The 56699-nt window shown below is 49.3% G+C and carries 60 protein-coding genes and 1 tRNA gene (2 of these 61 cut by a window edge); 29 read left to right on the top strand and 32 right to left on the bottom strand.

Going from position 1 to position 56699, the window contains the following annotated elements; all coding sequences use genetic code 11:
* The 8 genes in view from AAC621_RS09860 to phnG are tightly spaced (at most 9 nt apart) and all read right to left on the bottom strand, a layout consistent with a single transcriptional unit that may run on beyond the window.
* A protein-coding gene (locus tag AAC621_RS09860; RefSeq protein WP_340255016.1) for an alpha-D-ribose 1-methylphosphonate 5-triphosphate diphosphatase crosses the window boundary here: on the bottom strand, positions 1–769 show its 5' portion. Its footprint begins 374 nt before the window's first position; only the first 769 of its 1143 coding nucleotides appear in the window; the start codon lies at positions 767–769; the stop codon falls past the left edge of the window.
* Between the two features lie 7 nt (positions 770–776).
* On the bottom strand, positions 777–1313 hold the full coding sequence (gene phnN / locus AAC621_RS09855) for a phosphonate metabolism protein/1,5-bisphosphokinase (PRPP-forming) PhnN (RefSeq protein WP_340255013.1): 537 nt from the start codon (positions 1311–1313) through the stop codon (positions 777–779).
* Complete coding sequence (gene phnL / locus AAC621_RS09850; RefSeq protein WP_340256449.1) at positions 1310–1993, bottom strand: phosphonate C-P lyase system protein PhnL; 684 nt, start codon at positions 1991–1993, stop codon at positions 1310–1312. The genes phnN and phnL overlap by 4 nt, the downstream gene beginning before the upstream one ends.
* 9 nt (positions 1994–2002) lie before the next feature.
* The gene (gene phnK, locus AAC621_RS09845; RefSeq protein ID WP_340255010.1) at positions 2003–2773 is read right to left on the bottom strand and encodes a phosphonate C-P lyase system protein PhnK; all 771 of its coding nucleotides are present in this window, start codon (positions 2771–2773) and stop codon (positions 2003–2005) included.
* Positions 2770–3603 (bottom strand): alpha-D-ribose 1-methylphosphonate 5-phosphate C-P-lyase PhnJ, encoded by an 834-nt coding sequence (locus AAC621_RS09840; RefSeq protein ID WP_340255007.1) that lies wholly within the window; start codon positions 3601–3603, stop codon positions 2770–2772. Before AAC621_RS09840 ends, phnK begins: the two co-directional genes overlap by 4 nt.
* Entirely contained in the window at positions 3600–4700 is a 1101-nt protein-coding gene (locus tag AAC621_RS09835; protein WP_340255004.1) for a carbon-phosphorus lyase complex subunit PhnI, read from the bottom strand. The genes AAC621_RS09840 and AAC621_RS09835 overlap by 4 nt, the downstream gene beginning before the upstream one ends.
* Positions 4700–5287, bottom strand: a complete 588-nt coding sequence (gene phnH / locus AAC621_RS09830; protein WP_340255001.1) for a phosphonate C-P lyase system protein PhnH — start codon at positions 5285–5287, stop codon at positions 4700–4702. Before phnH ends, AAC621_RS09835 begins: the two co-directional genes overlap by 1 nt.
* Positions 5288–5295: 8 nt before the next feature.
* Positions 5296–5748, bottom strand: coding sequence for a phosphonate C-P lyase system protein PhnG (phnG, locus tag AAC621_RS09825; RefSeq protein WP_340254998.1), 453 nt, complete (start codon positions 5746–5748; stop codon positions 5296–5298).
* Between the two features lie 94 nt (positions 5749–5842).
* Here phnG and phnF point away from each other — a divergent pair, with 94 nt between their 5' ends.
* On the top strand, positions 5843–6592 hold the full coding sequence (gene phnF, locus AAC621_RS09820) for a phosphonate metabolism transcriptional regulator PhnF (protein ID WP_340254995.1): 750 nt from the start codon (positions 5843–5845) through the stop codon (positions 6590–6592).
* On the opposite strand, the gene AAC621_RS09815 is transcribed toward phnF, so the two are convergent.
* The 10 genes from AAC621_RS09815 to AAC621_RS09770 all read right to left on the bottom strand — a co-directional run bounded on the left by AAC621_RS09815 (position 6531) and on the right by AAC621_RS09770 (position 15668).
* Positions 6531–7205, bottom strand: coding sequence for a class I SAM-dependent methyltransferase (locus AAC621_RS09815; protein WP_340254992.1), 675 nt, complete (start codon positions 7203–7205; stop codon positions 6531–6533). The two genes, phnF and AAC621_RS09815, sit on opposite strands and share 62 nt — an antisense overlap.
* Positions 7202–7699: a 2,4'-dihydroxyacetophenone dioxygenase family protein gene (locus AAC621_RS09810; protein WP_340256446.1), complete on the bottom strand. Its 498-nt coding sequence runs from the start codon at positions 7697–7699 to the stop codon at positions 7202–7204. Before AAC621_RS09810 ends, AAC621_RS09815 begins: the two co-directional genes overlap by 4 nt.
* Positions 7700–7735: 36 nt before the next feature.
* The gene (locus AAC621_RS09805; protein WP_340254989.1) at positions 7736–8440 is read right to left on the bottom strand and encodes an SDR family NAD(P)-dependent oxidoreductase; all 705 of its coding nucleotides are present in this window, start codon (positions 8438–8440) and stop codon (positions 7736–7738) included.
* 94 nt (positions 8441–8534) lie between these two features.
* The gene (locus tag AAC621_RS09800; protein WP_340254986.1) at positions 8535–9251 is read right to left on the bottom strand and encodes a haloacid dehalogenase type II; all 717 of its coding nucleotides are present in this window, start codon (positions 9249–9251) and stop codon (positions 8535–8537) included.
* 147 nt (positions 9252–9398) lie between these two features.
* A complete protein-coding gene (locus AAC621_RS09795; RefSeq protein ID WP_340254983.1) occupies positions 9399–10124 on the bottom strand; it encodes a ribonuclease activity regulator RraA in 726 nt (241 codons plus the stop codon).
* 150 nt (positions 10125–10274) lie between these two features.
* Entirely contained in the window at positions 10275–12008 is a 1734-nt protein-coding gene (gene araD / locus AAC621_RS09790) for an L-arabinonate dehydratase (RefSeq protein WP_340254980.1), read from the bottom strand.
* A 267-nt stretch (positions 12009–12275) separates the two neighbouring features.
* A tRNA-Gly gene (locus tag AAC621_RS09785) sits at positions 12276–12349 on the bottom strand.
* Positions 12350–12468: 119 nt separating this feature from the next.
* A complete protein-coding gene (gene leuD, locus AAC621_RS09780) occupies positions 12469–13092 on the bottom strand; it encodes a 3-isopropylmalate dehydratase small subunit (RefSeq protein WP_340254977.1) in 624 nt (207 codons plus the stop codon).
* Entirely contained in the window at positions 13089–14471 is a 1383-nt protein-coding gene (locus tag AAC621_RS09775) for a 3-isopropylmalate dehydratase large subunit (protein WP_340254974.1), read from the bottom strand. The genes leuD and AAC621_RS09775 overlap by 4 nt, the downstream gene beginning before the upstream one ends.
* Positions 14472–14480: 9 nt before the next feature.
* Positions 14481–15668: a CaiB/BaiF CoA transferase family protein gene (locus AAC621_RS09770; RefSeq protein ID WP_340254971.1), complete on the bottom strand. Its 1188-nt coding sequence runs from the start codon at positions 15666–15668 to the stop codon at positions 14481–14483.
* Between the two features lie 26 nt (positions 15669–15694).
* Between AAC621_RS09770 and AAC621_RS09765 the strand changes: the two genes are divergently transcribed.
* From AAC621_RS09765 to AAC621_RS09730, 8 genes are read left to right on the top strand one after another with little or no spacing between them, the layout of a single operon-like run.
* Positions 15695–16645, top strand: a complete 951-nt coding sequence (locus AAC621_RS09765; RefSeq protein ID WP_340254968.1) for a hydroxymethylglutaryl-CoA lyase — start codon at positions 15695–15697, stop codon at positions 16643–16645.
* The gene (locus AAC621_RS09760; protein WP_340254965.1) at positions 16642–17430 is read left to right on the top strand and encodes a GntR family transcriptional regulator; all 789 of its coding nucleotides are present in this window, start codon (positions 16642–16644) and stop codon (positions 17428–17430) included. The genes AAC621_RS09765 and AAC621_RS09760 overlap by 4 nt, the downstream gene beginning before the upstream one ends.
* 47 nt (positions 17431–17477) lie before the next feature.
* Complete coding sequence (locus AAC621_RS09755; RefSeq protein WP_340254962.1) at positions 17478–18044, top strand: DUF4440 domain-containing protein; 567 nt, start codon at positions 17478–17480, stop codon at positions 18042–18044.
* Entirely contained in the window at positions 18041–19738 is a 1698-nt protein-coding gene (locus AAC621_RS09750; RefSeq protein WP_340254959.1) for a hydantoinase B/oxoprolinase family protein, read from the top strand. The genes AAC621_RS09755 and AAC621_RS09750 overlap by 4 nt, the downstream gene beginning before the upstream one ends.
* Positions 19735–21795, top strand: coding sequence for a hydantoinase/oxoprolinase family protein (locus AAC621_RS09745; protein ID WP_340254956.1), 2061 nt, complete (start codon positions 19735–19737; stop codon positions 21793–21795). Before AAC621_RS09750 ends, AAC621_RS09745 begins: the two co-directional genes overlap by 4 nt.
* On the top strand, positions 21792–22394 hold the full coding sequence (locus AAC621_RS09740) for a cysteine hydrolase family protein (protein WP_340254953.1): 603 nt from the start codon (positions 21792–21794) through the stop codon (positions 22392–22394). Before AAC621_RS09745 ends, AAC621_RS09740 begins: the two co-directional genes overlap by 4 nt.
* Positions 22391–23257, top strand: a complete 867-nt coding sequence (locus tag AAC621_RS09735) for an isocitrate lyase/PEP mutase family protein (protein ID WP_340254950.1) — start codon at positions 22391–22393, stop codon at positions 23255–23257. The genes AAC621_RS09740 and AAC621_RS09735 overlap by 4 nt, the downstream gene beginning before the upstream one ends.
* Entirely contained in the window at positions 23190–24620 is a 1431-nt protein-coding gene (locus AAC621_RS09730) for an FAD-dependent oxidoreductase (protein WP_340254947.1), read from the top strand. The genes AAC621_RS09735 and AAC621_RS09730 overlap by 68 nt, the downstream gene beginning before the upstream one ends.
* 54 nt (positions 24621–24674) lie before the next feature.
* Here the strand turns inward: AAC621_RS09730 and AAC621_RS09725 are convergent, their stop codons facing one another.
* The 4 genes from AAC621_RS09725 to AAC621_RS09710 all read right to left on the bottom strand — a co-directional run bounded on the left by AAC621_RS09725 (position 24675) and on the right by AAC621_RS09710 (position 29078).
* Complete coding sequence (locus AAC621_RS09725) at positions 24675–25985, bottom strand: TRAP transporter large permease (protein WP_340254944.1); 1311 nt, start codon at positions 25983–25985, stop codon at positions 24675–24677.
* 38 nt (positions 25986–26023) lie between these two features.
* Positions 26024–26539, bottom strand: coding sequence for a TRAP transporter small permease subunit (locus AAC621_RS09720; RefSeq protein WP_340254941.1), 516 nt, complete (start codon positions 26537–26539; stop codon positions 26024–26026).
* Positions 26540–26611: 72 nt separating this feature from the next.
* On the bottom strand, positions 26612–27619 hold the full coding sequence (gene dctP / locus AAC621_RS09715; protein WP_340254938.1) for a TRAP transporter substrate-binding protein DctP: 1008 nt from the start codon (positions 27617–27619) through the stop codon (positions 26612–26614).
* A gap of 295 nt (positions 27620–27914) precedes the next feature.
* Entirely contained in the window at positions 27915–29078 is a 1164-nt protein-coding gene (locus tag AAC621_RS09710) for an MFS transporter (RefSeq protein ID WP_340254935.1), read from the bottom strand.
* A gap of 202 nt (positions 29079–29280) precedes the next feature.
* Here AAC621_RS09710 and AAC621_RS09705 point away from each other — a divergent pair, with 202 nt between their 5' ends.
* The 5 genes from AAC621_RS09705 to AAC621_RS09685 are packed head-to-tail and all read left to right on the top strand — an operon-like array spanning position 29281 to position 33467.
* Positions 29281–30195, top strand: a complete 915-nt coding sequence (locus AAC621_RS09705) for a polysaccharide deacetylase family protein (protein ID WP_340254932.1) — start codon at positions 29281–29283, stop codon at positions 30193–30195.
* Positions 30192–31091 carry a polysaccharide deacetylase family protein gene (locus tag AAC621_RS09700; protein ID WP_340254929.1) on the top strand — a complete coding sequence of 300 codons (900 nt, stop codon included), beginning with the start codon at positions 30192–30194 and terminating at the stop codon, positions 31089–31091. Before AAC621_RS09705 ends, AAC621_RS09700 begins: the two co-directional genes overlap by 4 nt.
* Before the next feature lie 8 nt (positions 31092–31099).
* Entirely contained in the window at positions 31100–31390 is a 291-nt protein-coding gene (locus AAC621_RS09695) for a DUF4387 domain-containing protein (protein ID WP_340254926.1), read from the top strand.
* Complete coding sequence (locus AAC621_RS09690; RefSeq protein ID WP_340254923.1) at positions 31387–32790, top strand: acyclic terpene utilization AtuA family protein; 1404 nt, start codon at positions 31387–31389, stop codon at positions 32788–32790. The genes AAC621_RS09695 and AAC621_RS09690 overlap by 4 nt, the downstream gene beginning before the upstream one ends.
* Positions 32787–33467, top strand: coding sequence for a cysteine hydrolase family protein (locus tag AAC621_RS09685; RefSeq protein ID WP_340254920.1), 681 nt, complete (start codon positions 32787–32789; stop codon positions 33465–33467). Before AAC621_RS09690 ends, AAC621_RS09685 begins: the two co-directional genes overlap by 4 nt.
* Before the next feature lie 2 nt (positions 33468–33469).
* On the opposite strand, the gene AAC621_RS09680 is transcribed toward AAC621_RS09685, so the two are convergent.
* Both AAC621_RS09680 and AAC621_RS09675 read right to left on the bottom strand, forming a co-directional pair.
* Positions 33470–33850, bottom strand: a complete 381-nt coding sequence (locus AAC621_RS09680) for a hypothetical protein (RefSeq protein ID WP_340254916.1) — start codon at positions 33848–33850, stop codon at positions 33470–33472.
* Positions 33847–34233: a nuclear transport factor 2 family protein gene (locus tag AAC621_RS09675; RefSeq protein WP_340254913.1), complete on the bottom strand. Its 387-nt coding sequence runs from the start codon at positions 34231–34233 to the stop codon at positions 33847–33849. The genes AAC621_RS09680 and AAC621_RS09675 overlap by 4 nt, the downstream gene beginning before the upstream one ends.
* 160 nt (positions 34234–34393) lie before the next feature.
* On the opposite strand from AAC621_RS09675, the gene AAC621_RS09670 reads away from it, so the two are divergent.
* From AAC621_RS09670 to AAC621_RS09650, 5 genes are all read left to right on the top strand, one after another.
* Complete coding sequence (locus AAC621_RS09670; RefSeq protein ID WP_340254910.1) at positions 34394–35074, top strand: isochorismatase family protein; 681 nt, start codon at positions 34394–34396, stop codon at positions 35072–35074.
* Position 35075: 1 nt separating this feature from the next.
* Positions 35076–36440: an MmgE/PrpD family protein gene (locus tag AAC621_RS09665; RefSeq protein WP_340254907.1), complete on the top strand. Its 1365-nt coding sequence runs from the start codon at positions 35076–35078 to the stop codon at positions 36438–36440.
* Positions 36433–37788: an FAD-dependent oxidoreductase gene (locus AAC621_RS09660; RefSeq protein ID WP_340254904.1), complete on the top strand. Its 1356-nt coding sequence runs from the start codon at positions 36433–36435 to the stop codon at positions 37786–37788. Before AAC621_RS09665 ends, AAC621_RS09660 begins: the two co-directional genes overlap by 8 nt.
* The gene (locus AAC621_RS09655) at positions 37785–39134 is read left to right on the top strand and encodes an MmgE/PrpD family protein (RefSeq protein ID WP_340254901.1); all 1350 of its coding nucleotides are present in this window, start codon (positions 37785–37787) and stop codon (positions 39132–39134) included. Before AAC621_RS09660 ends, AAC621_RS09655 begins: the two co-directional genes overlap by 4 nt.
* A gap of 84 nt (positions 39135–39218) precedes the next feature.
* A complete protein-coding gene (locus AAC621_RS09650; RefSeq protein ID WP_340254898.1) occupies positions 39219–40583 on the top strand; it encodes a nitroreductase family protein in 1365 nt (454 codons plus the stop codon).
* Here AAC621_RS09650 and AAC621_RS09645 read toward each other — a convergent pair.
* A complete protein-coding gene (locus tag AAC621_RS09645; protein ID WP_340254895.1) occupies positions 40576–41967 on the bottom strand; it encodes a dihydroorotase in 1392 nt (463 codons plus the stop codon). The two genes, AAC621_RS09650 and AAC621_RS09645, sit on opposite strands and share 8 nt — an antisense overlap.
* 140 nt (positions 41968–42107) lie before the next feature.
* On the opposite strand from AAC621_RS09645, the gene AAC621_RS09640 reads away from it, so the two are divergent.
* Positions 42108–43004, top strand: coding sequence for an isocitrate lyase/PEP mutase family protein (locus AAC621_RS09640; protein ID WP_340254892.1), 897 nt, complete (start codon positions 42108–42110; stop codon positions 43002–43004).
* Positions 43005–43031: 27 nt separating this feature from the next.
* Here the strand turns inward: AAC621_RS09640 and AAC621_RS09635 are convergent, their stop codons facing one another.
* Positions 43032–44357, bottom strand: coding sequence for an MmgE/PrpD family protein (locus AAC621_RS09635; protein ID WP_340254889.1), 1326 nt, complete (start codon positions 44355–44357; stop codon positions 43032–43034).
* An 84-nt stretch (positions 44358–44441) separates the two neighbouring features.
* Here AAC621_RS09635 and AAC621_RS09630 point away from each other — a divergent pair, with 84 nt between their 5' ends.
* The 3 genes from AAC621_RS09630 to tcuB all read left to right on the top strand — a co-directional run bounded on the left by AAC621_RS09630 (position 44442) and on the right by tcuB (position 47812).
* Positions 44442–45206, top strand: coding sequence for an aspartate/glutamate racemase family protein (locus tag AAC621_RS09630; RefSeq protein ID WP_340254885.1), 765 nt, complete (start codon positions 44442–44444; stop codon positions 45204–45206).
* A gap of 139 nt (positions 45207–45345) precedes the next feature.
* Positions 45346–46746, top strand: a complete 1401-nt coding sequence (tcuA, locus tag AAC621_RS09625; protein WP_445322502.1) for an FAD-dependent tricarballylate dehydrogenase TcuA — start codon at positions 45346–45348, stop codon at positions 46744–46746.
* On the top strand, positions 46736–47812 hold the full coding sequence (gene tcuB / locus AAC621_RS09620; RefSeq protein ID WP_340254882.1) for a tricarballylate utilization 4Fe-4S protein TcuB: 1077 nt from the start codon (positions 46736–46738) through the stop codon (positions 47810–47812). Before tcuA ends, tcuB begins: the two co-directional genes overlap by 11 nt.
* A gap of 70 nt (positions 47813–47882) precedes the next feature.
* Here the strand turns inward: tcuB and AAC621_RS09615 are convergent, their stop codons facing one another.
* Positions 47883–48776, bottom strand: a complete 894-nt coding sequence (locus AAC621_RS09615; protein ID WP_340254879.1) for a polysaccharide deacetylase family protein — start codon at positions 48774–48776, stop codon at positions 47883–47885.
* Between the two features lies 1 nt (position 48777).
* Entirely contained in the window at positions 48778–49770 is a 993-nt protein-coding gene (locus AAC621_RS09610; protein WP_340254876.1) for an asparaginase, read from the bottom strand.
* Between the two features lie 184 nt (positions 49771–49954).
* Here AAC621_RS09610 and AAC621_RS09605 point away from each other — a divergent pair, with 184 nt between their 5' ends.
* From AAC621_RS09605 to arsC, 3 genes are read left to right on the top strand one after another with little or no spacing between them, the layout of a single operon-like run.
* A complete protein-coding gene (locus AAC621_RS09605) occupies positions 49955–50293 on the top strand; it encodes a DUF952 domain-containing protein (protein ID WP_340254873.1) in 339 nt (112 codons plus the stop codon).
* A gap of 19 nt (positions 50294–50312) precedes the next feature.
* On the top strand, positions 50313–51365 hold the full coding sequence (locus tag AAC621_RS09600) for a quinone-dependent dihydroorotate dehydrogenase (protein ID WP_340254870.1): 1053 nt from the start codon (positions 50313–50315) through the stop codon (positions 51363–51365).
* The gene (arsC, locus tag AAC621_RS09595; protein ID WP_340254867.1) at positions 51356–51691 is read left to right on the top strand and encodes an arsenate reductase (glutaredoxin); all 336 of its coding nucleotides are present in this window, start codon (positions 51356–51358) and stop codon (positions 51689–51691) included. Before AAC621_RS09600 ends, arsC begins: the two co-directional genes overlap by 10 nt.
* Here the strand turns inward: arsC and AAC621_RS09590 are convergent.
* From AAC621_RS09590 to AAC621_RS09580, 3 genes are read right to left on the bottom strand one after another with little or no spacing between them, the layout of a single operon-like run.
* On the bottom strand, positions 51688–53004 hold the full coding sequence (locus tag AAC621_RS09590; protein ID WP_340254864.1) for an MATE family efflux transporter: 1317 nt from the start codon (positions 53002–53004) through the stop codon (positions 51688–51690). The genes arsC and AAC621_RS09590 overlap by 4 nt on opposite strands.
* The gene (locus AAC621_RS09585) at positions 53001–53393 is read right to left on the bottom strand and encodes a PaaI family thioesterase (RefSeq protein ID WP_340254861.1); all 393 of its coding nucleotides are present in this window, start codon (positions 53391–53393) and stop codon (positions 53001–53003) included. Before AAC621_RS09585 ends, AAC621_RS09590 begins: the two co-directional genes overlap by 4 nt.
* Entirely contained in the window at positions 53393–53866 is a 474-nt protein-coding gene (locus AAC621_RS09580) for a PaaI family thioesterase (RefSeq protein ID WP_340254858.1), read from the bottom strand. Before AAC621_RS09580 ends, AAC621_RS09585 begins: the two co-directional genes overlap by 1 nt.
* Before the next feature lie 139 nt (positions 53867–54005).
* On the opposite strand from AAC621_RS09580, the gene AAC621_RS09575 reads away from it, so the two are divergent.
* From AAC621_RS09575 to AAC621_RS09565, 3 genes are read left to right on the top strand one after another with little or no spacing between them, the layout of a single operon-like run.
* Positions 54006–54428: a MerR family transcriptional regulator gene (locus AAC621_RS09575; RefSeq protein WP_317655448.1), complete on the top strand. Its 423-nt coding sequence runs from the start codon at positions 54006–54008 to the stop codon at positions 54426–54428.
* Positions 54429–54450: 22 nt separating this feature from the next.
* Positions 54451–55104 (top strand): glutathione S-transferase family protein, encoded by a 654-nt coding sequence (locus AAC621_RS09570; protein WP_340254854.1) that lies wholly within the window; start codon positions 54451–54453, stop codon positions 55102–55104.
* Positions 55105–55119: 15 nt separating this feature from the next.
* A complete protein-coding gene (locus AAC621_RS09565) occupies positions 55120–56142 on the top strand; it encodes a hypothetical protein (protein ID WP_340254851.1) in 1023 nt (340 codons plus the stop codon).
* 123 nt (positions 56143–56265) lie between these two features.
* Here the strand turns inward: AAC621_RS09565 and upp are convergent, their stop codons facing one another.
* A protein-coding gene (gene upp, locus AAC621_RS09560; RefSeq protein WP_340254848.1) for a uracil phosphoribosyltransferase crosses the window boundary here: on the bottom strand, positions 56266–56699 show its 3' portion. 205 nt of this gene lie beyond the right edge of the window; the window shows 434 of its 639 coding nt (coding positions 206–639); the start codon falls outside the window, past its right edge — the gene reads right to left on this strand; it ends in the stop codon at positions 56266–56268.

Below are 56699 nucleotides of genomic sequence, written 5' to 3'. Positions count from 1 at the left end.
TCGGGAATTCGGCCAATTTGATCCCGTAGCCTGCCGATTTCGCGACATGATCTGCGGTGGTATCATCATGGCTTGCCAAAAGCGCGCCATAGCGGCGGGCGTGATCCACTGCGGCCTGTTCGTGCATATCCCCAAATCGCGCACGCATATCTGTCAGCTGTGCGATATGGTCTAACCATTCATCCTCGCTGAGATTGTTCTTGCCCATCACATAGGCTTTGAGCTTGGACAGATCACGGAATTGCCGTTGCCCTGGTGTGTGATCCATCAGGCTCACCAAACCTACGCGGTCTGCTGGGCCAAATTCGGCCAATTCTTCCGCCAAGGTTTCGGAACAGATTTCGGCGCGCAAGTGTAGAAAATGGCTGATCTTCAGCATCCCTTGACCGCGCAGGGCCAACATCTCGCTGGCCAAAGGACGGGCATAGCGTTCGTAACGGGTTTTGCCCGAATTAATCGACCCAATGCGCATGGCATCGAAAACTGTCGTGATCCCTGCCCCTGCCAGTTCGGCATCATGGGCGATAATGGCCGCATCATGGGGCCAATCAACTGACGGGCGCGGCTGCATGTGCCGCTCAAGATTGTCAGTGTGCAATTCAACCAGACCGGGCGTCAGATAATCGCCCTCGCAATCAATCGCGCCACGCGGCAAGGTGCCGCCTTCGCGGATATCCGCAATGACCCCATCTTGCACAATCACACTGCCTGCAAAGACCCGATCCACAGTAACGATCTGCGCATTGCCGAAAATCACTTCGCTGCTCATGATTGGTCTATCCTTTGAATAAGCCTGCCTCAGCGGCGGCGATGGCGACCTCTATCGTGCCGCTATTGTCAATTTCCACGATATTCAGGCCTTCGGGCAAAGGAACCTGTCGCGCCAGACGCGCGGCGATATCCTGTGGATCCTCGCGCCCGCGCGCGGCAAGACGCGTGGCCAAAACCGCAGGACTTGCGGTGATGGACAGAACCACTACATGCGCAAATCGCAACGCAGCCTCGCTCAACACATTGCGAGACAGGTTTGCAAGGACATCATGACCTGCGGCAATCCAATCGGCCACCTCAGCGGGAATACCATAAGAGAGGCCATGCGCCTGCCATGACAAGGCAAAGGCCCCCTGCCCGTTGAGACGCGCAAATTCATCTGCGCTGACCCCATCAAAGGCCTCACCCCCCGCATCACTGGGGCGGGTGATCACGCGTTTGGCCGCGCGCAAATCTGGATGGCGGGCCATCAGCCCTGCCATTACGCTGTCTTTGCCCACCCCCGAGGGGCCAACAACCGCAATGATGCGGCCTGTCTTCATGCGATCTTCCTTGGGGTAAAGACGCTGACATCAATGGCGCGATCCGCCACCCGCTCGCGCGCTTCAAGGTCATGGAAAATTCCAACTATCGCAGCCCCTTCTGCCTTCGCCTCTTCGATCAGCGATAGCACCGTCTCGCGGTTCTGGGCATCAAGGCTGGCGGTTGGCTCATCCAACAGCAAAACAGGATAGCGATGTGCAAATCCGCGCGCGATGTTGACGCGTTGCTGTTCACCGCCCGAGAATGTCGTGGGCGATAACGGCCAAAGCCGTTCGGGGATGCGCAACCGCGTCAGCAAATCTGCGGCCCGCGTCTGCGCTTCGTCCTCAGCCACACCAAGAGACAAGAGCGGTTCTGCCACAACCTCTAGGGTGGGCACGCGCGGCACCACGCGCAAGAACTGGCTGACATACCCTAAAACCTCGCGCCGTAGGGTCAAAATCTCGCGCGGGGTGGCGGTGGTGATGTCCAACCCGTTCACCACCACACGCCCCGCTTGCGCCAGATAATTTCCGTAAAGGATGCGCATGACAGTGGATTTCCCTGCCCCGCTTTCCCCTGTCAGGGCGACACATTCGCCCGCCGCCACGGAAAAATTCGCGCCCTCTAGCACAGGGATCACCGCGCTGTTTTGATTGTGCAGGGTAAAAGATTTCCCCAAATCTGTGACTGTGATCATCGTCATCCCTCACACCTGCAAAACCGAAGATACCAAAAGCTGCGTATAGGCATGTTGCGGATCATCCAAGACCTGATCGGTCAAACCTGTTTCCACAACATGGCCCGATTTCATCACCATCAGCCGATCTGCCAAAAGACGCACGACCGCCAAATCATGGGTGACGATAATGGCCGACAATCCCATACGGCGGACAAGACCGCGCAGCAAATCCAACAGCCGTGCCTGCACGCTAACGTCCAAGCCGCCCGTAGGTTCGTCCATGAAAACAAGGCGCGGGCCCGTCACCAAATTGCGCGCGATTTGCAGGCGCTGCTGCATCCCACCCGAAAAGGCCGAAGGGCGATCATCCATACGGGCGGTGTCGATTTCAACCTTGCTCAGCCAGTCACCTGCGGTCTGGCGAATATCGCCATAATGACGCGCGCCGACCGCCATCAACCGCTCGCCGACATTACCGCCTGCGGATACCCGCATCCGCAATCCATCACGCGGATTTTGATGCACAAAGGCCCAATCGGTGCGCGACAGCATCCGCCGCTCGGCCTCAGGCATCTGACGGACATCACGGGGGCCATCGGCACGGGTGTCAAAAATCACTTCCCCCCGATCAGGGCTCAGATGCCCCGCTAGGCAATTGAGCAGCGTAGACTTACCTGACCCAGACTCGCCCACAATCCCCAAGACTTCGCCTGGATAAAGATCAAACGAGACATCTGCACAGCCAATCCGCGTGCCGTATCGTTTCTCAATATTGCGCACTTGCAAAAGCGGGGTCATGCGGCCTCTCCTGTCTCGCGGCGGCTGGCGCAGTAATCTGTGTCGGAACAGACAAACATCCGCCCGCCCGCATCATCCACGATCACCTCATCTAAATAACTGTCTTCAGCCCCACATAGCGCACAAGGATGTGCCGCTTTTGACGGATCAAAGGGGTAATCTTCAAAATCGAGACTCACGACCTTGGTATAGGGTGGCAGGGCATAAATCCTTTGCTCACGTCCCGCCCCAAACAATTGCAAGGCAGGGCTTTCCAATTTGGGATTGTCGAATTTCGGGATTGGAGACGGATCCATCACATAGCGCTCTTCCACCTTCACGGGATAGGCATAGGCGGTCGCAATCTCGCCATGGCGCGCAATGTCCTCATAGAGCTTGACATGCATCAGGCCATATTCCTCAAGCCCATGCATCTTGCGCGTTTCGGTTTCACGCGGCTCTAGGAAACGCAGCGGCTCGGGGATTGGCACTTGATAGACCAAAATCTGATCCGCACTGAGCGGCGTTTCAGGGATGCGGTGGCGCGTTTGGATGACAGTGGCCTCCGTGGTTTTCTCGGTCACGGCCACGCCTGCGGTTTTCTCGAAAAAGCGGCGGATTGAAACGGCATTGGTCGTGTCATCCGCACCTTGGTCGATGACTTTGAACACATCATCGGGGGTCAAGCAGGCGGCAGAAACCTGCACGCCGCCCGTGCCCCACCCATAGGGCATTGGCATTTCGCGACTTGCGAAGGGCACCTGATAGCCTGGAATGGCCACCCCCTTCAGAATAGCGCGGCGGATCATCCGCTTGGTCTGTTCATCGAGATAGGCAAAATTATAGCTCATTCTGCAGCCTCCCGTGGGCCTGTAGATGCCATCATCGCCTCGGCGCGCAGGCGGCGGATCAGCTCCAATTCAGATTGGAAATCCACATAATGGGGCAATTTGATATGTTCGAGAAACCCAGTTGCTTGCACATTATCGGAATGGGACAGGACAAACTCTGCGTCTTGCGCGGGCGCGCCCACATTATCCTCACCCAATTCCTCCCATCGCAAGGAGCGATCCACGAGGGCCATGGAAATCGCTTTGCGTTCGGATTGCCCAAAGACCAAACCGTAACCGCGGGTGAATTGCGGCGGCTCGGTCTTGCTGCCTGTGAATTGGTTCACGGTTTCACATTCGCTGACCGTGATCTCGCCCAGATCAATGGCAAAGCCCAATTCGGGAATATCCATCGACACAGCCACGCGCCCGATCCGCAATTCGCCCACGAACGGGTGGTTGCGCGCATAGCCCCGTTGCGTGGAATAAGCCATGGAGAGAACAAACCCCTCATCGCCACGCGCCAAGGCCTGAAGTTTCAGCGGACGATCCGCAGGGAAATCCAAGGGCTCGCGCGTCAGATCACGCGGGGGCGTGTTATCCTCAGGCTCGGGCTGCAATAGACCCTCGCGATCCAGAAATTCGGTGACATGCGGCAAAGGTGCGGCATCCACTGGGGGGCCCCCCTCATCCTCGGACGGGACCGCCCCATCTGCCATCAACGCGAAATCCAACAGACGGTGGGTATAGTCAAAGGTTGGCCCCAAGATCTGCCCGCCTGGCAGATCCTTAAAGGTGGCCGAAATGCGCCGATCACAGCGCATCGCGCCAGTATCAATCGGGGCGCTAACCCCAAAACGGGGCAAGGTGGTGCGATAGGCGCGGATCAGAAAAATCGCCTCAATCATATCGCCGCGCGCCTGCTTGATCGCCACAGCTGCCAAATCAGGATCGTATAGCGAACCTTCGGCCATGACCCGATTGACAGCCAAGCTAAGCTGTTCGCGAATTTGCGAGATGCTCAGTTCCGCCACATCGGTTGCGCCGCGCCGCTCATGGGCCAGCCATTCATGGGCGGCGTCAATCGCCCGCTCGCCCCCCTTTACCGCAACATACATTAGGAAGCCCCCTCAATACGGGTGGATCGCGGCAGGGCCGCTATTTGGCTGCCTGACGTGAAGAACGTATCAAAACCAAGCGGGAAGCGGCGCGCATTGGCGACAAAAGCCGCAGTCTCGGGCAGATTGAGATAGGCCTCCGCCTGAATGCCTGGCCCAGTCAAGCGCACCCCCTCCGCCGCGAGATGATCCATCTCAACGATCAATGTGACAGAGCGGTCAGGGTAATCTTGCACACCTTGACGCATTTTCCCGAGATCAACGCAAAGCTCATCCCATGGGCCAAGGGCGAAATCTGCCTCATCCGCAGCAACCAAAGGCGCGCCCGTATGAAAGCGCAGCCATGCGCGAATGGCGTCTGTGTCGCAAGACGGGGAAAGGTAAACCCGTGTTTCAGGATCACAAAGAACCAGCAGCAAACTGCCCGCCGCAGGGGATAAGGGCAGCGGCGGATGCCCACCTGAAATCTCGCGGATCACCCCAGGACGGGCCATCACATCCAAGGCCGCGCGAAAGGCAATTGCCGCATCGCGCGGGGGATTGGCGAATCCGCCCCCCATTGCATCGGCCACATTTGGCTCAGACATTGCCATACTCATTCCCCCCGAACCATGGTGAAAAATTCAACCTTTGTGCCCGCCGCGCGCACCGCCCGCGCGCCCTCACGCGCTGCTTTTTCCGCGCGCAAAGGGGTGATCACGGAGGCGATCAAAGCCGACCCTTGATCTGTCTGACACAGCGCATCGACAAGCGCGGCATAGGTTGCGGCCTCATGACTGCGGCCCTGCACATATCCATGCCCGACCGCACCGCTCTCGGTGAGGCGCACCGAGGCGCGGGTGACAGTCATTTCACCGAGATTAAACGCAGCGCCCACCGCGCCTGCGCGCCCACGCACCATGACCGTGCCAATTTCAGGCGCACGCAAAACGGTATGCGGCACCTCAACGCCTGCGGATTGACACAGCGCGATCAAGCGATCTGCGGAGGCCTGTGCCATGGTGGACAGCCATGCTTGCCGTTCGATGTGTTCGCCTAAATTCGACATCTTGCGAAGTTATCCGATAAAATATACAACTAGACAAACTTTACGCTCAACCCTGCCCCCTCACAAGCGGCTTTTGATGAAATTTTGATGACAGATGCCCAAAGCCACGATCTGGACAGAAATTCGAGACGACCTTGAAACCGATATCCGTTTGGGACGCTTTGCAGCGGGCACGAAATTGCCCACAGAGGCGGAATTGGCCGCCCGCTTTGGCGTGAACCGCCATACGGTGCGCCGCGCCATCGCAAGTCTGGTTGAGGCGGGGCTGGCCCTTAGCCGCCAAGGCGCAGGCGTTTTTGTAACCGAAGCCCAGACCCCTTATCAGATTGGGCCAAGGGTACGGTTTTCCCAAGCCATCCGCGCAACAGGCCGTGTGCCCGACAGACGTTACACCGCATTGTTCAGCCGCCCTGCTGGTGCCAAAGAGGCCGAGATGCTCGATATCCGCGAGGGGGAATTGGTGCATCACGCAGAGGGTCTATCCTATGCCGATGGGGTGGCTCTGTCGCTGTTTTCATCTTGCTTTCCTGCCGCAAGGCTGCCGAATTTATTGGACAATCTTACACGCGACCCTTCGATTACAGCGGCCTTTGCGGCGGATGGGTTTGACGATTACCTGCGCCGCGACACGCAAATTGACGCGCGCGCGGCCACAAAATTGCAGGCACATCAATTGGGCATTCGCCATGGCGCGGCCCTGTTAGAAATCACCGCGATTAACATCTGCGCAAAATCTGGCGCAGTCTTGGAATTCGGGCAAAGCGTGATGGTAGGCGGGCGCGTTAAATTGCGGGTTGAGGGCTCTGCCCCGACACCCCTGCCGCCCGCACAAAATGCGCCCTAAGGAAAAGCTGCGCAACACCGCTTGGCGTGTGATGCGTGGCTGTCTCCGCCGCGCGCAGGGTGAAATCTGACCCCAGCCGCGCAGCAAGCGTGGCGGCATCATAACGCTGCACAGGCAGGCCGCTGCATCGCTCAGGGCCATCTTGGTGAAACACCGACAAGATCACATGACCCTTGGGGATCACAGCGCGGGCCATCATCTGCACATAGGCCGCCTGCGCGTCAGGGTCGGTTAAGAAATGAAACACCGCGCGATCATGCCAAAGGTGATAGTGGCGGGGCGGTTGCCAGTTGCGCAAATCCGCACAAATGAAGCGCGGCGGATGGTCAAGATCACGACAGGCCGCCGTGCTTTGGGTCATGGCATGGGCCGAAATATCGATGGCTGTTACATCGCGATAGCCTGCAAGCGTCAAGCCACGCACCAAACCTGACCGCCCTGCCCCTGCATCTAGAATGGGCGCGTCAGGCCCAAGCTTGAGCGCCGCGATTTGGGCAAGGACGTGGGTGTAATCTGCTTGATACCAGCCAAGCTGATCAACCGCCCGATCGTGATAGACCGCATCCCAAAAGCCAGCTTCCGCAGCATTCGGGGATGGCGCATGATCTGTCATCTGATGAATTGGTCAACGTAATCTGCGCCAAGCCCGACGCGTTCGTAATGCGCGCGGCACAGATCAATCTTGGTAAAGACATCCTCATAGCCCAAAACCTCGCCATAAGGATCGACATAGCACATGACGCCATTAACTTGGAAAAAGGTGATCATTTCTTCGACCCCTTCGGGAACCACCAAAGTGTGAGTTTCACCAGGAGGTTCATACACATACGAGCCTTCGGTCGCCTCCCAATCGTGCTCAAGGTAATACCACCGTCCTTTAAGAACCCAACCATGTACTGCTTGAGGGTGTCGATGGCGCGATAGAACACCTGATTTTTTCACCTTCAGAAGGTTCATCCAATAACCCTGAGAACGATTCAAACACAGCGGACGAAACCATACATTGGGAGCCTGCGGAACCCAGATCCTTTCATCATCTGGAATAGCATTAGGCACTACTATCTCTTCCAAGGCATCTTTTGGAAAAGGAAGCTGATATGGGGTCATTGGATCTTGGTCAGTTTTTTGTAGGGGCATATTATCTCACATTGCACTGTATCCGCCATCTACAGGGTAGATAGCACCGGTTATAAAGCCCGCGCGATGCGATAGTAGCCACGCTACAAGCTCTCCAATTTCATCAGGTTTGCCCCAACGTCCCATTGGCGTGCGAGCCAAGATTGGTCCATTGCGCTCTGGATCTTCGCGCAAGGCAGCTGTCATTTCTGTTTCAATCCATCCAGGTGCAATCGCGTTTACGCGAATTCCATCGGCGGCCCATTTTCCAGCCAAAGCCTTGGTTAACTGGGAAACGCCGCCTTTTGAGGCTGAATAGGCTGGCACAAGTGGTCCGCCAAATGTACTGAGCATCGAGGCAGTATTAACAATCGCACCTTTAGATCTGGCGAGCAATTCATGAGCTGCTAGACATGTACGCATTGTACCAGTGAGGTTGATCTCGATGACCTTGGTGAAAACATCCATTTCGTATTCCGCACCACGAAACAAAACGCCGGCACAATTAACAAGGGCATCCAGAGTTTCAAACCGGTTAAAAAATTCAGTAACCTGACCTTGGTCGGTGACATCTAGTACAGCGGTTTCCACGCTGGGCACAGCAAATGAGAAAGCATCGATCTCGCGCTCATCAAGACCTGTGGCCAATACATGCCAACCCTCTCGCAATAGCACGCGCGCAATACCGGCGCCTATCCCGCCCGTACCACCGATAACTACTGCATTCTTCATATTTGTACCTTTGCGAGCGGAATACTTGAGCCACCTTCATACAAGATGGCAGCGCATACAAGTTTCAATTAAAGTTTAATTGAGCCTTATATTTCTAGGCGCCCATCTCAGTTGCAAACTCAATTAAGTCAGACGCAATGACATCCCACTCTTGCTCGGCAGTGAGATCAGTCTTCTGCCCAGGACCATACTCGGTAGACCTTGGGATGAATGCCGTCCGCAGTCCACATTCACGTGCGGCAACAAGATCATAATTATGCGCAGCACATAACATCACCTCTTCAGGATCCAGATACATCATCCGACACACTCCCAAGTATGTCTCAGGATCAGGTTTATAATGCTGGTATAACTCGCAAGAAAAGGCATGATCCCAAGGCAAATTCGCAAATTTGGCCATGTTAACCAGAAGAGAAACATTAGCATTAGATAATGGGCCAATCACAAACTTACGCTTCAAGCGTTCCAGCCCCTCAACTGCGTCTGGCCAAGGATTTAAACGGTACCAAACACGGTTAATATGCATTAAATCTAGCTGACCAAGCTCAGGTGCGTGTAGTTCGGATAGCACAGCCTGAAGACTTTCAAAATGTAAGTCATCCAAATTAGTCCAAGGAATTTCCCCTGATCTTACGCGCCCCATTTGCGGCTCGTAGCTGCCGCGCCAAAGATCTGCTAAAAGCGCCCAGTCAATTGATAGGCCTTTTTGTTCGCCCCACTTAGACAAGTCCTCAATAATGCTTCCACGCCAATCAACAACTGTTCCAAAACAATCAAATATAATCAGTTTTACATTCTCAGGCCCAGTCATTTTGGGTCTCCGTCATTAAATTCGTAAATAGCAATCTCACCAAACCACAAGGCAAATGGTCTGCCAATAAATTTAAAGTGCGTGACTTGAAGCTCCTTTTGTAAGCTATTCGAGTTGCTATCTCTAACTAACGCTATTTTTACTCATTTAACGATTATTTGCCTTACGCCATTTGGCAAATTTATCGATATTTTCTCCCTTGGTTGCGGGATACAGACCAATAATCGTGGCACCATTTTGTACTTGCTCAATTACAAAATCTTCGTACGCCGTCATCTCAACGGCTTCGTCTGCGACTTCCTCAGCCAGATGGGCTGGAATAACTATGACACTGTCATCGTCGCCGACCACAATATCACCGGGAAAGACCGGTGCATCGCCACAACCAATAGGTTCGTTTATCGCTATTGCCTCGTTCGTCACCAGGCTCGTAGGTGAAGAGGGGCGGTTATGATAGGCCGGTATATCGAGTTCGGAGATATTCATAGCATCACGCAAACCGCCGTCAGTCACCACACCAGCACCGCCGCGCATCATCAAACGAGTAATCAAAATGTCTCCAGCACTAGCGGCAAGCGCCGATTTCCTGCTGTCTATCACCAAAACATGTCCAAGCGGACAAGTCTCGATGGCGACTCGCTGCGGGTGATCCGGATTACTAAGCTCAGCCAGCTGATTGCGGTCTTCTCGCGCAGGTATAAAGCGCAAAGTGAAGGCAGGGCCTACCATATTCTTACCTTTTGGCGATAGAGGCCGCACATCCTGGATGGTTTGGTTGCGCAAACCACGCTTGAAAAGTGCGGTTGCCAATGTAGCAACGGAAACCTGTTCGAGTTTTTCTTTCATTTTCTGTGTCAGTGGATGATTGCTCATGGGGCAATTCCTTTGTTTCAAACTTTAGGAGCCATAAATATTTGCAATTGAGCGCTGGCCAAACTTCCCAAATATAATCTCTTGCCTCATTTCAGAAGGACATCCTTTGGACAGAGATAACACAATGCGCAAGGTCGCGATTTTATTCCATTAGAATATATCAGGCTCACCCGCAGTTTGACCGTGATCGCGTGTCAGATAATCAAAATCGCAGCCGGTATCGGCTTGCCCCACATGTTTGGAGAACATCCATCCCCAGCCGCGTTGGAAGCGAGGTTCAGGGGGAATCCAGGCGGCTTTGCGGCGCTCTAGTTCCGCGTCATTGACTATCATATTGAGCGACCGGCTCGGCAGGTCCATTCGGACTATGTCGCCGGTTTTTAATAAAGCCAACGGTCCACCAACAAAGCTTTCTGGAGCAACATGAAGAACACAGGCGCCGTAAGATGTCCCAGACATACGCGCATCTGAAATGCGCAGCATATCGCGATGCCCCTGCTTTATAAGCGCTTTTGGGATCGGCAACATCCCCCATTCTGGAAAACCTGGTCCACCCTGTGGCCCGGCATTACGCAAGACCAGAACATGATCAGGCGTAACTTCAAGATCTTCGTCGTCAATCGCCGTTTTCATCTCGGAATAGCTGTCAAAGACCAGTGCCGGCCCTTCATGGATATGATATTTCGGATCGCAAGCGGCTGGTTTAATTACCGCACCCGACGGACAGAGGTTGCCACGTAAAACCGCTAGAGACCCCTCATGGTAGACCGGGTTGGACAACGGGCGTATGACGTCATCGTTATAGACCTGAGCATCTGCAATATTATCAGCTAGCCTTCGACCGTTGACCGAAACAGCCGATGTGTCGAGCCGGTCTGCGATCTGCTTGATCATGGCAAGCAACCCTCCGGCGTAATAGAAATCCTCCATCAGGTAGTCCTTCCCTGACGGTCGAACGTTGGCGAGCAAGGGAACAGTACGCCCCAACGCGTCGAGGTCGTCGAGCGTCAGTTCCACCCCCGCGCGGCGGGCAATAGCGATGAGGTGCACCACTGCATTAGTGGAACAGCCAGTGGCCATGGCGACGATGGCGGCGTTCTTCACACTGGCCGAGGTAACAATGTCTTGCATAGAGACATCTTCCCAAACCATTTCTACGATCCTTCGGCCACAAGCGCTTGCCATGCGCGAATGATTGGCATCAACGGCCGGAATTGAGGAGGCTCCTGGAAGCGTCAGCCCCATAGCATCCGCTATGGTCGTCATCGTGGATGCCGTGCCCATCGTCATACAGACGCCATGAGAACGAGCAATTCCGCCTTGCACACCCCGCCACTGCTCATCGTTGATATTGCCAGCGCGCCGTTCATCCCAATATTTCCAAGCGTCAGAACCAGAACCTAGGATCTCTCCGGCGTAGTTGCCGCGTAGCATCGGTCCAGCAGGTAGATAGATGAATGGCACTCCAGCGCTAAGCGCTCCCATAATCAGAGCAGGCGTCGTCTTATCGCAGCCACCCATCAATATAACTCCATCAAAGGGGTGAGAGCGGATAACCTCTTCAGTCTCCATGGCCAGCATGTTGCGATAGAGCATAGAACTCGGTTTTGTAAATTGTTCATCCAAACTGAGAACTGGCATCTCTATCGGGAAGCCGCCCGCTTGGTTCACACCGCGCTTAACTTCCTTAGCGCGCTCAGGAAAATGCCCGTGGCACGAGTTGATCTCTGACCAAGTGTTTAAAACACCAATTATCGGTTTCCCTCGGAACTCCTCTTCCGCATAACCAAGCTGCATCATTCGAGATCGATGACCAAAGCTTCGCAAATCATCTGGGGCAAACCAACGAGATGACCTCAATGTATCTGGTGTTTTAGGCATCATTCATTGTCCCTGTGCAATCAACCGCATGAAATTTATTAATAATGATGACCATAATATTCTGCCACATGTATAAAAGTCCAAGCACCATTTAGCGACCAAGCGCCCAGAACGAATATATGCTGTCATGACGCAAACTTGGTTAGACATGGCTCTTGCGCTACGCCTAACATCCAAGGTGCGGCTGAGGATAGTGATAGACCCACTGCAAATAGAATTCATCAGATCAGCTGAGAACTATCGCAAATCATAAGATCAGGGAGGTTTTGATGGAGCGGGTAGCGGGAATCGAACCCGCACGACTAGCTTGGAAGGCTAGGGCGCTACCATTACACCATACCCGCTCAATAGTCTGACAGATATTTGACCGGACATTCGAGGTCAAGTAAGTCATATTCGGTCGCCGAATAAAGACACACAGCGGGACCCGGTTTGAGTTGATTTCACGAAACAGCCTAATGGCTCAGTCGCTGATCCTGTAAAGCCACTGACGCCTCCGCATATCATCTGCGATGAAACGATCGATCAAACCCTTATCTTCAAGTGTGAGATCTATTGGAGCCAAACCATTTAAAAGCATTCGGCGCGCCAATGGAGATATCACAAAATCAAAACTGTTATCAGTTGTATCGAGGGTACATTTCTCAAGGTTCGCTGACAAATGATGTGAGGTAGGATTCATTCTTACCCACTCATTGATAGCTTCTATTGATGGGCGATCGAGGGTAATTGGTAGAACACCATTAGCGACGCAATTGTTATAAAAGATTGATGCAAAGCTTTCCGCCACTACTACCTTGAACCCGTAATCTGCAAGAGCCCAGACAGCATGCTCCCTCGACGAACCACATCCTGCATTTCTACCCAGAATTAGTATAGAAGCGGCACGATAATTTGGATGATTTAAAAGAAATTCAGGGTCAGGTTTTCTGTTGCCATCTGAATAGCGGATATTGGCAAAGAGGCCATTTGCCAGCCCAACCTTTGAAACCCGTTTCATCTCGCGCGATGGAATGATCACATCAGTGTTAAGATTATCCGTCAACAACGGGAGCGCGATGCCACTATGGTTCGTAAATGGCTTCATTCGTATGCCTCGCGCACATCACTGATATGTCCGTTTATCGCACTCCAAGCAACAGTCTCAGGGCTGGCGATGTGTGTGCAAACACCTGGCCCTTGACGTCCTTCAAAATTCCGATTGGTCGAGGAGATGACACGACTTCCTGGTGGGAAGGTCTCACCACCAGCATAAAAACAAAACGCACATCCAGCTTCATGCCATTCGAACCCTGCGTCTAGAAAGATTTTATCCAAACCTTCTGCTTCAGCAGATATCTTAACTTCTTTAGAGCCAGGGGCACAAATTGCTCTAATTTCAGACTTAACTTTTCGACCCTTTAATATGTTCGCAGCGCGTCGAAGATCACTTAACCTGCTATTGGTACAGGATCCAATAAATGCACCATCTATTGCTTGTCCACGAATTGGTTCATGGGGCTTTAAACCAATATATTTAAATACATCGGCAAAATCTGAACGTTGATCGGGCAAAACCTCATCAATAGCGATAGCATGTTCGGGGCTGGTACCCCAAGTTATCATCGGTGCGATTTCTGCAACATCCACTTCAAGATCAACATCGAATGATGCATCTACATCACTAATCAATGACGCCCAATGCGCCTCCGCAATCAATGCATCCTCATCTTTAGGAGCAAAAGGCCGCCCCCGTGTATACTCAATAGTCTTGTGATCTGGCGCTACAATTGCTGTGAATGCTGCAAACTCTACACCCATATTGCAAAGAGTTAAGCGCTCCTCAATTTCCATCTCCTCAATTGCTGATCCTGCAAATTCGATCACAAAGCCTGTCCCAAAATCAGCACCGAACCGACTTATTAAATTTATCACGATATCTTTAGCGGTAAGCCATTGTGGCTTTTTTCCAGTCAACCGGATGCGCATTTGTTTGAACTGAGGAACCCTAAGTGTTCTTGTGGCTAAAGCATGCTCGCAGTCAGTTGAACCTATTCCCCACGCCAAGGCTCCCATTGCACCGAGTGTACATGTGTGACTGTCCGGACAAACGATGGTTATGCCCGGCAAAACAATCCCCTGCTCTGGAGCTATTACGTGTACAATACCTTGTCGATCATCATCAGCACCATACAAACGGATACCAAAGGCTTGAGAAGCGCGATGCATCTCCTCAATAAAAATCATCCCACCGGGCATTCTAGAGATATCTGGGCGACCAGGCTTGGTATCTACGATGTGATCAATAGTCGAAAAAACGGTCTGTGGCGCTGCAATGTTTCGATTTTCAGACAACATATTGGACAATGCAACCGAACCAGTGCGTTCGTGCAGCATAATCCGATCAATTAGTATCAACGATGAGCCATCATCAAACTGACGCACTTCGTGAAGTTTTCTGAGCTTCTGGTAAAGAGTTTGCCCCATTTTTAAAATCTACTCTTCTGACGGTGGGATAAAACCCAATTTCGAATAGATCTTGCGATTGTCCGCCCCTACTCTGGGCGGGTTCAGTCGAACCTGAGGTCGAACACCATCTATTTCTAAAGGTAGCGCAGGTAACTTGATCTGTTTACCATCAGGAAGCTCCATCGGCAGCAGACCATGAGCATTTAAATGAGGATCGGTCAAAAGATCATCTGGTTTTCGAATTGGTGCGTACGGAAGACCAATCGTCTCTAAGCGAGCGCCCAAAGTTTCACTATCCAGGGCTCCAAATATTTCACGAAGTCGTGGTATTATAACCTCCCTTTTCGCCACCCGGCCTGCATTGGTAGCCAACGCGTTATCGCTTTCCCAATCCATCAATGAGAATGCCCTGCAAAGAGACTTCCATTGTCCGTCACTCACAACAGCAACGAACATTTGACTGTCGAGCGTTTCGAAAACATCATACACAGCCCAAGCTGAAATCCGTTCAGGCATTGGAGGAGCCTCTGTGCCTGTTACTGCTCCTTGAGCGATATGCTGCCCAACTAAAAAAGCCGTAGTTTCATACAAAGATGCACGAATGTTTGCGCCCTTCCCACTGTCCTTCCTAGCGACTAGCGCGGACAGAATGCCAATAACACCAAATAAAGCGCCTGTGACATCTATGACCGAAGCTCCAGCTCTTAGCGGCCTTCCTTTCGGGCCGGTCATGTAAGCCAGCCCCCCCATCATCTGGGCCACTTCATCCAGTGCAGTTCGGCTTTCGTACGGCCCAGACAAGAAACCCTTGCAGGATTGATAAATGATGCCTGGGTTGATTTCACGTACCTCTTCATAACCCAGGCCAAGCTTATCGAGAGCACCATCGCGAAAATTTTCAACCAAAATATCGGCGTCGGCAATAAGCGAGCGCACCACGCTTAAGCCTTTTTCCGATTTCAAATCGACCGTGATACTCTGCTTGTTGCGATTATACATCGCGAAATAACCTGCGCCAGAACCTGGCAACCGCCGGGTCTTATCGCCTCCTACAGGCTCGACCTTGACAACATCAGCACCCAAATCGGCTAAAATCATGCCGACAGTTGGCCCCATTACCATGTGCGAAAATTCAACTACACGAATGCCATCCAACTGAGCCATTTTCTCACCGATCTGTTTACTTTTATTACATTTGGTATAAGGATATACCATTATGTCAATTTTAAAGTGAACCCACAATGATAACTGTCAGCGAAGTTGGCCCACGTGATGGCGTTCAAAGCCTCGATTTTTTGGTAGATTTAGAAATCAAAAAGCAATGGATTGCTTCTGAAGCGGCTGCGGGAGTACCAGAAATTGAAGTTGGTTCATTCGTAAGCTTCAAACGATTACCGCAAATGCAAGATACGCCCGCGCTAGTGGAATTTGCATTAACTATTCCTGGATTGAAGGTCGCTGCTTTGGTGCCCAACCTGCAAGGAGCGAAAGCAGCTGTGGCGGCCGGCGTTCACAAACTATCAATACCAGTATCAGCAAGCGAAACCCATTCGTTGCGCAACGTTAATCGCACCCATGAACAAATGATCGAAGAGGTCAAACAGATAAGGGCGCTCGTAGACGATCAACCGAGTGAAACTCGTGCAAATATAGAAATTGGCATTGCCACCGCATTCGGCTGCACAATTGATGGAAACGTACCTCAAAAAACCGTCGTTGAACTGGCTGAACGTTTGATGATCGCAGGGGCCGATGAAATTGGCCTATCAGACACTACTGGGTACGCTGACCCTAAAATGGTCAAAGATCATTTAAAAGCAGTACAAAAAGCTATTGGACCGGCGAATGTAACTGGCGTGCATCTACACAACACACGCGGACTTGGCTTGGCTAACGCTTTAGCAGCGTTAGATTGCGGGATCACGACGATCGATGCTTCTCTTGGAGGCTTAGGCGGATGCCCTTTTGCGCCTGGAGCAAGTGGCAATATTGTGACGGAAGATTTGGTCTTCATGTTGCACTCAATGGGCTATGAAACTGGAATTAACTTGCCGGAGCTTATTGAGGTTCGAAAGAAATTAGCCGAACAAATTTCAGGCTCATCTATTTATGGGTTCATCGCTGATGCAGGGCTTCCTTTGGGCTTTAGTCAAAGCAGCCACACTATAAAGGGTGACGAGGCCCATTCATGACAGGATTGTTCTCGGGGCACGTTGATACGAAAAGCCCGACACCGTTATACCATCAAATTTTTTTAGATTTTAAGCATAGAATTATCTCAGGAAGTCTGGCTGACGGATTTAAATTCCCAAGCGAGGGGAAGCTTGCGAAAGAGTTCAATGTATCAAGGATCACCATTAAGCGCGCCCTGAATGAACTTGCCCAGCAGGGGCTTGTTGAAAGACATCGGGGAAGCGGAACTGTCGTTACATATGTTGCGTCAAATCTGCCAAATAATGATGGTTTCACTGCGTTAATGGACAGCCTACGTAAGATTGCGGCCACAACCACTGTGGAAGTTTTATCCGTCGATTTGGTAAAGCCACCGCCCAGCATTGCACAACATTTGGCTTTACCAAATTCTCAGTACGCACAACAAATTCATCGGAAGCGTTACTATCAGAATGATCCATTCTCATACGTTCTCAGCTATAGCCCTGAAAAAGTTGGGAAATCCTGGACTAAGGAAGAATTGTCCAAAAAACCGGTTTATCAGCTGATAGAAGAAGGCGGGTTCACCACCGAATGGGCGCGCCAAACTATCTCATGCGAGGCAGCAAACCCTTTTATAGCACAGAACCTAATGTTGCCAGAAGACGCGCCAGTTCTGAAATTACGACGTCTTCTAGGAAATGAAACTGACGGGCCGCTACATTACATCGAGGTTTGGTACCGTTCTGATATGTATCAATTCACGATGGAGATGGGCCTGAGTGATTTCAAAAATCAGCGCCATTTATGGTCTTCAGTTGAGTAATCTGCCGTAAGAAACTTCTTCTTCACCAAACTACAAAGGTCTTTATCATGCCGATTGTCGAGGTTCATTTAATTGAGGGGTATTCCGAGAGCGAAAAAACGAGGATCTGTGAGGCGTTAACGGATGCAGTTAGAATTGTTGTGCCGGCTAGCCCGGATGCAGTTACGGTGATGGTACATGAGATGCTTCAGTCTGAGTACATGCGCGGCCGCTCTCACAGATCACCAGCACCAGCGCTCCCCGACCCACGCGAAATTGTAAGTCAATTTCTAAAGCTTATGGAACAACGCGACATAGCAGCTGCCGAAGAGTACCTCGATGAGAAGTTCTCAATGACGTTTCCCGGTACTCAGCCAATGCACCGTTTAGAGGACCTAGTTAACTGGGCATCCAAACGATATCGTTATGTTGTAAAAAAATATGACGGTTTCGAAGCATTTCAATCACCCGGCGATGAAGCTGTAGTTTATTGCCGGGGCACGCTATCTGGAGAATGGCTTGACGGCGAGCCCTTCGAGGGAATTCGTTTTATAGACAGATTTGAAGTAATTCGGGGCGTGATTTCTAAGCAGGATGTTTGGAACGATATTGGTGAGGAAAAAATAAAAAAATGACCCAAGATATAGATCCCATAACACTTGCTGTTCTCGCTGGACGGATGGAGCAAATAGCCGATGAAATGGACGCCACTCTCTTTCGAGCGGCCTTTAACCCAATTATTGCGGAGGCACATGATGCCTCACACGGCCTCTATCATCCTCAATCGGGTGACACTTTGGTACAGGGGAAATCGGGTCTCCCCATCTTCGTAGGCGTGATGTCGTTTGCCGTGAAGAGCGTTATCGAAAAAGCCTCTAAAGATGGAAATTTGAAGGACGGCGATATCTATATTTTCAATGATGCTCACCTCGGTGGGACCCACCTAAATGACATGCGATTAGTACGGCCTTATTTCAATAATGGAGAACTATTTTGCTATCTTGCATCAGTTGGGCATTGGCATGACCTTGGGGGTGCAATCCCAGGGAATTATAATCCTGAAGCAACAGATGCGTTTCAAGAAGCATTCATACTACCACCAGTCAAATTGGTGAAAGAAGGAGAGCTCCAGACTGATATTATTGATATCTTGATGCGCAACACACGGCTCCCGCAGTCAGCGCAGGGCGATCTGAATGGCCAACTAGGCGCCTTAGATCTTGGCGTAAAAAGATTAGATGAACTACTTTCCGAGTACGGGCCCGACACGGTTAAATCCGCTTTGAATGCACTTCAAGATCGCGCCGAAATTTTAATGCGCGAGGAGCTCAAAGAACTTCCAGATGGGCGCTGGGAAGCGATTGATTATCTAGATAACGACGGTGTCTCTGACACTTCCTTACCGATAAAAGTGTGCCTCGAAATTAAAAATGACACTATGTCTTTAAATTTCGAAGGAACTGCTGCGCGCTGTGCGGGGCCTGTGAACATCGCTCTCCCGACTGCGATAGCAACAGCTTATGTTGCGATAAAACATATGTTTCCTAATCTGCCTGCAAACTCAGGGGTTATGCGACCAATTAATATCGTAATTCCAGAAGGCTCACTGCTTTCAGCTCCATTTCCAGCACCTGTAGGCGGCTACACAGAGACAATTTTGCGAATGATTGACGTAATTTTCCAAGCGGCCGCTCAGGCCGCGCCAGAGCGCGTCGTCGCAAACGCCTATGGCACAATCAATGCTTTATCGATATCCGGCAAGCGCAAAAATGGTCAACCATGGGTGATGTTTAGTTTCTACGGCGGAGGGCATGGGGGATCAAATGAAAGCGATGGCCTCAACCATGGTAATGCTCCTATTTCCACAGCTACGATCCCACCGTTGGAAATTCTTGAAGCGGCGTACCCAGTTATGTTCCGAAAATGGGCCCTTAGAACGGACAGCGCGGGTTCAGGAATGTATCGCGGGGGACTTGGCGCGACCTACGAAATTGAGGTTCTAGAAGAGAGTGGAGCTAAAGCCTTTCTTTTTGGCGAACGCGGAAAATACGCCCCTTCCGGTGTAGTTGGCGGCGGGAATGCAGCTTTAAATGTATTTACTTATGAACAAGACGGTGGCTGGCAAAACCCACCAATGACCTCCAAAATGGTAGGAATAAATCTCAAGCAGGGTCAGTCCGTGCGTTTGGATACTCCGGGTGGTGGTGGCTATGGAACACCCTCGAAAAGGCCACCAGAAAGCGTGGCGCGGGATGTTGCAGCAGGATACATAACTGCAGAGAAAGCCACCGAAGATTATGGTTCCGCCTGGCAGGAGGTCACTATATGACTGAGATCATAATTGGCGTCGACGTTGGGGGTACATTCACTGACATATTTGCGCTCAACGAGAAATCTGGCACTGCTGAAGTCACCAAAGTCCCAACCTCACGTCCGGATCAATCGGACGGTTTCCTCAGTGGAATACGTTCCCTAGTCAATAATTTCAGCGACCTATCTGTGGTAGTACATGGGACCACTGCTGGTACAAATGCGTTATTGGAACGTAAAGGCGCAAAAATTGGCGTCATTACCACACAAGGCATGCGAGATGTTTTGGAAATGAGGCGGCGCGATCGTCCTAAAACCTGGGGGTTGCGAGGCAATTTTATTCCAATCGCTGAACGTAATTGTCGGTTAGAAGTTCCTGAGAGAACCTTGGCTGATGGAGCTATCAGGACACCCGTAGATTTGCCTGCGGTACGGAAAGCAGCTCAAGAGTTGCTGGACTTGGGGTGTAGCGCGATATCAATATTATTCGCTAATTCCTACGCGAATAGTGAGAACGAAGACAGAGCGGTAGCTGCTGTGCGGGAAATGTGGCCCAACGCACATGTGGCTTCGTCCTCCGAGATACTGCCTGAAATTAGAGAATTTGAACGGTTTTCGACCACAGCCCTGAACGCTTATTTGCAACCAGAGGTGTCTGGATATCTAAATCGGCTTGAAAAGGCTTTAAGCACAGGTGGTTTTTCAGGCGAGTTTCTAATCGTTCAGTCAAATGGTGGCGTTATGGGGGTGGATACCGCCGCGAAACTTCCAATCAGGACCGCATTGTCTGGGCCCGCAGCTGGCGTAATTGCAGCTGGCTACATTGCTGAAGCAGCAGGCTTACCAGACATAATAACGGGCGACATGGGCGGGACATCATTTGATGTCTCACTAATTGCAAACAACCAAAGCATGTTATCTTCGCAAACCTCAATCGACTTTGGAATGGTCGTGCGTTCACCAATGATAGAGATCACAACCATTGGCGCTGGTGGTGGATCAATCGCATGGGTAGACAAAGGCGGACTTTTAAATATTGGGCCTGAAAGCGCAGGCTCAACCCCTGGACCAGTCGCTTATGGACAAGGCAATACGCGACCAACGGTAACAGACGCAAATGTTGTACTAGGCAGAATTGATCCAGAAAACCCAATCGGTGGTAAAATTGAAAAGCTTGATGTGCTTGCCGCATCAAAGGCAATCGAAACGCATGTTGGAGACCCATTAGGCCTTACTGCCATCGAAGCAGCAGAGGCTATTTTGCGTGTCGCCAATAGCCGAATGGCAGGTGCCTTAAGATTGGTTTCTATCGAACGTGGGTTTGATCCCAAACGGTTCGCATTTATGCCGTTTGGAGGGGGTGGAGCATTACACGCGTGTGCAATGTTGGAAGAGGTAGGTTTAGCAAAAGCTATTGTACCGCGGTATCCAGGAGTGACGTCTGCAATGGGCTGCGTGATCGCCGATATGCGTCAGGATTTTGTGCAAACCCTTAATTCCGGAGTGAATGACACAGATCCAGCAGTAATTTTTGAATACTTACAAAATCATGTCCGGGAAGGACACCGGGCTCTTGATGCAGCAGGAACTAACTTTGAAAGCAGGGTTACATCTTTCACCTTCGATATGGCGTATCAAGGTCAAACACATACGGTAAATGTTCCAATCGACATTAATGTAAGTAATGAAGTCGTAGCGGTACCATCACTGGATCAGATTAGTAATGCATTTGATCTGGAGTATAAAAAAACCTTCGGCCGCTTGCTTGAAAACGGTGTGAGACGAATAATCAATATTAGAACTTCTGTAACCGGGAAACGACCTCGCTTTGACTTGGCGACATTAGCACCAAAGGGAGGGTCAATTAAACAAGCATTTAAAGGGACGCGCTCGGTGCACTTTGGCGATCAATGGTATGATACTAACATATATGACAGGCTGGAATTGCCAGTTGGAGCCGTAATTCCTGGACCAGCCATACTCGAACAGCCAGACACCACAGTTCTTATCGAACCAGAGCTTGTCGGCCGCATTGACGATTATGGTAATACCCTAATTGAAAGGTCAAAATCATGAATCCGAGCAAAACAGCGCTCCTTACTATCGATTTACAAAATGATTTTTTACACGCTGATGGTGCTTACGGGCGCGCCAATCAATCAGCAGAGGCAATTTTAAAATTACCGGAGATGATTAAACCTATAAGAGACGCACTGATAAATGCAGGCGGAACATACATCTCTGCACAATTCACATTAGTGCCGGGTAGAGGTGGCGAACCTCTTATTGCCCCTCATTTAAAAAAATTACGGCCATTCTTGGGTAAAGGTGATTTTGCACCGGGAGGCTTCGGCCATAATTTAGTGAATGAACTAGCGCCAGCGGATTTTACAATTGAGAAGGTGAACTACTCGGCATTCTACCAAACCAGGTTAGAATATATTTTAAACCACCAAGATATTAACACACTCATCATAGGGGGCATTGTCACAAACGGTGGTGTGGCCAGCACTGTAAGAGACGCGCATCTTCGCGACATCCACACAATCTTGCTATCTGACGGATGCGCAGCGTTTAACTCTCAAGTTCACGATGCCACCGTGACATCTCTTAGCACCGTTTCAGAGGTTTTGAGCTGTGCAGACGCCCTTAGCCTTATTAAAAAAATCGAATGACTTTACGGCGACGGCTAACCAAAAAAGAGATCCTGATTGCGCCAGGAGTTTTCGATGCGCTTAGTGCAACCATTGCCGCTCAATGTGGGTTCGAAGCGCTATACCTGTCTGGAGCGGCTGTCGCTTACACACGCTTAGGACAACCGGATTTTGGCCTAACAACAGCAACCGAAATGGCCGAGACTTTGGCGCTAATTTCAGACAAAACAAGCTTGCCGATAATAGTGGACGCAGATACCGGGTTCGGAAATCCTTTGAATGCTCGGCGGACCATGTTGAACTATGAACGCGCCGGAGCCGCGGCTTTACAAGTAGAAGACCAAATCTTTCCCAAAAAGTGCGGCCATCTTTCTAACAAGTCCCTCATATCACCAGGAGAAATGGTGGCAAAAATCTCGTCGATGGTTGACGCACGATCAAAAGATACGCTTGTAATTGCGCGGACAGATGCAATCGCTGTTGAGGGGCTAACGGCAGCTTTAGACCGAGCCACTTTGTATCTAGAGGCCGGTGCTGACGTAATTTTTGTGGAAGCGCCGAACACCAAGGAACAACTTAATACAATCACAAAGCGTCTAGGTGGACGTGCGCCGTTGGTCGCAAACGTAGTAGAAGGCGGCAGAACACCTGAATTTTCCTCAGACGAGCTCGAAGAAATGGGTTTCGATATAGTAATCTTTCCCGGCGGGATAGTCCGAGCTTTGGCAAAAACAGCAAGAGAATACTATGAAACTCTTTCCAGGACAGGCTCTACCCAGGCATATAAAGATCGTATGTACAATTTTACAGAACTGAATGACATTATTGGGCTACAAGAAATGTCAGCGCTGGACGAAAAATTCAAGGACATACCCGGTGATTGAAGCGCCTCTGGATAACTACGATATACATATAGAAACGTTGATAATCGGAGCGGGAGCTTGTGGCATGATTGCTGCACTTTCTGCATATGAAGCTGGCCAGGACGTACTGATAATCGAGGCCGATCCAGTCCCATCAGGATCTACTGCCCTAAGCGCAGGCTTGATACCCGCCGCAGGAACAAAACTCCAAAAAAACGCGGGAATTAATGACAATCCTGAAATTTTTGCAAATGACATTCGAAAAAAAGCGAAACAGGAAAACGATTTCGAACTCGAACGTGTGCTTTCAGAAGGATCAGCCAAGGTCATTGAGTGGCTGATTGAACAACATGACTTGCCATTTTCATTGGTGGAAGACTTTGACTACCCTGGGCACTCTGAAAGGCGAATGCACGGCTTACCCAGCCGGTCAGGTGTAGAACTAATCAACAGCTTACGCTCGCGCATAGAACAACTTGAGATCCCATTGATATGCCAAAGGCGCGCAGACGCTCTATATGCTCTTGATAAAACGGTTTTTGGTGCCCGTTTACGTTTGCCAGATGGAACTTTCGAAACCGTGTCAGCCGACCGGGTCATATTAGCTTGCAACGGCTTCGGAGGAAATCGCACGATGGTGTCTAAACACATGCCAGAAATAGATCGCGGTTTGTGGTTTGGTCACAGCGGAAATCAGGGCGATGCAGTGATTTGGGGGCAAGGATTAGGGGCCTCAACAAAACATTTATCAGCATATCAAGGTCACGGTAACGTTGCTTTTCCGCATGGCATTTTAATTACCTGGGCAGTAATTATGCAGGGTGGGTTTCAGGTAAATATTTCTGGACAGCGTTTTTGGAATGAAGCGCAAGGGTATTCTGAAGCAGCACGCGCAGTCCTATCCCAACCCGAAGGTATAGCTTGGACTATTTTTGACAGTAAAATCGCAAAAATTGCTCGGCAATTTTCCGATTTTAAAGACGCAGAAGCGCAAGGTGCGATTGTTTCCGCAAGCACAACTGAAGAACTGGAAACCAAATGCAACCTACCAAGCGGCAGTCTAGAAAGTAACATTTTAGACATCCCATATGGCGGCACTGATCGCTTCGGAAGAGAATGGGCTAATGCGAAACTTATGCCATCTTTTCACGCTGTTAAGGTTACCGGTGCTCTATTCCATACACAGGGCGGATTAGACGTTGACCCTGCAACAGCATTGGTGCGTCACACCTCAGGTGGATGCTTTCAAAACCTACATGCCGCGGGCGGAGCAGCATGCGGCGTATCTGGAGCAGGTGATAGTGGATATTTGTCCGGCAATGGCTTACTTTCAGCCTCCGTGTTGGGGTTCATCGCAGGAAAGTCCAAAACTACCGCAAGTTAATTGCTAAATCGCAATAGCTTCAGGCGCACATTGACCAACGCTATGATGCGCTGATCAATTCATCAAATTTGGTAAAAACGTTACTATCGATGGAAATGCTATTAACAGTGCAAGAGTTAACACGTCCATTACCAGGAAGGGCGTGATACCTGCAAAAACTTGCTCGAGTGTCAAAGGTACCGGCGACGAACTTCGTACGACATACGCATTTAAACCAACTGGTGGGGTAATCAGGCTTATTTCAGCCAATTTAATAGAAATTACACCCAGCCAAATTGGATCATAACCCACGCTCGTCATGACCGGAAACATAATTGGAAGGGTCATAACCATGATTGCAATGGGATCAATAAGCATTCCCAAAATGAGATATAATCCAGCAAAAGCCAGCATATATGTGAGAGGAGCCAGTTCCATTGCAAGCATCCAGTCGGACACATCACGGACTAACCCTGTGTAGGTTAAAAACCTAGCAAATATAATTCCACCAATTACCACTATAAAAATAGTTGATGTGGTAATTCCAGCGTCTTTAAATGTTTCAATCAATGCTCGGCTATTCATTCGGCCTTTTAGTAAAACAATCATAAAGGCACCAAATGCTCCTACAGCACCCGCGTAGGTCGGTACAAAAAACCCAAGGTAAATTCCACCAATTACCAATGTGAATAAGGCCATTATGCCCCACACACCCTTCAATGAGCTTATTTTCTCTCTTAATGTGAAACGCTCATCCGGGATTGGACATAACTTTGGGTAAAGCCGGGCAATGAAATAAATCCCAAGCATGTAAATGGCTGCTGATAAGATCCCCGGTATTAAGCCGGCAATCAACAGTCGAGCAACTGACTGCTCTGTAATAACAGCATAAACAATCATCAAAACTGATGGAGGGATCAGTGAGGCTAGGGTTCCTGATGCTGCAATACAACCGGCAGATATACGCTTATCATAACCAAATCTGGTCATTTCGGGCATCGCCATTTTTGTGAAAACAGCTGCATTCACAATAGTTGAACCACAAGCAGCTCCAAATATCGCCGACGCGAGTGTTGTAGCCATCGCCAAACCACCTGAAATTCGGCCGAGCCATCTGTAAGCAGCACGATATAGATCAGTAGTAAGTCCGGCTTGGCTTGCAAGCGCTCCCATCAAGATAAACAGAGGGATAACCGCTAGAGTAAAAGAATTAGTGGTAGAAAATGGTATTGTGGCAACTTGAGCAAAAGACGCCTGAGGGTTTATTGCGAGGAATATTCCAACCACACCAGAAAGCCCAAGGGCTACGCCGATATGAACGCCAAAGGTAAGCATAAAAAATAGCAAGATACCGACGATAATTCCGGTAGTGCCTGTGTCTAACATTACTATACTTGCCTTATCTACATTGTTACTAATTTGCGTCAGATCGAGGGTGCAGGCTGTGGCTCACCAGATCTAACTCGTCCGCAATCGATAATTAAGTCCAAGACAAGCCTCAAAATTATTAAGGATGCGCCAGCAACCAGCGTGAATCTTGCAGGCCATAGTGGGAAACGGATCAAACCAGAAGTGGCTTCACCAATCTTCATGGAGTATTGCGCCTCTAAAAGGCCCTGCCAAGCTATAAGCGAGAAAAAAATTATCGCTGCAACGTCAGTCACAACATCCATCACTGCACGAAATCGAGGACCGACTGCGAGGTAAGCTATCTCTACTCGAATGTGAGCACGGCGGATCTGCGCAAACGTCAAAGCACCAAATACTATCAACACCATGGTGCTTTCAGTTAGCTCTCTGGGACCAGGGACTGGCACGTTCAACACTTGTGTGCCCACCACATCTGCTACACCTAAAAAAGTCGACATAATCATGCCGACTCCGCCTATCAGCAGAACTATCAGTGCTAGGCGTTCAGAAATTTTCAAAAGAAGTTTCAATCAAATTTTCCACGCTTACGATATTCAGGTTATGGCGAAAAGAATTCCGCCATAACCAACGTTTGATAGGTATTACCCACCGATTTGTTCGTTGAAGTAGGCAACGACTTCCGCGGCAGCATCGCCTTGGCCACGAGATGCCATGTCTTCGGCCCAACGGTTAAGGAAATTAGGTGCAGCCGCTTGCCATGCCGCGAACTCATCAGCAGGGAATGGGACAATCACACCGCCATTTGCTTCAATTTGTTCGCCTGCAGCGGCTTCAGCTGCTTCGATATTATCAATATAATTTGAACCCGCTATCCGAGCCTCTTCCAGCATTATAGCCTGGTCTTCCGGAGAAATTTCAGCCCACTTGTCACTGTTGATTACAATCAAGTGCCCTGAGATCGACATGACTGGCCCACAGCTATATGTTCCAGGTTCGTAGAGACGATTAGCTAGGATATTGCCTCGGTTGATGAACGAATAGTCGAGCGATCCACGCTCCAATGCCTCATAAATATCACCAACACCGATGCTAACGGGAACAGCGCCGATAGCTTCATGAGCCAACGGAATGTCCGAGCCAAATGAGCGGATCTTCTTGCCTTCTAGGCCCGCTACGTTGTCACAGTTAGCATCTGGACCGGTCATGTAGTATGAACCTAGGGGCTGTTGGAAGAGGAATGTCACGCCGAAACTGTCTAGCTCCGCTCTAAACTGCGGAAGTGCCTCATATGCAGAAGCTGCAATTTCCATCACCTGACGGGGCGATCCCCACGTAAACGGCAGCTGGTAGGTTTTCCAGAAAAGAAGTTGATCAGGATAGTAGCCGGGGACAACTGAAGCCATATCAATTGCGCCTCTTCCAGCCAATGTTAGTAACTCAGCGCCGCCGCCAAGGCCACCCGCATAAGTAACTTCAATATTTACACGCCCTTCAGTGCGTTCTGTCACTGCAGCAGCGAAATCCTTTTCCGCCTGCAAGAAGGGGGAATCTCCCAAATAGTGGCCCCAACGCAAAGTGACGTCTGCAAACGCACTTGTCGAAACAACCGATGTAAGTGCCGCAGCACCTATAAGCTTGATCATATTCATGACAAAACTTCTCCCTGATTGTCCTGGCTTTTACAGCCAAGCTTTTGTTTCGTTTACCTTATGCGGACTTCTCCGCGTTAACTTTCAGTCATCAAATGGTTGGATGCTTTTTCATAAGAAATCCGATCCGTAGGATCCAACGACTAAGCCCATTTAATACAAACTACAGTGTGTAGCGCACTGCGGAGTTGTCAATAGACTCTCAAGATCGAAATCCATTGCCTGTACTGGCTTAATAGCTTGCTGAAGCGACCTAAAAAAATTTAATGCCTACCAGCTCTCACATAGGAGGTCATTACTGATATTGTTTCGGTGTAACATGATGCAATGCGATCAAGACGACTATTAGCGTTGCGCTTATCGTGGTCACTAATGCGAGTGAAGGGGCAAAAGAGCCGGTCAAATCGGACAATATACCGAATGAGACAGGTCCCAAGACACCTCCAATTTCAGCAACGGTAAAAAACAACCCTCCCGCCAACCCAAGGCGGTCAGCAGGCACTTTTGGCGTTTCCATAAGTATGAGTATCGCAACGGTCATCATAGATCCGCGAGCCAATCCTTGAATGCACAGGCCCATAAACATTAAGAGACCAGCATCGGTCTGCAACAACAGGCTGGCTGTAAATGTGGCAATAAAAAGACCTGCCATCACACTCAAACGATACTTTGGAACAGCTAACCGAGGGATTATTAGTGCACCGAGGATCCCGATGATTGACGGAATTGACGCCCAATATCCCGCTGCAACTCGATCAAGGCCACGGCTGACCAGAATTTCTGGCAGCCAATTGTTCAATGAATGGTTGATAAAGAATATTCCCACGCTCATTAACAAAATAAGTTGAACAGGACGTAAACCGATCAATTCGAAGAATGCCAATAAATTAAATTTTTTACCGTCTGCATCTTCAGCTACTTTTACACCTTTAATATTTGTGGCGATTAACCAAAGCATGCCACTCATCAACGTGAATAGAGCAAAAATGCAGATTGCAGCGCGCCAGTTTTGATCCACAAATACCATAACAACACTATTCATAAGAGACAGAGACACCAGTCCTCCAAGGTATGGACCAGTTACATATACCCCCATCGCGCTTGCACGCGATGGACCCTTAAAACACCCAGCGATCACCTTAGGGGCGCCGACAGAAATTAGTGGTCCACCAAACCCCAAGATTGAAACAGCGAAAAACATTTGGAATGAATTAACTGCAGCACTACGCGCAATCATCGACGCCGCCATTATCAAAGCAGACACGAAAAGCATCCTACGGGCACCAAACCGATCAAGCAAAATCCCGGATGGTATCGAAGCAATGATGTAAGTAAGTGGCCACGCCCCAAGTATCAGCCCCATACTTGAAAAGCCGACCCCCAACTCTTCGCTTATCGGAGCGATCAACGGGGCCATTGAGGCGATATTAATGCCAAAGCAAAAGTAAATCAGCCACACCCCGGCTAGTACAATCCACTTCCCATAGCGACCAGTGAAATCTAGATTTTCGATATCATCCTCATGGAGTTATTATTGTGTCGCCACCCTAATATTCTAACTTTTTTGTTGGCGTTTGATGCAGCGAAATATTGATTAGATTGTTTGACAGTGAATACCAATTAGCGTCAATTATAATCAATTTTGATTTGGGAGTAGAGGCATGTTGAATGAGTTCAACTTCGATCCTGCAGACAGAGCTCCTTTTTCTCCAATATCAGAAAGGCCACAACTTAGGTGGCCAAATGATGCAAAAATTGCAATCTGGGTAGTGCCAAATGTTGAGCACTATGAATTCTTGCCGCGACCATCCAAAAAGCGCGATCCATGGCCACGAATGAAGCACCCCGACATAATTGGGTATGGCACAAGAGACTACGGAAATCGGGTCGGAATTTGGCGCATGTTTGACCTTTTTGACCGTTTCGAAATACGCGCAACAGTCTCATTATCAATGGCAAATTGGGTCCATTATCCTGAAATTTTTAAGGCCATGGAAGCACGAAACTGGTCGATCATGTGCCATGGGATGTATAATACTAGGTACCATTGGGACATGTCAGAACATGAGGAAAGAGCGGAAATTGAGGAGGCCGTCACTTTATACGGTGAACTCACCGGTAAAACACTACGCGGCTGGTTCTCACCAGCGGCATCTTACACGCTTAATACGCCTGATCTGATCGCTGAAGCCAAAATAACCTACTACTGCGATTGGCACCATGATGATCAGCCTCTCCCCCTAAGGGTCCGAACGGGTTCTTTGATCACAATTCCATATTCAATGGATTACAATGACTCAATCTTACATCGCCAGCAATTTGAGGCGTTGGATTATTACACATTCGCTAAAGACGCGTTCGATACTTTGTACGACGAAGGTGGGCAAGTTTTATGCCTTGCTTTGCATCCGTACATGATGGGCCAACCACATCGAATAGGACATCTCGCACGGCTGTTAGAGTACATCAAAGAACATGACAAAGTTTGGATCGCCACTGGTGATGAAATTGCTGATTGGTACCTAAGAAATTGCGCTGATCACATCGCATGGCACAAAGCTAGAGAAGCATCATGACAAAACCCCGTAGAGGAATGGATCATGATATTTACGAGTTTTCACCAATCACGCGTAGGCCGCCTCTTGACTGGCCATGCAACAAAAAACTTGCGGTCACAGTCCTTCTACACTTGGAATATTGGGAATTGCAGCCACCTGATCAAGCGATAAGGGACAATAGATTTACGGGTGAATATGGCTTCTACTTCCCAGAATATAGACCATTTACTCAAAGAGAATATGGCAACAGAGTAGGCGTTTTCCGAATTCTTAAATTACTCGACGCTTTCAAAATGAGGGTCTCAGTAGCTGCAAATTCATTGGCGTTATCGCGTTACCCTGAACTTGTTAATGAATTCCGAGGCCGGGGATATGAATTTGTGGCACACGGTGAAGCACAGACACGAATGCTGTCTTCAGCGATGAATGAAGAAGAAGAACGGGCGGTAATAACTCGTACCACTGACACATTTGAAAGAGTTTTAGGCATAAAGCCGATCGGCTGGTTGGGCCCAGACAGCGGTGAAAGCGATAGGACTCCGCATTTATTAAGCGACGCGGGGTATCAATACATCCTTGATTGGCCGAATGATGATCAACCATATCCGATGACTACGAAACCTCCTATTCTATCTATCCCGAACCAAATGGAATGGGATGACGTTACGGCGCTATGGCTACGTAAAGTGCCAAACGACAGGTATCCTGATTTGGTTAATGAAGCTGCAATCAGCCTCGCAAAAGAAGGCAGCCGTTCATTCGTTTTATCTCTGCACCCCTGGGTGATAGGACAGCCACATAGGATTAGATATCTTAAAATGGCGCTACAAAACTTAACGAACATAGACGGGATATGGAAAGCTACTGCGGGTGAAGTATCAAATCATTTGAGACACTTGTGGGGATGGACATGAAAAGGAGTTTGGCAGATGTCGCTAAAATTATCCGTTCAAAAAACGCAGGCCCCACACTGCTAACAATAGATATTTTGTTCAATACTGATGAAGAATTTGTTCTGGGCCTCTCATCACTAACGCCAAATTCTGTTTGCCAGAGGTATGGCTGTAAAATCGCTGACTTGGAAATCATTCCATATCAAACTGCTTTGGCCATAAAGATAGTTCTTAAGCGTAAGATTATAGCCGGTTCGCCAGGTGACCGTGATGTGTACGGCAGTCAACAGCATGGACCACTGTTGGGGATTTTAGTATGAGCGCGCTTGAACGGCTGCTTAAATTGCGGGAACACAACCCAGGTCCATTAAGGATATTATCTGCTTCAGGGCAACTTGGCTTTGGGATTCCAAAGAAGAGCTTTGAGCGCGGAATCAAATCTAAACCGCATGTTATAGCGGCAGATATGGGATCTGTTGATCCAGGACCAACGTATTTAGCAACCGACAAAATCGCAGCTCCGGAAGTTTTAGTACGCTCCGATATGCGGTTGGTTCTTCATGGCGCGCAACAGCTGGGTGTTCCCTTACTAATAGGAAGTGCAGGGACAGCAGGAGCGGACATTCATCTAGACGTTGTTCTTAGAATTTTGAAAGAAATTGCCGTCGAAGACAAACTCCATTTTAAACTCGGCATCATCCGCTCCGTCATCCCACATGATCTAGTTGAACACTCACTGCTAAATCAAAAACTTAAGCCCATTGGTCCAATTGACTTGGATGAAAACACACTCAAACAAACCGAAGTAATTGTCGGTCAAGCAGGTATGGGACCGTTCGAACGCGCATTAAAGTTGGGAGCAGACGTGATTGTAGCTGGAAGGGCATGCGACACCGCTCCGTTTGCAGTAATACCAAAGATGTTAGGCTTCCCCACCGGCGTCGCTGTGCATATGGCGAAAATTCTTGAATGTACATCATTGTGCTGTGAACCCGGTGGGCGTGATGCAATGCTCGCCACTTTCGACGGAGACAGTTTTACGGTCGAGAGTATGAATGAGGCCATGCACGCAACTCCGACATCCGTAGCCGCCCACGCACTTTACGAACAGTCTGATCCCTACTTTATTCATGAACCCAACGGCCGTGCATGCCTAAAACATGCAAAATATGAAGCCATCGACGAAAGGCGCGTGAAAATATCAGGAGCAACTTGGCAAGCCGCTGACAAGCCCTGGATAAAAATAGAAGGCGCCCGAAAACTGGGAAGTCGGGCAGTCATGCTCGCAGGAAATGCAGACATCAATTTCATAAAGCAGAGTAAAAATATCATAAATAAAGTTGAAGAGGTTGTCAGGGAAATCATTCCATTCAGCGAGTGGAGTTTGAATATAAGGCACTACGGCATTGACGGAGTAACAGATTGGCCTGAACCTCCGGTTAATTTGCCGCGAGAAATTTTTCTGCTGTGTGAATGTATCGCTGAAAATTCTGAAAAAGCTAAGTTAGTTTTGGCAACTTTCAGACAACAATTGTTGCATTTCGGTTTTCCCGGAAGATCGGCCACTGGAGGCAATCTGGCATTTCCGATTACTCCACCTGAATTAGATGCGGGTGAGGCTTTTACTTTTTCAATATACCACCTCTTAGAATTAGATGACTGGAGCGCTCTAGAGCAGCTATTTCCCGTTACAATAGAAAAAATTGGAGATCAGACGTGACTGATGTTCTCGAGACTGCCGATTATATTCAAGCCTACAACAATGTGCGCCCTATTGACCCAACCAAGTCGGCGTTGCTTATTGTGGATATGCAATATGCGACTGGGCATCGAGATGGACCACTAGCGCAGCGCATGAAAAGCGAAGGTTTAACAATTACAGATTGGCGCTTTCAACGCATTCATGAATTGGTAATTCCAAACAATTTACGCCTAATTGACACCATTCGGAAAGCCAGCGGCCATATTATCTATATCACAATCGGCGCAGCGATGCCCGATTGCAGAGATGCTCCTGTTCACATGCGTGAATTATTTCTAGACATGAAAAATTTCATAGGGTCGCGATCTCACGAAATTATAGATGAACTAAAACCCGGCCCAAATGATCACATCGTGAGAAAAACGACCATTGGTGCATTTGCATCTACAGGAATAGATCATCTTCTAAGAACACTTGGGTGTAACGCTCTTTTTGTAACTGGCGTTTCGACCAATATGTGCGTCGAAACGACTGCGCGAGAAGCTGCTGATAGAGGTTACGATGTCACCATCGTGGAAGATGCTTGCGCGACGACACATAAGGACCTCCACCACAATACGATGCGCAACTTTCAACGTTTGTTTGGTAAAGTGCGTAGTACCGAAGAAGTAATGGAACTACTCTCACATACTTGAGCTTACGATTGAACTGTGTTCGCACCAGCCATGTAAATTTGAATTGTTGATATCAAGCGGTTTTGGATCTGAAAAATATTAGCGTTTGACTTAACAGGCGGGGCTTCAGGTCCAGAGTAAGTGACCTTGAAAGTTGTTACGATGCACTTAGCGGGGACATCAACAATGTGTTTAAAATCATGATGTACTGCACTTATTTTTGAATTTTCCCAGCGACTTCTGAAAAGCTCTAATATTTCAGTCTTGCCACTATAACGCAAATTGTGCGTTTCAATTATCAAGGCGCATTGATCGGTTAAAAGGTTACCTAACCTAACCAAATTTTTATGGTCTAAAGCATAAAAATAAGATTGAGAAAGTTTAGTCAAATCACCTGAAGTCATTGAGCGGATTCCAACGTATTTTCACCTGTCATATACACGGCAACAGCACAGAACCTATCGTCCCGCACCTCAAAAAAGTTACAGTTTGACTTCAATGTGTGGCTTCCATCGTGTTCAGTATTATCCACTTGAAAGCGCGCAACAATGCGGTTTGTCTCCGCATCTGAAACGAATTCAAACTCATGGTGTAAAACCGCAGCATGGCTATTCCATAACCTGCGGAACATGCCTTCTATTGCATCGTGCCCTTGCAACCGCACTCCGTGCGTTTCTACCGTAAATAAGCAATCACTGGTCAGCGTTCCTAGAAGAGTATCAATATCCTCTCTATCAACCGCAGAAAAATATCTTAACACCAAATTAATCAGTTGCTCATTGTTCATATCAAGAACTTCCATTGCTTGAACGTGATCGCCTTGGATCGTTCAGTTTTTAATTTTTTCTTCAAGCGAGATATCATCCGCAACTGTGTGACTTGACATGATGTAATCAGTTCCGTCAACTTCGCCTTAAGTCCTGTTATGATGATCTGGAGTGCGTGCAATGGCAGCCTGGGACCAAGTAATCACTGACGATGAAAAAAAGCGTTACAAAGAAGCAGGTTTTGGGGGTCAAGGAAGTATAGGAAAACGCCCTGCCCTACTGATTATCGATGTTCAGTACCGCACAATTGGAACGACGCCAAAGCCCTATTGGGAGGCTATTAAGGAGTATCCAACATCCTGCGGTGATGTCGGATGGAACGCTGTTGAGAATATCAAACGGCTGGTATCACTTTTTCGAGATAGGGGATTTCCAATTTTGTATCCTCACGTTGCGCCAAAAAATCTAGCTACTGATGGAGGGCGACTAGCCGAGAAAATTCCATCAATCATGGGGATTGACTCAAAAGGCTACGAATTTGTTGAAGAAATTGCACCAATTTCGGGCGACATACTATTACCCAAAAAACATCCAAGCGCATTCTTCGGCACGCCTTTGGTCAGCCACTTAATCGACCTTAATGTGGATACTCTTGTTGTGACAGGTTGCACCACGAGCGGATGTATAAGGAGTTCTGTAACTGATGCTTTCGCGTACAATTTTAAAGTATTAGTACCTGACGATGCTGTTTATGACCGGTCACCAACTTCGCATGCAGTAAACCTGTGGGACATGAATGCTAAATATGCGGACGTTCACACTTCCTCCGAAATAATCAGTCTTATTAAAACGGAGGTGTGAAATGCATGCGAAATCTGTAGCGAGTGCTTTAGAGAAATTAGTAGCTTTCACATCAACAACAGAATGGAAAGATATCCCGGTTCCAGTTCAAAAGCGAGCCTCATTGGTTCTTTCTGACGATATTGGGGCGATGGTTGCAGCACGCGACGAACCTGAACTTCAATCTCTTCAAGAAGGCGTTGCTGTAAGTGCAGGAAAACCAGAAGCAACGCTTTTCAACGGAAAAGGGCAAAAACTAGATCGCTATTCTGCTGCTCTCGCGAACGGATGTGCGTCAGACTGGGCCGAGCTCGATGAAGGGTATCGACGCGTCATATGCCATGCAGGCATTTATTGTTTGCCTGCTTTGCTGGCCGAAGCAGAAGCTGAAAACCACACAACTGAAGAACTACTCAGGGCTCTTGTTCTTGGCTATGAAACCGTTGCCCGTGTGGCCCGGGCTTTTACGTTTCCTAATCTGGTGTTGCATCCACATGGCTCACTCGCCGCTGTGGGAGCGGCGGCAGCAGTTTGCGCCCTCCGCCGCACTGAACAAAGCATAACCGTTGGAGCTATATCTAGTGCAGCAACCATGGTTGTTCCTGGCCCATACACGCATCCAATCTTAGGCTCTCTTTGTCGAAACATCTGGCCGGGGATAGCAGCGCAAACCGCTTTGCGTTCAGTAGACTGGGCCAGTCACGGCATAGTTGGTTTGCCAACGGCACTACACGATGTTTATGCTGACGCATTTGGCGCCAAGCCTAATGCAGATGAATTATGTTCAGAGTTAGGCGAAAGTTGGGCCATATCTGACGGATACCATAAAGTTTTTGCATGCTGCCAATATGGCCATGCAACGATTGAAGCTAACCTCAAATTGGCCGAGCAAGCGGATCCATCAGAAATACAAACCATTCATCTTGAGACGCATGAAAAAGCTCGAGTTATGGATAATCCAGATCCTACCACGACTATTGCCGGGAAGTTCTCTATCCAACATATCGCCGCGGCATCTGCTTTAAAACGCGAGGGAGGATTTGCAGCATTTTCGGCAGAAGTCTTATCAGAGCCCAGTGTAGTTTCATTAAGGCATAGGGTCTCTACGTCACCTTACGAGCCAATTCCCGAATGGCCCAATGATCGCCCCACGCGAGTAACTTGGACATTGAAAGGCGGGCGGACGTTGACACACGAAGTGTTGAGCGCTCGAGGCGGTCCAGATCTTCCATTCACTCCGGACGAAATACGTCAAAAAATAAAAGATATCGTCTCTGATCCATACCCCAATATGTTCGCATATCTTGAAAAGATACTGGAATTAGAACCAGAAGTCCTTGCCAAGGGTTGGAAGGAAAATGTCGCGTGGATGACAAAAGATGAGTGACCATCTGGATCTTTTAGTCATCGGTGCGGGTGCATGTGGGCTTGCAGCAGCCATATCTGCTCATGACGCGGGCGGAAACGTAGCTATTATTGAAAAGCGCGCAACACCGGGGGGCAACTCATCATTATCTACGGGTTCAATCCCAGGAGCTGGATCGCGTTTTCAAGTTGCCGCAGGCATAAAAGACAGCCCTGAACAGATGATATCTGATCTCACAGCAATTGCGGGGGATCATGATGCAAACAATATTACGTCACTGATAGCGCATGAATGCGGCCGCTTATGCGAATGGCTGATTGATGATTTGGGCGCTCGAATGGAACTAATCATCGACTATCGCCATATTGGACACTCAGTTGAAAGATTACACGCACCAAAGTCGCGGCGTGGACAAGACTTGGTAGATGACTTGCTTAAATTTGTGGAAGAACGTGATATTCCCCTAGCGGTAGGTAATTCGGCAGAGCGGCTTCTAACAAATAAAGATGGAGACGTTATTGGAGCCGTGGTTGCGGGAGTAGATGTCTTCTCTAAAAAGGTCCTACTGGCGACTAATGGTTTCGCTGCAAACCGTGAATTGGTCCAACGATTTTGTCCGGAAATTGCTAACGTGGAGTATTTTGGGGCACCCGGCAGCACTGGTGATGCCATTGAATGGGGTCAATCACTTGGGGCAGATCTCGGCAACATGGCAGCCTACCAAGGATATGCAGCCGTCGCCTACCCACAAGGCCAATTGCTCAGCTGGACGACAATCGAAAAGGGTGGAGTTTTGGTTGGCAGTGATGGTGAGCGGTTTGGCAACGAAGATGATGGTTACTCGGGGTTCGCGGCACAAGTGCGTAAACAAGGCGAATTCGCTTGGGCAGTATACGACGAGCAAATACACGCAATCGCCTTGGCTGAAGAGGAATATGCTGAAATGTCCAATATGGGGGCGATCAAATGGTCGAACTCTCTCCAAGGTTTAGCCGAGAAAGCCAATCTACCGACCAAGCCCCTTGAAGAAACCATTAGAGCTTACAACAAAGCTGCAACAGGCAGTGCAAATGATTTGTATGGCCGCAAAAAGTTTGAAATGGCACCGCTACAAGCGCCTTATGCCATCGTCCAGGTGAAGCCTGGACTATTTCATACTCAAGGTGGCTTGAAGGTCGATAACCATGCACGTGTGATGCGTAAAGACGGAAGTATTATTAAAAACCTATTCGCTGGCGGGGGAGCTGCGGCAGGAATAAGCGGTGCCAAAGGGGCTATGGGCTATGCTTCTGGAAACGGATTAATCACAGCGCTGGTACTGGGTCGCAACGGTGGATTACGCGCAATGCATGAAATCAATATGCAATGATGTCCGCAGCTCATTTAATCACAAATTTCACCACCGCTGTGAAAGAAAATGACATTCCAACGCACGTTATCGAGTCTGCTAAATTGCATTTTGCAGACGCCATTGGGGTAGGATTAGCAGCTTCTGCAGGAACCATGCAAAAAAGATGGTATGGCTCTGTAGACAAAGGGGGATCGGCAACATGTATCGGTGGCAATAGTTCGTCACCAGCCGACGCTGCATTACTAAATGGGATGTTAATCCATTCTCTTGAGTATGATGACACGCACACAAGCTCGGTAATACACGGAAGCGCGGTTGCTGCACCATCAGCTTTAGCCGCTGCAGAGGAGGCAAATTGCAGCGGAGCTGAAATGCTAATAGGGTATATTTTAGCATACGAAATAATGATACGAATTGGCCTAGCTGCCCCTGGCATGTTCCAAAAAAATGGTTTTCAGGTGACATCTATTGCCGGTTCGATCGCGACCGCTGCGATAACATGTCGCCTGCATGGCTTAAGCCAAGAAGTAACGGAAAATGCTATCGGAATCGCTGGGTCACAAGCATCAGGCCTTCTTGCGTTTTTAGAAAATGGTTCAAGCGTTAAGGCTTTGAACCCAGGTTGGGCCGCCCATATTGGAATAAAAGCTGTACAGCTGAGTAAATCGGGCATGACGGGCCCGCCTGGAATTCTTGAAAACCCTCTGGGGGTTATGAAATCATTTGCTAGAACTTCAGGAAATTTATTGGATCAATTGGGAGATCTGGGCCAAGTTTGGCACAGTCAGAACGCTGCCTTTAAACTATATCCCTGTTGTCACTATATTCACCCCTTTTTGGAGGCGATCGAACAGCTAATGCAGGATGGCTTGACTGCGCGTGACGTGTATAAGATCCATCTAAAAGTGGCAAACGCGCAAGCGCCTTTAATCTGTGAACCATGGGACAGAAAACAGAACCCCTTATCCGGCTATGATGCAAAATGGGCGCTGCCATATTGTATAGCGTTACTACTTATAAAAGGAAAAATTGACGTTCATTCATTTGAGAAAAAGCCTTCCAAGCCAGTTATTGAATTAGCAAAAAAAATTGAGTGGACACCAATGAAAAACTCAGGTTTCCCCAATGTTTTTCCTGCGTATGTTAGAGTTAAAAGGAAAGACTCAAGTGTGGCGGACATCACCATACATGATGTCAAGGGAACCGCGAACAGACCGGTCGAGCCTAATTTGATAAAACAAAAATTCTTAGAAAATACGGCGCGCAAATTAGATGAGAGCACACGCAATGATTTTTGGAACTCTCTTCTAGAAATTACTCAGTTTCAGTCCATCAAGAACATCTCGAGCATGCTGAAATGTTAACTTCGTCAACCTATGGAATTTGTCGCCGACAGGCATTTTTAGAGGCTAAAACCTTCGCAAACTGCAGTAAACTGGGAGCTAAAATTGACACTAATTGATCCCAACGAAACACACGAAAAAAATTGCAAACATCCACATTTCACAGAGATTTTATACAGACTAGCTGAGCGATATTCATGTCGCGACTTTGATGGCTCTTCTATTGACCCCATGGAACTAGAAGAAATTATTGCGGACGGCCTTCAAGCACCATCTTCTTGCAATCAACAAAATTGGCATTTCATTGTTGTAGCAGATCCAGAGCGAAAGAAACACGCGAGGGAAATTTCTGGTGGAAATCACCATTTCGAATATTGCAGCGCGTTAATATACCTGTGCTTTCAGAAAGGCTGGACTCATGGAAATTTTTCTATTGTTCAGTCAGTCGCAGGCGCTTGCTACCATATGATGCTATCAGCACATTTGCGCGGCTATCAATGCATATGGAACGCAGGGATTGGCGATCAGGATGAGTTACGAAGTTTTCTCAAAGTACCAAAAAATTTTGAAATTCAGGGTGCACTAGCAATCGGAAAAGCTAAAAATAGCGCGCCAGTTATCAAAGCACCACGCCGCCCCGTGAATGAGGTTTTTTCATGGGAACACTTTGATCGTCCGTCAAACGCGACTTACCCAGTCATACCTGCCGATGACTATCCGTATTTCGAGATTACTAACAACGTTAACCCGTTCGCTGAATGGGATCCTGGAAATTGGTCATTAGCTCAGATTGCGGATTTTAGAGGGTACGCCGTGTGGGCCAAATCTCCCTTGGCGAATGTGTATGTTTCAAACAGACAAGGTGAGGCTCAGAGTGTCGAACACAGTCTGCTGCCAACCATTCGTGATGGTCGGGCGCTTGAAATCATGCCTTGGGGAGGAACATCAACAACAGCGCTTTGCAAAATCTTGGGGAATAAATGCAAACTTTCAGTAGCGGAACTTTCGTCTCACAACTTGACGTTCATTCGAGAGCGCTTGCTTCAAGAGGGGATAGCGCTTGATAACGTCTCATTTGAACTAATGCCCGACGGACGTCTTTTACATAAAAATCGCACCATAGACTTAGTAGTCATTCCGCAAATCCTTGAGCATTTGCCCGATCCCGAAAGATTATTAGATGAAGTGGCCCGTGTACTTAAAAAAGACGGTCATTTGGTTGTAAGTAGCCGAAATATGGCTTCTCAATATGGTAAACTGTGGCGCGATAAAGAGTCCAAAGCTCAAATTCCAAACCAAGGGCCGTTCACCCCAATTGAGGCCTGTGAACTAAAAAATTGGATATCAAGCCGTTTCGAAATCGAAGAGGAACTTGGTATTGGCCGATATCCCACTGGAGATGCAACACCTCTTTTGAACGATGATGCCCTACATGGACGCCTTTATGCCGTGCGAGCTCGGCTTAAGTAACGTGTGATACTGGAGCTAGCATGCGGGGAACATAGCGCCCCTTCCCCACGCTATCGTTAGTCAAGTCTCCATCTCTAAGTACGAACACTCCACGAGACAATGTATGTATAACTTTTACAGTCATTGTTTGCCCTTCTAACGTGGAATAGCCAGCATCAGAGGCTAAAGAGCCGTTACTAACTTTCCAACGAGCGTTCATATCTACAATCGCGAAATCCGCATCAGCACCCACTTCAATACGGCCTTTATTCTTAAGACCCATCCTGCGCGCTGGGTTTCGGCTAATAAGTGGCAAGATTTTATCAATAGAAATTGAACGCTCCTTTGACGCCGTCAACAAAGCCGGTATAAAAGTATCAAGGCCAGGAAATCCTGGTTGCGCCTTCCATATGCCACCCTGTTTAGAATCTATTGGGCGGTGAATATGATCGGTCGCAATAGTATCAATCTGGCCATTAACAATACCCGCCCAAAGCGCCTCCCGGTCACTCGCCATTCTCAGGGGTGGATTGACCTTACCAAGGGCACCGATATCACTATCAACATCATGAAGCAGGTATTGTATGCATGTTTCAATAGACACATCGGAGCCTGCATTTCGCTGCATGACTGCAGCCTCAAGAGCGGCTGCAGACGATGTATGCACACCGTGCACTTTTGAGCCCGTAATTTTCCCAAAATAGGAAGCGCGCGATAATGCCTCGGCCTCTACAAATGGAGGTCGTGTGGCATTCCAGGCTGCCAAATTATCGTTGTCAGGACCTTCTCTCCTCATCACACGGTCTCTTAAAACCCACGCAACCTCTATATTTTCTGGATGGGGGCACAACATACCGTTCTCGGCAGCAAGAGTTTCTAAAAGCCGATACATAAATCCGTCATCTGTGCCTGGCAAACCCAGGCGGGCGCCTTCTTCACCACGGATATTCATAAATAGTTTAGCGGTGGGGGATCCTTTACGGCAAAGAAATGGAACTTCTGAAAGCTGCGCCTCCGTGGCAATGACAAAATGAAATCCAAAATCAATTCTCGCTCCAGCTTCAGTAACCGATTTAAGTTCGTCAAAAACCGGAGTATATGGTTCTGAGCTCATTATATACGGAATAAAACATGTGACCCCGCCACACGCGGCTGCAGCGGTTTCAGTCATTGCATCGCTAGGCATCCTCGGACGCGAAATGTCGCTACCATGCCCAAGATGAATGTGTGCATCGATCGCGCCTGGCAAAATCGTCGTGCCGGTTACGTTGATAACTTCTTCCCCAGCCCCAGTTCCAGGTGCTACGATGGCATTTATTTTGCCTTTGGAGATTACAATATCAGCCGCAACCATTCCTTTTTGGTCGAGCCAGACATTCCCACCAGTAAGTACAAGTTCAGCCAAATCTTCACTCCTTTGGAAGGTTTACAACACGAAGCATGACTCACAAGAATTAAATATCAATCTATAAATTATGGCACTCATAAAAGGCGGTACAACAATCCGTGCGTGGCTTACGGCACAATGGTTCAAGGAGAAACTAGGTGAGTAATCTTAGAGATCAGAAAACTTTGGAACAGCGACGCAGAGAATTTCGTGAACTATGTATGTCACGTAGTGCTCTCATCGTGCCAGGTGCTGGAAACGCTCTGACCGCAAGGATAATTGAAGACACTGGATTCGAAGCTATTTATGTTACAGGCGCTGGTATTGCTAATACTTATCTCGGAGCACCCGACATCGGACTGGTAACCCTCACAGAGCTTGCTTACACAACTTCAGCGATTTCTGAGATTACCGATAAGCCATTAATTGTCGATATAGATACTGGGTTCGGAAATGCTTTGAACGCGCAACGCACCATGCGCGTTATCGAACGTGCTGGAGCTTTCGCAGTACAATTGGAAGATCAGGTTTTTCCCAAAAAATGTGGGCATTTTGAAGGGAAATCCATCATACCACTCAGCGAAGCGGTGAATAAAATCAAAGCGGTTTGCGACGTCAGAAATGATCCAAACACTATGGTGATCGCTCGCACCGATGCGAGGTCTATCGAGGGGCTTAATGGTGCGCTAGATCGCGCAGAAGCGTTCCTTGAGGCTGGAGCTGATATGACTTTTGTTGAGGCTCCGCAGACGGTGGAAGAACTGAAAGAGATCACGAAACGACTATCTGCACCTCAGGTAGCCAATATGGTCGTGGGTGGCAAAACACCTCTCATAAACCAAAAAGATCTCTTTGACCTAGGCTACTCAATAGTTCTTTACGCAAATACTCCTTTGCAAGCGGCAATGCGTGCGATGAGTAATGTTCTCAAGTCACTTAAAGAAACAGGCGATGTAAGCGAGGTTATCGATAGCCTTTCTGATTTTGCAGAACGTCAGAGATTGGTTGCAAAGTTTGAATACGACGCAGCGGAAAAGAAATATTCATCAGATTAATAAGATGCCGATCAATATGGAGTAACTCTACAGAGCATCAAAAAGCTCTGACAAATCTTCCGCTTTCTCAAGCCGCATTATTGCATTCCAAACGTCATCAGACTGCTCTAGACTCCAGGAACGCTTGGTAAGCGAATGATACTTAGATTTGATATCCTCAATGCTATAGGGGTCCGCCCAATCGCCGCGATTGGTTTCAGTACTGGCCTCCAAAATGCGTTCATCCTTAAAGTAAACTTTTACCTTCGCAGGTCGTTTATTAGGTAGCTGTGCACTCATAACTTTATCTTCAAAAACTCTTACTTTTGACGCCAACTTTGTGATCAGCTCATCACCGACTTTATCGATGGTGAAGCTATCTACTCCGCTTGATCCATTAATGAGCGTGGTGGCTACCGCAAATGGAACAGAAAACTTGGCCGCTAAAACATTTCGCGGTGCAGGATCATTTAGCTCTACTGCCAATCCATAGGTGAATACTTCTACTTTTTTGATCTCAGAAGTCGACATGCTGGGATGCTTGACCTGCAAAGCTTCAATCACATCCAACGCCGCATGATTGTAACGGCAACAAGAGTGCATTTTGAAATAGTTCCTCATCACTTCCCAACGTTCTCCAAGTTGATCTGAAAGTGCACTGTCATCAAAACTATCAGAGGCGACAGATCCAAACACATGCCCTACCCCGTTGCGATCACCTGAATATCCCACTTCTACTAGATCTGCGGCAATCAAACCCATCTTGTTTGAAATACCCGCAAAAACGTTTCGAACTGTCCCACCTTCCAACATCGTTTTTCGCGAGGTTGTAAGGCCAAGGTTTGCCGCAATATTCATAACTTCATAAATTTGTGTTTCGCTGGCATCTCTTAGATGCATCACCGCTACTGCTGCCCCAATTGCACCCCAAGTGCCATGTGGATGCATCGAAGGCCGTAAAGACGTTGCAATTCCAACTCGCGCTGCAGCCTCATACCCCAGCGTAATTGCTGTAAGCAGCTTTTTTCCAGATACTTTTTGAACCGAAGCCTCCGCTAGTGCCGCTGGAATGACATGCATTGCGGGGTGGCCTTTGCAAAATTGATTACCCTCATCCATTTCAAGGGTCGTACCAGCAGTGCCATTTAAAAAAGCAGCAATTTTTATGTCAGTTAAACTTTTTGAACCGATAATTATGGCAGGGCCATGACATCGGGACGAAAACTTTTCAGTTAACGAACGAACTTCTAACTCCTCCGCTCCCCCGACTATGGCGCCAATACTGTCACAAAGGATCAATGCCGTTTTATTTAAAACATCGTCTGGAACTGAAGCCTGTGCAAGAAACTCGGCAAAATTCAGCATATGCTTCATGGGTGTAGCCTTTCAAAAATTTGGGTTTAATGTTACTTAAAATTAAAAAAATCACAATAAAATCACTGCGTTTGGAGTGCCAAAATGAAGTCTGTTCTTGTAATTGTTCCATTCCCTATGACGCCAGAAAATCGCAGCCAGAGAGAAGAACAGCTGAATGCTGTAAAGTTAGGCCCAGACATATCTTTTACGTTTGAATCCGTTAAGTTAGCGCCACAAAATTACGTAAGCGCCTCAGACATGGCGCTGGCTGAGATAGGAGTTTTGGAGGCTGGTCTAGAAGCCGAAAAACGGGGATTTGACGCAGTATGCATTGACACGATGAGTGACAGTGGGGTGGCGGCCCTTAGGTCTGAATTGACTATACCAGTTATTGGTCCCGGACGAGCCTCGCTTCTAATGGCGATGATGCTGGGAAAACGTTTCTCAATTATTGCCCTGTGGCCGCACTGGAAGCACCTTTACACAAAGACGCTCGATGAGCTTGGTATAACCCATGCCTGCGCGTCAATCAGAGCATTAGATATAACGCCGAATAACCAAAGCCTGTTGACCGGAAAAGAATCCGACATCTTCCCAGCTCTTACAAAACTTGCATTACAATGCATCGAAACAGACGGAGCTGATGTCATAGTCTTAGGCTCTACCACTATGCATCAAGCCCACATGCATTTGGCTGAGGCGCTACCTGTCCCAGTTATAAACCCAGGTCCGCTTACATATGCTATGGCTGAGGCTTTGTTCGGCCTAAACCTATCACACAGTAGAACTGCCTACCCAAAATCTCCAAAACCGAAGCCGGAAGTGATACATGCTATGCTTGAAACTGCGTCTAAGTATGACCATTGAATGTTACTTGATAAAAAATAACAATTATCGACACTCAAGTTCGTTATAAATGCACTTTGATTGCTTGTGCTTTACTAACCGGTTTGCCGATAGATCAGACATGGTGTTTTCAAATCCTTAATTTTCCAAAAGGTGTAAATTGAAGATTATTAGAGCGTCAGAGTCCTACGAAATTGTCGTGATTGGAGGTGGAAATGCAGCACTGTGTTCTGCGATTAGTGCCGCTGAGGCTGGCGCAAGGGTTTTAATTCTAGAGGCTGCGCCAAAGGCTTACCGCGGGGGGAACTCTCGTCATACGCGTAATTTTCGATGCATGCATTCCGAGCCGTTAGGGCCTTTAATCGAAAGCTATAGCGAAGATGAATATTTTAACGATCTAATGAAAGTTACAAACGGCAAAACCGATCAAGGCCTTGCCCGAATGGTCATTCGCCAATCCGAGAAATGTATGCCGTGGATGGAGAGACACGGCGTAAGATTTCAGCCATCTTTATCCGGCACGTTGTCCCTTGCCCGGACAAACGCCTTTTTTCTCGGTGGCGGGAAAGCTCTTATCAATGCGTATTACCGCACGGCTGAAAATTTGGGAGTAGATGTCAAATACGATGCGAGTGTTACCCATCTTGAAATAGATGACGGCGAAGTCATCTATCTCGACTACATTCAGCACGAGCAATCTTATCGACTATCGCCAAAGGCTGTTGTTGTAGCATCAGGCGGATTTCAAGCGGACACCGATTGGCTCGCACGTGCCTGGGGCCCCGCTGCAAAGAATTTTCTAATCCGAGGCACGCCCTACAATCGTGGTGTAGTTCTAGACGACTTGCTCCGCCAGGGGCTAGAGCAAGTGGGAGACCCGACACAATGCCATGCTGTTGCTATAGATGGACGTTCGCCGAAATACGATGGTGGTATCGTCACACGGCTTGATTGTGTACCTTTCTCGATTGTCGTGAACAAGAATGCTGAACGGTTTTACGATGAAGGCGAAGACGTGTGGCCCAAACGTTATGCTATCTGGGGCCGGCTGGTCGCCGCTCAACCTGAGCAAATAGGCTATGCGATCATCGATGCAAAGTCACTTGAACTGTTCATGCCGTCCGTCTTCCCACCGATCAAAGCGGACACGATTGAGGATTTAGCATTAAAAATGGATCTACCCGCACAAAAGCTGCGAGCTACGGTAGACAAATTCAATGCAAGCTGTGGTGATACTACTGGCTTTCGTCCGACAGAATTGGATGGTGTAAGCACATCTGGCCTTAAACCACCAAAGACCAACTGGGCACGGCCCATTATAGAAGCACCTTTTTATGGTTACTCGCTACGCACTGGAGTCACATTCACGTACCTAGGCTTGAAGGTCGACGAGAACGCGCAATGTAGCGTTGGCAATCGCCCGGTAAGCAACCTTTGGGCTGCGGGTGAGACAATGGCCGGATCCATTCTGGGCCAAGGATATTTAGCGGGGTTTGGAATGACTATCGGTACCGTTTTCGGACGTATCGCCGGGAAAGAGGCTGCAAAGTATGTTAACTGATATGAAGGAAGAAGCGCGCCGGCAGGCTGAAATTTGCAATGCATGCCGCTACTGTGAAGGCTACTGCTCAGTTTTCCCTTCGCTTCATAGCAATCGAGAGTTTTCTGACGGAGAAATCATACAATTGGCAAATCTCTGTCACAATTGCCGTGGCTGTTACTACGCGTGCCAGTATACGGCTCCGCATGAGTTTGACCTAAACCTACCAGCCGCTCTAGCAGAGGTCAGGCAAGACAGCTGGGAGGCTTTTGCGTATCCGCGTTTTGTCGCAACCCATTTTCAAAAAAATGGGATGGCCATCGCTCTTGCAACCAGTCTTTGTTTCTCTGCTTTTTTCGTTGTGACCCAATGGCTTGGGCGAGGCAATGGAGAAGGATTTTACGCGTTCATCTCTCACGACCTAATGATTTTAATATTTGCACCTGCCTTCGTATTGCCACTTACCAGCCTCACAGTAAGTTTGCGTCGGTATTGGCTGGCTGTAGACGGAACGCGCATTAAACTTATCCATATTTACAATGCCCTCCGCGCTGCTGCTACTATGCATAATCTGGCTGGTGGGCATGGCGAGGGCTGCAATTTTGAAGACGAAGACCGCTTTACCCAAGCAAGGCGCGTTGCTCATCAATTAGTTTTGTACGGATTCTTGCTGTGCTTTGCGAGCACTTCCTCAGGGACCATTCTCCACTACATCTTTGACCTTCCAGCGCCACACGGTTTTTTCTCGTTGCCCAAACTTTTGGGCATGCCTGGCGGCCTGATGCTAACATGGGGCGCTATTTGGTTATTCCGCCTCAAACTTAAAGCTGATCCCAATTTAGGCTCAATGGCGGCGCGCAATGGGGAATTCGGGTTCATTGCCCTATTGGGGTTTGTGGCCGCTAGTGGCCTCGTTTTGTATATTCTTGGCCAGACCGCCTTAATGCCGCTGACTTTGGCGGTCCACCTAGGCGCAGTTCTTACGTTTTTTCTACTTACGCCATATACAAAAATGGTGCACGGCATTTATCGCTTTGCTGCGTTAGTGCGTGATGCGCAACGTAAAACGGGGTCAACCAATCCGTAATCTGAATGACGAGGGATACATTTGCCTTCTTCCAGCAGCCGCACTTTTTGACACGATTAGAGCAAGTATCTCAACTCCCGGGCACAATGCCCTTTTCGAGACCAGCACAATAATCGTAAACGCCTCCAACAGTTGTAATCCAAAGCTCGTCTCGGCGCTCCATTATATGCGTCAAAGCACGGCGCAATGCTCTGAGCCTATACGGGTGACCAAAGACAAATGGATGAGTAATTAATGTGAAAACAAGAGGCCGTTTTTGGGATAGGAACATCATTTCATCAAATTGGTCTTTGATCATCCTTTCAAACGACATCGCACTCTCTTGCCGAAAGACCATCGAAGGCGAGTCATTTAACTCAATTGAGTAAGGCACAGACATAATACGACCTTTACGTGTCCGCATCCAAAATGGCTGATCATCTGCCGGCCAATCCAAATTGAAGCAATATCCGGCCTCTTGCAGCAAATCTAATGTTACTTCGCTTTGTGCGAAATACGGCCCCATCCACCCTTTTGGTTGGTAACCAATCAGTTCAATGAGCTCTTCGGTAGCTTCCTGTATCAATTCACGTTCGTTTGGTTCATCCAAGACGTCTTGTCGTTCACCATTGGAACGGCCATGAGCAACTATTTCATCACCCCTTAGTTTTATCCTATCCAGCAGTTGCGGGTGACGCCTGAAAAGCGCGGAATTTGAATTATGCGATGCAGGAATTGAAAAATCGTCGAGCAAGTCAAAGAGATACCATTGACCAACTCTATTTCCATAGTCACGCCATGCGTAATTACGGTGTGTCTGAGGAGCGTTTAAAACCGCGCTATCAGATCCGATACCCTCTCGATAGGAAAATACTTCCAAGTTATTGCATAAACAGAAAGCTAATCTCTTCCCTTCCGGCCAGGTGTAATCCTGACGATCTGGCAAGGGGACATAGTCATAACGATTATGAGCACGCAGTTTCATTTCACATCTGATCAAAATAGTTTTGCAACGCTTCAGTCTCCTCAGTAACGGTCAGTCCCAACATAAGCAAAATTCGTGCCTTGTGAGCTGACAAGTTTTCTCCAGAAACAATACTGAATTCTTTCAAATGTAACCTTCGTGCAATCCTACCAGAAGCAACTCGGCTACATTGTACAACCGGGATACCTTTGGAAACCGCCCTCAGTAATTCTTTCCATTCTAGTGGAGATGTCATACCTGGGGCAAACCCGGCAGAAACTAAACCACGGGCACCAGCTTTTATACAAGCACGTGCAATTGTTTCATCACCACCAGCAACAGCATAAAGCACGTCTACCCGAGGTAGAGCAGAAAGGTGAGAAATAGAGAATTTGACATCACTACGAAGCGGCGCTCGTCTGACCCTTACCCCATCTGGATCTACCACGCCTAATGCTCCATAAGCTCCCGAAGAAAACGCATTGAGGCGATAAGTAGAGCCCTTAGCAACATCACGGGCACTATGAATTTCATCGTTAAAAACAATCAAAACCCCCATCGAACGTAACTTCTCATCGGTGGCCGTTCGGATTGCCGCTACGGCGTTGGACAATGCATCACTACCTACGGCTCCTAGCGGTCGCTGGGCACCTACAAGGACAACAGGGCGATCTAATTCGACTGTGAGATCGAGAAAGAAAGCCGTTTCTTCTAATGTTGCCGTTCCATGAAGTATGACTATCCCCGTTAATTCAGGTTTCTCATCAAATATATCTCGTACTAAGCGCGCTAGCTCTAACCAATCTGTTGGACCAATCTTGCTTGATCCAACTTCTCGAAAAGCGATTGCCTCTAAATCAGCAAAATCTACGAGTGGTTGTAATTCGGAAACCATCTCATTTGCGGTAAGCTTATGCCCAGTTTCAGGGTAATCTAACACATCAAAGGCGTGAGAAGCGCGAGTGGAAATCGTTCCACCACATCCGATTAAAGCTACCTTTTTTGAGGGCTTCATTGACTTCAACCCAAGCTTACTTCGCTGTTCAATAAGTCACACAGTGAGTTTGGAAGCAAGTAAGCTTGAAGCTTATCGAAGCAAAAACTAGTTCGTTTTACGAAAACAACTGATACAGACTTACTAATCTAAGCTTTGGCCCTATCACGATAGTAACATTCTTAACCGGCGAGCTTTACTGGAAATGATCATATTTAAAATCCTTCAAACCCTAGAATGGCGAGATCTTTGCACACAAAAAGAAACATTGGGTGCGCCCGTTGATCAGGCCGATGGGTATATCCATTTCTCCACCGCGGCACAGGTCGAGGAAACCTTGTCCAAACATTTTTCGGGTGTTAGCGGATTGGTGCTCATAGCCTATGAAGCCAGTATATTTGGCGACGCGCTGCGTTGGGAGGTGTCACGCGGGGGTGCCCTTTTCCCTCATTTGTATTCAAAACTGCCCTTGCGCGGGATTTTGTGGCATCACGAATTAAACTTACAAAATGGTGTTCATATCCTGCCCAATTTAAACGGTTGATTAAAGATTAGGACAGTTGATGTTTGATAAAGCTGCTCTCGCTGCGTTGCGCCTTATTTCTCCCGAACGGGCGCATGGCCTTGCGCTAACGGCGCTGAACATGGGGCTTGCCCCCCGAACGGGGCCGATTACCACCCCACGTTTGGCAGTAACTGTTGCAGGGATGAATTTCCCAAACCCACTTGGCCTTGCGGCGGGCTTTGACAAAAATGCCACCGCAATTGCGCCCTTAATGAAAACGGGGTTGGGGTTTATTGAGGTGGGGGCAATCACGCCGCAGGCGCAGCCAGGAAACCCGCAACCCCGCGTGTTTCGCCTGCCGCGTGACCGCGCAGTGATCAATCGCTTTGGCTTTAACAATGAAGGCATGGAGGCTGCATCCAAACGTCTTGCCGACCGCCCCCATCGCATTCCTTTGGGTTTGAATTTGGGCGCCAATAAAACCAGCACGGATCGCGCGGCAGATTACGCTTTGGTTTTGGCCCGTTGTGGGGGGATGATTGATTTTGCTACGATCAACATCTCCTCGCCCAACACCGAGAACCTGCGCGACCTGCAGGCCGCAGACCAGCTAGAACGCTTGTTGCAAGGGGTAATGGATGCAAATTTTGATCTCGCCCGTCCCGTGCCCCTCTTTGTGAAAATTGCACCTGACCTGACCAATGACGAGATTGACGCCATTGCAGAGCTTGCCTTGCGGATGCAGCTTGCGGGGATCATTGCCACTAATACCACCATTTCACGCGAGGGGTTGCGCGGGCGCCATCGGCGCGAAACAGGGGGCCTCTCAGGGCAGCCCTTGTTCGAGCGATCCACCCAAGTTCTGGCACGACTGTCGCAGCAAACAGGCGGCAAGATTGCCTTGATTGGTGTGGGGGGCGTGGCCAATGCGGATCAAGCCTATACCAAGATCAAGGCGGGCGCGCATTTGGTGCAGCTTTACACGGGGCTTGTTTATGGGGGTATGGGTTTGGTTGCCGATATCCTTCAAGGTCTTGACGCCGCTCTTGCGCAAGATGGCCATGACAGTTTGCAATCTGCCATCGGCACGGGGGTTGACGCATGGCTTTGACCGTCTGGCATAATCCACGCTGTTCGAAATCCCGTCAGGCTTTGGCATTGCTGACAGAGCGCGGCATAGAGTTTGACACGCGCGCCTATTTAGACGCTGCGCCCACCCATGCCGAACTGGCCGCAGTGATCGCAAAACTAGGCCGCCCTGCCCGCGATTTGATCCGCGCAAAAGAGGCCCGCGAAACGGGGGTGGATTTGACGGATGAGGCCGCAATCTTAGCTGCCATGGCCGATGATCCGCGCCTGATTGAACGCCCTGTTTTGATCAGTGAAACCGCCGCCGCGATTGGCCGCCCGCCTGAAAATATCCTTACGCTGCTTTAGGTCGCGCTGCGCTCAAGTGCGGGATAGCGCGCCCCAAGGCTGAGACCGCGCAGGATGAACATCCCCAACAACGCGGCCCATAACCCGTGATTTCCATAGGCGGGAATCAGCGTCAGGCACAGCATGACATAGCCTGCGAAAGATAGGGCCATCATGTTGCGCATGTCACGGGTGCGGGTTGCGCCAATGAATATCCCGTCCAAAATCCATGCTTGAAACCCAACAAGCGGCGCAAGCACCATCCAAAACAGGTAATCACGCGCCTCAATCCGCACTTCGGGCGCAGTGGTGAGAATATCAATAATCTCGCCTCCAAAGACCCAAAAAGCTGCGGCCATCACCACCGCGACACCGCCCGACCAAAGCGCCGTCATCATGGCGCTTCGGCGCAAGGCGGCGCGGTTTTTGGCCCCTAAGGATTTTCCAACAAGACTTTCGGCGGCAAAAGCAAACCCGTCCAACCCATAGGCGGTAATATGAATGAATTGCATAAGAATTTGATTGGAAGCGAGGGTCGTATCCCCTAAATCTGAGCCGATATAGATGAAGGAGGTAAACCCCGCCATCAGAAAGACGGAACGGATCAAAATATCGGTGTTGACCTGCGCCATATGCAACAGCCGCCCGCGATCAAAAACACGCGGCCAATCGCGCCATGCAGCCTGCGAAAATCCCGCGCGACACAGATAAAGCCCAAGCGCCAAGCCCGACCATTCTGCAATGGCCGTGGCCGCGGCCACACCATCGACATCATAGCCCAAACCCAACACAAACCCCACTGACAGCAGGATGTTCAACCCGTTCATCCAGAGCTGCAAAACGAACACGGCGCCTGTGCGTTCAGCGGCAATCAACCACCCCGTGATGCCATAAATCGCGATTGCAGCGGGGGCAGACCAAATGCGGATTGCCATGTAATCGCGCGCCAAAGCCTCGACCGCATCACTTGCGGGGGCTATCGCAAAAATTGCCGCGAAAATTGCCGATTGCAGCAGGATCAAAAGCACACCAGCCACCACGCCAATCATCAAAACACGCGACAGCAAAGCCGAGATTTCTGCCTGATCCCCTGCCCCATGGGCCTGCGCGGCCAAACCGACAGTGCCCATGCGCAAGAACCCAAAAATCCAAAATACAGTGGTCATGGATATCGCACCCAAGCCCACCGCGCCGATCATAGCCGCATCACCCAATTGGCCAACAACGCCCGTGTCGACCAAACCCAAAAGCGGCACTGTGATGTTTGACAGAACCACAGGCACGGCGATGCGCAACACCCGCGCATGGGTCAAGGGCGGGGTCTGATCCGTCATGGGGCTGTCACCAAGGCAAAATGGCCATGCGCCGCGGCAATGGGGGTGTCTGGATCACCTTGCCACATCGTGACCGAGACCGAGGCAAAACGGCGCCCCGCGCGGGTCAGCTGCGCCTTGGCAAACCCATCTTCGGGCAGGCCGCGGCGCAAATAATCCACAGTGAAATCAATCAACTTTGGCGGGCTTGTCAGCGGGATAGAAAGCGCATCTATAACATGGGTTTGCGCCGCGATCTGCAGTACCGATGCTGTAACCCCGCCATGCAGCGCGGGCAAAATCGGATTGCCAATCAAAACGCCACGATAAGGCAATTTGATCACCCCGCCCTCTTGGCCCTCTAGGCCCAAAAACCGCGCATAGGGCAGCTGGTTCAAAACCTGCTGCATCAGCCCTGCCTCTTTTGCGGGTTGACCATCTCCAAGACACCCTTGCCCTCTGGCCCATATTCGACCGTGAAACTGCCGCTGGCTTTGGCCAAAAGCGCGCCTGTCTCTTGATCAGTGGCCGCCACAGTGACAAAGGCCACATTTCCCCTGATGGCGTAACACTCCGCCTTGGCCAGAACTGTGCCTTTTGCACTCTGGCCCATCACATCGAGGCGCAGATCTAAGGTCGCGGTCGCAAGGGGTTTGCTGTCATGCGCCACCACTGCCGTGCCTGCACAGGTGTCCATCAGCGCCGTGAGTGCGCCTTCATGCAGCGCGCCCACCGCATCACAGAGATCAGGCAGAACCCGCATCGTCATCGCCGCAGTCCCAGATCCAAGGGCAACAATGTTCATCTGCAACGCCGCCGCATAGGACAGTTGCGTGATGAAACTTTGCGCGACATGGAGGGTATCCGACTGGTCGGAGGGCACGGGCATAATCCAACAAATTGGGGTTAATGATCTGCACCATCTAACGCGCGGCGCGTGCCCGCGGCAATGCGCAAATTACATCGATACCAATTCTATGATAAGCTGCGATCACATCATGGATCAGCCGAGGATGCCGCAAATGCCATCAGACGCCCCACAGCGCGAGGCCGATTTTCGCACCATCGGCGAGATGTGCGCCCTGTTTCAAGTGACGCCGCGCAGCCTGCGGTTCTACGAAAGCAAGGAGCTGTTGGCCCCCTTGCGTGTGGGACAAAAGCGGCTTTATTCCCGCAGCGACCAAGCGCGTCTTAAACTGATTTTACAGGGCAAACGGTTTGGCTTTAGCCTAGAGGCGATGCGACAATTGCTTGACCTTTATGCACTTGGCGACAATCAAGTGACGCAACTGGAAAGAAGCCTAGAAGTTGGGCGTGAAAGATTGCACGATATGCAGGCACAATATACCGAGTTAGGCCAAGCCATTCGTGATTTGCAAAGTCAAATTGATTTGGTGGCGCAAATGCTGGCAGACCGAAAATCGGATCAAGACCCACAGTCATAACGTGACATAAGGAAACCGAGCCGTGACCAACACCCTCTATTGTTTTGGGGAATCTGGAAATGCCTATAAAGCCGCGCTGTGCCTGACATTGGCAGGTGTGCCTTGGCAGCCCCGTTTTGTTGATTTCTTCAACGGCGAGGCGCGCGGTGCAGAGTTTCGCGCAATAAACCCAATGGGCGAAGTTCCCGTGCTAGATGCAGGGGGTAAAATCCTGACCCAATCAGGGTTGATACAAACTTGGGTTATGGATGAAACAGGCAAACTCGCAGGGGCGAGTGCCGCAGATCGTCAAGAAATCTTGCGGTGGATTTTGTTCGACAATCAAAAGGTTTCGGGCACTGCGGGGCCGTTGCGGTTCTTGATGAATTTCGCGCCCGAGGACAAACGTGATGCGGGCGTTATTGGATATTTGACGGGGCGGATGAAGGCGGCGCTTTCCATTCTTGAAGGGGTGCTCAGCACCCGCGACTGGATTGCCTGCGACAGTGTCTCAGCGGCGGATATCGCCTGCGCGGGCTATCTCTATTACCCTGAAAATTTCAATTTCACGCGCGCCGATTATCCTGCGATTTCGGCATGGCTGACCCGCTTGGCCCACCAACCCAATTGGGCACATCCCTATGACCTGATGCCTGCGCCAACATTGGGCAAAGATGACGGGTTTCGCGATGCATAAGCGCGAGGGCATTGCGTGACCGCGTTAGAGGAATATCAAAAACTAGAGGCCACAGGCCTTTGGCGCGATGTTGGCGACAGCCAACGCCGCGAAGTGTTGATCAATTTGGGCAACACTTCTTTGATCATATCGACCCTTTCAGAAACTGCGCTCACCCATTGGTCGCTGGCCGCAGTGATCCGCGTCAATCCAGGCGAGCTGCCCGCCCTTTATGTGCCTGTGGAGGGCAGTGACGAAAGCCTAGAGATCGCGGATGAGGACATGATCGCCGCAATCGAAAAGCTGCGCAGTATGATTGACCGCCATCGCCCCCATCCGGGGCGGTTGCGTGGTATTCTGGCGGCCATAATCGCCGCGGTGGTTCTGGGCTTGGGCCTGTTTTGGTTGCCTGATGCCTTGGTGCGCCAGACAGTGCATCTTTTGCCCGAGGCAAAAAAGCGCGAAATAGGTCAGGATATTCTCACAGAGATGATCCAACTGACGGGGCCAAGCTGCAATCAAACCGCGGGGCAAGCCGCGCTTGCAGCCCTTGCGCGGCGGGTGTTCATCGCCACGCCGACCGTGCCGCGGCTTGTGGTTCTGCGTGATGGTCTGCCCGCAAGCCTACATTTGCCCGGTGATTTGATCGTGCTGAACCGATCCGTGGTTGAGGATTACCATAGCCCTGATGTTTTGGCAGGGTTTTTATTGTCGGAATATATCCGCTTGATTGATAGCAACCCGACCCATGCACTGCTGCAAGAGGCGGGTTTGTGGGTTACATTACGACTATTGACTACAGGCCAGATTAGCGACAGCCATCTGGCTGCGCGCGCAGCTAGTTTGTTAACCGAAACACCAACAAATGTGACCGATGAGGCGCTTTTATCGCAATTCGCACAGGCTGAGATTTCCTCGCAGCCTTACGCCTACGCCCTAGATATTTCAGGCGAGGAAACTCTAAGCCTGATCGAGGCAGACCCCCTTCGTGCTACGCCAAACACACCATTATTAGATGATACCAGATGGGTTGCCCTACAGGAAATCTGCTCCAACTGATTAAGTCACTGAACGCGCGCCAAGTAGACCCCGGCCACTCGCGAGATCAATACTACAATCCGTGTTAACGCTTTGTTTCAGAAATGGCCGACCAAAGCCACGCATCCCAAACCAAAGCACTCTTTACTTGGTAGCGAATATCCGGTCCCCTGCATCTCCCAGACCCGGAAGGATATAACCCTTTTCGTTCAAGCCACGGTCCAAGGATGCCGTGAAAATCGGTACATCAGGGTGGCGAGCTTCGAATGCCCTGACGCCCTCAGGTGCGGCTAGCAATGTCGTCAGACTGATATCGACGGCCCCTTCTGATTTGATTTTATCCACCGCGGCAGCCGCGGAATTGCCCGTTGCCAACATAGGATCAAGGGCGATGACATGACGTTGGGACAGGTGCGAGGGCAGGTTGAGATAGTAATCCACGGGCTCAAGCGTTTCCTCATTGCGATACAGCCCGACAAATCCAACCCGCGCAGCAGGGATCACGGCGCGCATCCCCTCAAGCATTCCGTTGCCCGCCCGCAAAATCGAAATCAAAGCCAGTTTTTTTCCTACGAGTG

The sequence above is a fragment of the Roseobacter sp. HKCC-CH-9208 genome (genome assembly GCF_037805125.1).
In the GTDB taxonomy this organism is placed as follows: Bacteria; Pseudomonadota; Alphaproteobacteria; order Rhodobacterales; family Rhodobacteraceae; genus M30B80.
Note: the sequence above shows the minus strand (reverse complement) of the source record. Positions and strands in the feature narration are given on the sequence as shown.

Excerpts from the sequence above, each read along its gene's own strand:
- phnN (WP_340255013.1), bottom strand. The coding sequence starts at position 1,313 with ATGAAGACAGGCCGCATCATTGCGGTTGTTGGCCCCTCGGGGGTGGGC.
- phnL (WP_340256449.1), bottom strand. The coding sequence starts at position 1,993 with ATGATCACAGTCACAGATTTGGGGAAATCTTTTACCCTGCACAATCAA.
- phnK (WP_340255010.1), bottom strand. The coding sequence starts at position 2,773 with ATGACCCCGCTTTTGCAAGTGCGCAATATTGAGAAACGATACGGCACG.
- AAC621_RS09840 (WP_340255007.1), bottom strand. The coding sequence starts at position 3,603 with ATGAGCTATAATTTTGCCTATCTCGATGAACAGACCAAGCGGATGATC.
- AAC621_RS09835 (WP_340255004.1), bottom strand. The coding sequence starts at position 4,700 with ATGTATGTTGCGGTAAAGGGGGGCGAGCGGGCGATTGACGCCGCCCAT.
- phnH (WP_340255001.1), bottom strand. The coding sequence starts at position 5,287 with ATGTCTGAGCCAAATGTGGCCGATGCAATGGGGGGCGGATTCGCCAAT.
- phnG (WP_340254998.1), bottom strand. The coding sequence starts at position 5,748 with ATGTCGAATTTAGGCGAACACATCGAACGGCAAGCATGGCTGTCCACC.
- phnF (WP_340254995.1), top strand. The coding sequence starts at position 5,843 with ATGCCCAAAGCCACGATCTGGACAGAAATTCGAGACGACCTTGAAACC.
- AAC621_RS09815 (WP_340254992.1), bottom strand. The coding sequence starts at position 7,205 with ATGACAGATCATGCGCCATCCCCGAATGCTGCGGAAGCTGGCTTTTGG.
- AAC621_RS09810 (WP_340256446.1), bottom strand. The coding sequence starts at position 7,699 with ATGACCCCATATCAGCTTCCTTTTCCAAAAGATGCCTTGGAAGAGATA.
- AAC621_RS09805 (WP_340254989.1), bottom strand. The coding sequence starts at position 8,440 with ATGAAGAATGCAGTAGTTATCGGTGGTACGGGCGGGATAGGCGCCGGT.
- AAC621_RS09800 (WP_340254986.1), bottom strand. The coding sequence starts at position 9,251 with ATGACTGGGCCTGAGAATGTAAAACTGATTATATTTGATTGTTTTGGA.
- AAC621_RS09795 (WP_340254983.1), bottom strand. The coding sequence starts at position 10,124 with ATGAGCAATCATCCACTGACACAGAAAATGAAAGAAAAACTCGAACAG.
- araD (WP_340254980.1), bottom strand. The coding sequence starts at position 12,008 with ATGATGCCTAAAACACCAGATACATTGAGGTCATCTCGTTGGTTTGCC.
- leuD (WP_340254977.1), bottom strand. The coding sequence starts at position 13,092 with ATGAAGCCATTTACGAACCATAGTGGCATCGCGCTCCCGTTGTTGACG.
- AAC621_RS09775 (WP_340254974.1), bottom strand. The coding sequence starts at position 14,471 with ATGGGGCAAACTCTTTACCAGAAGCTCAGAAAACTTCACGAAGTGCGT.
- AAC621_RS09770 (WP_340254971.1), bottom strand. The coding sequence starts at position 15,668 with ATGGTATATCCTTATACCAAATGTAATAAAAGTAAACAGATCGGTGAG.
- AAC621_RS09765 (WP_340254968.1), top strand. The coding sequence starts at position 15,695 with ATGATAACTGTCAGCGAAGTTGGCCCACGTGATGGCGTTCAAAGCCTC.
- AAC621_RS09760 (WP_340254965.1), top strand. The coding sequence starts at position 16,642 with ATGACAGGATTGTTCTCGGGGCACGTTGATACGAAAAGCCCGACACCG.
- AAC621_RS09755 (WP_340254962.1), top strand. The coding sequence starts at position 17,478 with ATGCCGATTGTCGAGGTTCATTTAATTGAGGGGTATTCCGAGAGCGAA.
- AAC621_RS09750 (WP_340254959.1), top strand. The coding sequence starts at position 18,041 with ATGACCCAAGATATAGATCCCATAACACTTGCTGTTCTCGCTGGACGG.
- AAC621_RS09745 (WP_340254956.1), top strand. The coding sequence starts at position 19,735 with ATGACTGAGATCATAATTGGCGTCGACGTTGGGGGTACATTCACTGAC.
- AAC621_RS09740 (WP_340254953.1), top strand. The coding sequence starts at position 21,792 with ATGAATCCGAGCAAAACAGCGCTCCTTACTATCGATTTACAAAATGAT.
- AAC621_RS09735 (WP_340254950.1), top strand. The coding sequence starts at position 22,391 with ATGACTTTACGGCGACGGCTAACCAAAAAAGAGATCCTGATTGCGCCA.
- AAC621_RS09730 (WP_340254947.1), top strand. The coding sequence starts at position 23,190 with ATGACATTATTGGGCTACAAGAAATGTCAGCGCTGGACGAAAAATTCA.
- AAC621_RS09725 (WP_340254944.1), bottom strand. The coding sequence starts at position 25,985 with ATGTTAGACACAGGCACTACCGGAATTATCGTCGGTATCTTGCTATTT.
- dctP (WP_340254938.1), bottom strand. The coding sequence starts at position 27,619 with ATGAATATGATCAAGCTTATAGGTGCTGCGGCACTTACATCGGTTGTT.
- AAC621_RS09705 (WP_340254932.1), top strand. The coding sequence starts at position 29,281 with ATGTTGAATGAGTTCAACTTCGATCCTGCAGACAGAGCTCCTTTTTCT.
- AAC621_RS09700 (WP_340254929.1), top strand. The coding sequence starts at position 30,192 with ATGACAAAACCCCGTAGAGGAATGGATCATGATATTTACGAGTTTTCA.
- AAC621_RS09690 (WP_340254923.1), top strand. The coding sequence starts at position 31,387 with ATGAGCGCGCTTGAACGGCTGCTTAAATTGCGGGAACACAACCCAGGT.
- AAC621_RS09680 (WP_340254916.1), bottom strand. The coding sequence starts at position 33,850 with ATGACTTCAGGTGATTTGACTAAACTTTCTCAATCTTATTTTTATGCT.
- AAC621_RS09675 (WP_340254913.1), bottom strand. The coding sequence starts at position 34,233 with ATGAACAATGAGCAACTGATTAATTTGGTGTTAAGATATTTTTCTGCG.
- AAC621_RS09670 (WP_340254910.1), top strand. The coding sequence starts at position 34,394 with ATGGCAGCCTGGGACCAAGTAATCACTGACGATGAAAAAAAGCGTTAC.
- AAC621_RS09665 (WP_340254907.1), top strand. The coding sequence starts at position 35,076 with ATGCATGCGAAATCTGTAGCGAGTGCTTTAGAGAAATTAGTAGCTTTC.
- AAC621_RS09660 (WP_340254904.1), top strand. The coding sequence starts at position 36,433 with ATGAGTGACCATCTGGATCTTTTAGTCATCGGTGCGGGTGCATGTGGG.
- AAC621_RS09655 (WP_340254901.1), top strand. The coding sequence starts at position 37,785 with ATGATGTCCGCAGCTCATTTAATCACAAATTTCACCACCGCTGTGAAA.
- AAC621_RS09635 (WP_340254889.1), bottom strand. The coding sequence starts at position 44,357 with ATGAAGCATATGCTGAATTTTGCCGAGTTTCTTGCACAGGCTTCAGTT.
- AAC621_RS09630 (WP_340254885.1), top strand. The coding sequence starts at position 44,442 with ATGAAGTCTGTTCTTGTAATTGTTCCATTCCCTATGACGCCAGAAAAT.
- tcuB (WP_340254882.1), top strand. The coding sequence starts at position 46,736 with ATGTTAACTGATATGAAGGAAGAAGCGCGCCGGCAGGCTGAAATTTGC.
- AAC621_RS09615 (WP_340254879.1), bottom strand. The coding sequence starts at position 48,776 with ATGAAACTGCGTGCTCATAATCGTTATGACTATGTCCCCTTGCCAGAT.
- AAC621_RS09610 (WP_340254876.1), bottom strand. The coding sequence starts at position 49,770 with ATGAAGCCCTCAAAAAAGGTAGCTTTAATCGGATGTGGTGGAACGATT.
- AAC621_RS09605 (WP_340254873.1), top strand. The coding sequence starts at position 49,955 with ATGATCATATTTAAAATCCTTCAAACCCTAGAATGGCGAGATCTTTGC.
- AAC621_RS09600 (WP_340254870.1), top strand. The coding sequence starts at position 50,313 with ATGTTTGATAAAGCTGCTCTCGCTGCGTTGCGCCTTATTTCTCCCGAA.
- arsC (WP_340254867.1), top strand. The coding sequence starts at position 51,356 with ATGGCTTTGACCGTCTGGCATAATCCACGCTGTTCGAAATCCCGTCAG.
- AAC621_RS09590 (WP_340254864.1), bottom strand. The coding sequence starts at position 53,004 with ATGACGGATCAGACCCCGCCCTTGACCCATGCGCGGGTGTTGCGCATC.
- AAC621_RS09585 (WP_340254861.1), bottom strand. The coding sequence starts at position 53,393 with ATGCAGCAGGTTTTGAACCAGCTGCCCTATGCGCGGTTTTTGGGCCTA.
- AAC621_RS09575 (WP_317655448.1), top strand. The coding sequence starts at position 54,006 with ATGCCATCAGACGCCCCACAGCGCGAGGCCGATTTTCGCACCATCGGC.